A 56,882-nucleotide genomic window follows, 5' to 3' on the forward strand; every position below is an offset into this window, starting at 1 on the left:
TCATCGCAGCGGGTTTTACGAGCCAGGAGATTCGGGAGCTGTTAGACGAAATGGATGAGCATCAATTGCTTGATCGAAGGTGTCAATTCATCCCGTTTAAAATGCTCAGGTGGGTGTCTATTTATTGGCGCCTTGGCCTTTACAAAGGTGACCGTCTAGAAAAATGGCTGACAGACGTGTTAAAACGAAAAGGTGTCACCGTATTTGGGGATCTGAAAAAAGATACGCTCAAAATCGTCGCTTCTGATTTAACAAATGGCAAAATCCTTGTCCTTCCAGATGACCTTCCTTCCTATGGGTTAAATCCAGAACGGTTTTCTGTTGCCAGGGCCATTCGGATGAGCTGCAGTCTGCCGTATTTTTTCGAACCTGTCAAACTGAGGTCTTCAAAAGGAATTTGTACCATAGTGGATGGCGGCGTGCTCAGCAACTTTCCGATTTGGCTTTTTGCTGAAGAGAAAAAAAGACCGTTTGTCGGTGTCACATTAACCCCAAACGAAAAAGAACGCCCTCAACATTCCATCCGCAATGCGTTTGAACTGTTTGGCGCTCTATTTGAAACGATGCGTGGTGCTCATGACGAAAGACATATTGCCACAAAACACGAACGTCATATTATTTTTATTCCTGTAGAACACGTCATTGCCACTGATTTTCATCTCATGACAGAAAAGAAAAGGGCGCTCGTCGATCTAGGCAGACAGAAGGCCGAGCAATTTTTAAAGAGCTGGACATTTTAAAATAAGGCGCGATTTTTCTTTTTGTTTTTCTTGCCTTCAATCACTGTCAAATGTGTTTGGCTTTTCTTTTTGAGAAGGACGGGCTTCGACTTGTGGTCAGTCGGCACGCTTCGCAAATGAGTGACCCGGTTTTTCATCTGGCTTTTCGTTTTTGGTTTAGGCTGCTGGTAGCGACGTTTTGATTGTTTGACTGCTTTACGATAAAGATTTCCTTCTGTTCCAGTTCTTCGATTCATCAGCCATCTAAATAAGAAAAATAGAACCGCTCCAACGATCACAACTGATAGCAGCATTGTAAAGAGTCTGCTTGGATTCGTTGTGAGTAAATACACAAATCCCAAAACACCTAAAGCGAAAATAATGGTAAAAGCAGGATGTACTCGGCGATTCATAACTGTCCACCTCCGAAAGAATTTACCGGATTTATAAACTAGATCACTTGATGAGCAGAATCTGATGCTTGTTTCGCAGATGCTTCCTCTAAACGAAGAAGTTCATTAAAACTTGCAATGGCTACCTCGACTTGATCATCAGAGGGTTCTTTTGTTGTGAGCAATTGCAGCCAAAGGCCAGGATAGCCAAGCACTTTAAGCACTGGCACGTCACGGAGTTTGTTTGTGAGCTGAAGCACTTCAAATGAAATGCCCAGAACAACCGGAATAAGCGCCAAGCGATTCAGAACTCTCACCCATAAAGGATCTGTCGGTACGAGTAAATAGACGAACATGCCGACAATGACAGTGAATAAAATAAAGCTGCTGCCGCATCGATAATGCAGGCGAGATTGGCTTTGGACATTTTCCACTGTGATGTCAAGATTCTGTTCATAGCAGTTTATGACTTTATGTTCTGCCCCATGATATTGAAATACCCTTTTAATTAAAGGGGTCATGGAAATAAAGTAAATATAGCCTAATAACAGGATCAATTTAAAGAATGTTTCCACTGCAATTTGTGCGAAGTTTCCAGAAAACACCGGACGCACAAGTTCAGCTAAAAAGACAGGCACTAAAGTAAAGACAAATTTACTAAAAAGAAGAGAGAGAACTCCGATCACAGCAATGCCAAAGATCATTGATAATTTCGAGCTTTTTTGTTCTTTTTCAAGAGAATGATCTTCAGAAGGATCTAAGTCATAGCGCTCGCTGGAGAAGTTTAAGTGCTTACTGCCGTTTGCGCTTGCTTCAACAAGTGCAGCAACACCCCTGACAAAAGGGATTTTCTTAAGAAAGGCGGTTCGTTTATTGGAGGTCCGGGGAAGCTTTAAAAACTCAATCGACTCATCCTTACGCCGAATCGCTGTCACATAGTTCATTTTACCTCCGAACATGACACCTTCCACAACTGCCTGCCCTCCATATGCTGGAGGTTTTGTTTGATTGGACATATTTCATCAACCTGCCTGTTTCCTGTAATTTACATGCATTTCCTTATACCTTTATTGTACAGGAAAAGAGGGGAAATCACTAGCTCACAGGTCGATTATCTACTAGAATTCTATCTACCTCTTTTTAGCCAGTATACCCTGTTATAAAAATTTTACACTCTCGCACGGAAATCCTTTTTTTTCATGACATTTTGGACATACTACTTGCTGGAGGTGTTTATATGAAACGTGATGAAAAGAAAAACCAAGAAGAAAAAAATCAATCAGTACAAACGTCTTCAATGGTGGCAAGGGCAGCAGCCACAGGTTTTGTCGGCGGAGTTTTTTGGGGCTTTATCGGATTTCTGACCCATATGTTTCATTTTTCAGAGGTGAGTCCAAATATGCTGTTGCAGCCATTTGTGCTTGGTGAATGGAAAAAAGGCGGACTTGGTACATTTATGAGTATTGTACTTTTAGGGATTTTATCTATTGGGGCAGCCTTTATTTATTATGGACTGCTCAAACGGATAAAAGGTTTTTGGATGGGACTGATTTATGGAGGGATTTTGTGGCTGCTTGTTTTTTATGTATTTAATCCTATATTCCCCGATGTGAAGCAAGTGCAAGATTTGCAGCAAAGCACCATTGTGACGACATTTTGCCTATATATTTTATATGGCATGTTTGTCGGATACAGTATTTCATTTGAATATAATGAATTAACGAGTCAGAAGCTTGCAAGGGCACTCGGGAAAAAGACAGAATAAAGTGTAAATCCACCATTCATATGATAAAATTATTTTTGGAAACGAAAGGTTTCTAAGGAAAAAGAAACAGACATCGATATAGAGTGAATTAGGGTGAAGGAGTGGTCATATGCCTCATTTTCTAGTGCTGAATGGGCCCAACTTAAATAGGCTCGGCAAGAGAGAGCCAGGAGTTTATGGAAGTAAAACATTAACAGATTTAGAAACGGATTTGTTTCAGTTTGCAGAAAGAGCAAATATTCAATTGACGTTCTTTCAATCGAATCACGAGGGAGATTTGGTCGATGCGCTCCATGAAGCAGAAGACCAGTACGATGGCGTCGTGTTTAACCCGGGTGCTTTTACCCACTATAGCTATGCACTGAGAGATGCCATTGCAAGTATTACGTTACCTGTCATCGAAGTACATATCACAAATGTTCATAAGAGAGAGGAATTCCGCCATCATTCGGTTCTTGCTCCAGTATGCCAAGGTCAAATCGTTGGACTTGGTTTAGAAGGATATAAATTGGCGATTCGTTATTTAGTCAGTGAAGGGGGAGCAGTATCATGAAACTTGAAAAACTAAGAAAACTTTTAGCTGAATTAGACATAGATGGTTTAGTGATTACGAGCAGCTTTAATTTACATTATATGACGAGTTTTACTGGATCAGCCGGTCTTGCCATCGTTTCAAAGGATCGTGCCGCCTTTATTACGGATTTTCGTTACACAGAGCAAGCCAAGGATCAAGTAAAGGGCTATGACATCATTGAACATAAAGGAAACATTGTGGAAACTGCTGTCCAAACGGCAAACGAATTTGGGGTGAAACGTCTTGGTTTTGAACAAAACCATATGACATTTGCCACCTACCAGCAGTACTCGGGGAAAGCAAGCGGTATCGAGCTTGTTCCAGTCTCAGAATCAGTTGAAAAGTTGCGCTTGATTAAGTCTAATGAAGAGATTAAGATATTAGAGGAAGCTGCGAAGATTGCAGATCGTGCCTTTGATCATATTCTCACGTACATCAAGCCGGGCCTGACAGAAATTGCGGTCATGAACGAGCTTGAATTTTTCATGAGAAAAGAAGGGGCAGAAGGATCTTCATTCGATATGATTGTTGCCTCTGGCGTTCGTTCAAGCCTGCCACACGGGAGAGCGAGCGAAAAGGTGATTGAATCTGGCGACTTGGTGACACTGGATTTCGGTGCCTATTATAAAGGCTATTGTTCAGACATGACAAGAACCATTGCTGTAGGAACACCAAGCGACAAATTAAAGGAAATTTATCATATCGTATTAGAAGCAGAAAACGCTGGTGTGGATAAAATCAAGCCAGGCTTAACAGGAAAAGAAGCTGATCGCATCACACGAGACATCATTGAAAAGTATGGCTACGGTCAATACTTCGGGCATTCGACTGGACATGGTCTTGGTATGGAAGTACATGAAGCACCTGGCCTTTCCTCACGCTCAGATGTCGTGTTAGAAGAGGGAATGGTTGTGACAGTTGAACCAGGCATTTACTTGCCGGATGTCGGCGGCGTGAGAATTGAGGATGATATTGTCCTGACAGCTGACGGCAATAAACGATTGACCCACTCACCGAAAGAACTTATCATATTATGATGGTGAAATGTAGGAGGATGACAAAATGATTTCAGTAAACGATTTTCGTACAGGCCTGACAATTGAAGTGGACGGCGGTATTTGGCGTGTAGTGGATTTCCAACACGTAAAACCAGGAAAAGGCGCAGCGTTTGTCCGCTCGAAACTGCGTAACCTGCGTACAGGTGCGATTCAAGAGAAAACATTCCGTGCAGGTGAAAAAGTAGCGAAAGCTCAAATTGAAACAAAAACAATGCAATATTTATATGCAAATGGCGATCAGCATGTATTCATGGATACAAGTTCATACGAACAACTTGAACTAAGCGAAGCGCAAATCAAAGATGAGCTGAAATATTTGCTTGAGAATATGTCGGTTCAAATCGTCATGTACGGTGATGAAACACTTGGAGTAGAACTTCCAAACACTGTAGAACTAGAAGTAGTAGAAACAGAGCCTGGTATTAAAGGTGATACGACATCAGGTGGATCAAAACCTGCAAAAACAGAAACTGGTTTAATCGTGAACGTTCCTTTCTTTGTGAACCAAGGTGATAAACTAGTGATCAATACATCTGACGGTTCATACGTTTCAAGAGCGTAATGAACGGAGAGAGACTGTAAACCTCGTGTTTACAGTCTCAGCGTGTAGGCAAACCCTCGCATTCTTTGTCAGTCCTGCGTGCTGGTGCTCACGAATGTCAAATTCGCTCCGCGCCAGTACTCGTTCTTCCTAGACTGCAAAGGTTTTCTATCACGCTGAAAAGAAGACAAAGGGATAAAATCAAGTTCATTTTATCCCTTTGTCAACTATCTGAGACTGTAAACTTCGTGTTTACAGTCTTTTTTTATTTGAAAAATAGGACGCCTCGTTATGACACTCCTTACTCTATTCTCTCATCCATCTCTCTTCCTTTTGAAAAACAAGACTACTTCTAGCTAGTGAAGCATATAGTGTAAAAAAAGCTGGAGGTTCTATATGAAACAATTTCTCCCGGGTATACACCCATCAGTCGCTGCCATGGCAGGGATGAGGTTTCTATCTGCCGCGATTGAACTGACGGCCGCCATCCTCATTTTAGTGACAAATGATGTGCGTAAAGCGGTTGTCATCAATAGTATATTAGCGATCATCGGGCCGCTCATTTTTATTATCACGATGACGATTGGAATCTACCAAATTGCAGGGCAGTTATCCTATGCGAAGCTTGTGTTTATTTTCATTGGTGTCGTATTTATTCTTGTTGGAATTTATAAGTGAAATGGCTTGGCATAATTAACGGCATACATCATACATTTTAGAGAAGAAAAAAAGGAGGGGAATTCGTTGCGGAGTTTGTTGGATATTCTCCCGCACTCAATTGGACAAGAACTCAGCATGTTAAAAGATGCAGAGTGGGCGCAAATAGAAGAAATCCGCATTCGCACCGATCGCCCGATTGAGCTGATGCAAGGTGGAAAACCACGCTTTCTTTCCTATCATACAACAGGTGAAGATGCGGCTCAGCTATTAGGCAGGCTCAGTAATTACAGCATGTACACACTTGAGGAAGAGTTAAAGCAGGGCTATATCACCATATCTGGCGGACATCGGGTTGGGCTTGCTGGAAAGGTCATCGTCGAAAATGGATTCGTCAAAGGCTTAAGAGATATTTCTTCATTTAATATTCGCATCGCAAAAGAGAAGATCGGAATTGCTTTGCCGTTTCTCCCTTATTTATATGAAAAACATTGGTGTAACACACTGATTATAGGTCCGCCGCAAACCGGGAAAACGACATTGCTGCGTGATCTAGCACGTCTTGTCAGTAAAGGAACAACAGCCATTTCTCCTAGAAAAACAGGGATTGTAGATGAACGATCTGAAATCGCAGGTTGTATAAGAGGAGTGCCGCAGCATTCTTTTGGGCACCGGATTGATGTACTTGATGCGTGCCCAAAGGCTGAAGGATTAATGATGATGATCAGATCCATGAGCCCGGAAGTCATCATTGTCGATGAAATCGGAAAAAGTGAAGATGTACAGGCACTGTTAGAAGCAATCCATGCTGGAGTCACCATTATCGTCTCAGCTCATGGGTATTCTCTTGAAGACTTATCTAAACGGCCATCATTTGAACCGTTATGGCAGCTTCGTGTGTTTGATCGATATGTGGAATTAAATAGAGAAAAAGGGCCTGGCACGATCGGACGGATATTTGACCAAGAGGGACAAGAGCTGAAGCGGAGGCGGGGAGTGGACGTATGTTAAAGCTTATTGGTGCTATTTTCATTGTTGCGGCTACGACATGGGGAGGATTCGAGTTTGCGAAGCGGTACAGTGATCGGCCAAAGCAAATCCGCCAGCTCCGGTTTGCACTCCAATCTCTTGAAGCTGAAATTATGTATGGTCAAACACCTTTAGCTAGAGCCGCTGACCAAATTGCGTCCCAAGTAGGACCGCCTGTGAATCGGCTATTTGAACAATTTGCAGAAAAACTCAACGTCGGAACCTTTTCTGCGAGGCATGCATGGAATGAAAGTCTAGAGGATGTATGGAAAAAAACCGTATTAAAAAAAGGCGAATATGAGGCGCTGAAGCACTTTGGAGAAACCCTTGGTCAGCATGATGTGACGGCTCAGCAAAAATATATCAAGCTAGCTTTAGGCCATTTGGAATCAGAGGAAAAAGAAGCTGAAGTTGCCCAAGCAAAAAATGAAAAAATGGTGAGAAGTCTTGGTTTTCTAAGTGGTTTACTACTGATTCTGTTATTGATGTGAGAAGAAGGGAGTCGAGAGCATGGGCGTTGATGTAAACGTCATATTCCAAATTGCAGGAGTGGGTATCGTCGTGGCTTTTCTCCATACGATTTTAGATCAAATGGGGAAAAAAGAGTACGCACAGTGGGTGACACTACTTGGATTTATCTACATTTTATTTATGGTTGCTACCATTGTAGATGATTTGTTTAAGAAGATTAAAGCCGTATTTCTATTTCAAGGATAGGGGAGGGCTTACAAATCGAAATTATTCAAATTGTTGGACTTGGTTTAATCGCTACTTTTCTAGCATTAATCGTCAAAGAACAAAAGCCAACCTTCGCCTTTATGCTTGTTGTGTTTACTGGGTGTGTCATTTTCCTTTATTTAATCGATCAAATCTATGCCATTATCTCCATGATTGAAAAAATTGCAGCTAGTGCCGGCGTCAATATGAAATACGTTGAAACCATTTTGAAAATCATTGGCATTGCCTATATTGCAGAATTTGGTGCCCAGCTCACAAAGGATGCTGGACAAGGCGCCATCGCTTCAAAAATAGAGCTTGGCGGCAAGATTCTTATTTTGGTCATGGCGGTACCAATTTTAACGGTCATCATTGAGACGATCCTAGGTATGATCCCGTCCATGACTTGATGGAAAAGAGGTGATGATGATGAAACGGGTGACAGCTGTGCTAGGGTTTATGATGTTCTTTTGGATGATTGTTCCGTATGCAGGTGCAGAAGAAAGTGTGCCTTTATCAAGTGAAGAACCGGTCGCAGAAGAAGTTGCGGGTGGACAGGCTGATGCCTTAGAGCTTCATTCTATCAGTGACTTTTGGGAAACGATATTGGACGAGTATGGCGGCTTTCTGCCTGAAAGCCAAAAAGGTACAGTGAAGGAAATGATCGATGGCGATAAAGAGCTGTCTCCCCAAACGTGGCTGAAGGCTTTTGTTCATTATCTGTTTCATGAGCTGATTGCCAATGGAAAGCTCTTAGGTACACTTATATTACTCACCATCTTTTGTTCGCTTTTGCAGCTTTTGCAAAATGCGTTTGAACAAAGCACTGTTAGTAAAGTTGCATACGCTCTTGTTTATATGGTGCTTATCATTATTGCATTAAACAGTTTTCATGTTGCGATCTCTTATGCAACAGAAGCCATTCAAACGATGACTAGTTTTATTCTTGCTCTTATTCCTCTTTTATTAGCACTTATTGCCTCATCAGGCGGGCTTGTCTCAGCCGGATTCTTTCATCCTGTGATTTTGTTTTTAATGAACACGAGCGGTGTTTTTATTCAATATGTCGTTCTTCCGCTCATCTTTTTATCAGCGATCTTGAGCATCGTCAGTACATTGACCGAACAATACAAAGTGACCCAGCTTGCCCAGCTGTTAAGAAATGTCGCCATTGGCGGGCTCGCTGTTTTTTTAACCGTATTCCTCGGCGTCATTTCTGTACAGGGGGCATCTGCTGCTATCACTGATGGAATCGCTCTTCGCACAGCCAAGTTTATTACCGGAAATTTCATCCCTGTCCTTGGCAGAATGTTTACTGATGCGACAGATACCGTTATCAGCGCCTCTGTGCTGCTGAAAAATACGGTTGGCCTTGTAGGCGTCGCCATTTTGATTTCAATTGCGGCTTTCCCAGCGATTAAAGTGCTGTCGCTCGCTCTGATTTATAAATTGGCCGCTGCGATTCTTCAGCCTTTAGGGGGCGGGCCGATTATTAGCTGCCTTGATGTCATTTCAAAAAGTGTTCTTTATATATTTGCTGCATTAGCTGTTGTATCGCTTATGTTCTTTTTAAGCATTACCGTTATCATCACAGCTGGCAACCTCACCATGATGATGAAGTAAGGAGGGGACACCATTTGAGTTTTCTCACAGAATGGATCACAAGTATTATCCTATTTATTTTATTTGCGATTGTGATTGATCTTTTGCTTCCCAATTCAAGCATGCAGAAGTATGCAAAAATGGTCGTCAGCTTACTGTTAATTGTGGTGATGCTCAATCCGATCTTTGCGTTATTCCGGGCAGATCCGGACCAAATTTTCTCAGAAATCATGAAAGGGAAGGACCAAGCGCAATCAGAAGAAATAAAAAATCAGGTGAATTTAGAAAAAAAAGAAATACAAGCTTCACAGCGTGCATATATTTTAAAGCAAATGGCTGTCCAACTAGAAAAAAGCGCAAAGGAGCCACTGGAGAAGGAGAGCTATGAAATGAAACACGTAGAAGTGTTGGCAGATGAGGAGCACCTTGATCAGAATATGGAGGCAGATCAATTTCGCATCAAAGCAGTCCTTGTCCCGCTCACAGGTGATGCTGTAGAAACGGTGGCAAAGGTCGACATTGATCTCTCCAGGCAAAAGGAGGAAAGCGCCGGGGCGGCAGCAAAAGAGATGGCGAGGGTGAAAGAGACGCTTGCAGATGTATGGAATACACGGCCTGAACACATTGCGCTCAACATTGAGGGAGGTGACGCAGCAGATCATGAATAACAAAGACTGGAGACAAAAACTGAAATCAATGTTCCAAGCACCTGAAAAAGGTGAAGGGAAACCAAAATTAACGAAGCACCATTACTTACTGCTTGTCTTCATCATCGGCGTGTCATTCATGTTAGTCAGTCAAATTTTGTCACCGCCATCAAGCAAACAAGAGGCTGCTGTTCCTGCGTCTAAAAAAACATCCTCAGAAGAGCAGGCGGTGTTCAAACCATCCTCTTCAGGTAAGTCAAACAACTCGATAGAGGATGTTGAACAAGAATACGAAAATCAGCTGAAAGAGATTTTAGAAACGATCATTGGTGTTGAGGATGTTTCCATCGTGGTAAATGTAGACGCAACTTCTTTAAAAGTGTTTGAAAAAAACAAATCCAATAAAAGCACTACAACCGAGGAAACAGACAAAGAAGGCGGCGTGCGAAGTGTCACGGATCAAACAAAAGAAGAAGAGATTGTCATTATTAAAAATGGCAATGAAGAAACACCTGTTGTTGTCCAAACGAAAAAGCCAGATATTCGAGGTGTCCTCGTTGTTGCTCAAGGAGTAGACAACGTTCAAATAAAGAAAACCATCATTGAAGCGGTTACACGAGTGCTTGATGTACCGAGCCATAGAGTGGCTGTTGCCCCTAAAAAAATCAAGGAGGATTCGGAATGATGTTAAAAAAACAAACGGTTTGGCTATTAACGATGCTAAGTTTAGTTGTCGTATTAAGTGTGTACTATATCATGTCTCCACAAGGTGAGAATGCTGTGACAGTAGAAGATACAAAATCAAAAGGAATGGAAGAGAAAAAGGCTGAGCCAGAAAAAGGGACTGACAAAGGAACCGAAAAGAACGCAGAAGAGAAATCAACTGACAAAGAAACCAATGCGAAACAAGAAGATGTTGAAACAAGTGGAGAAGAAGGAAAGGCTGTTTCAGAGCAGACCGACGATGAACTTTTCACAACCTACAGACTTGAACTGGAAGATAAGCGCAGCAAGCAGCGTGAAGAGTATAACGAAATCGTGTCTAGCGATGATGCAACAGCGCAAGAGAAAAGTGAAGCTTATGATCAAATGACAGCACTTAGTGAGGCTGAAGGAACAGAGCGTCAGCTGGAGACATTAATCAAAACAAAAGGATATAAAGATGCGCTCGTCAGTGCAGAAGGAGATAAAGTAAACATCACGGTTCGTTCTGATAAAAAATCAAAGTCCCAAGCAGCAGATATTATTGATTTGGTCACAAAAGAAATGAGAGGGCTTGATAACGTAGCCGTCACTTTTGAGCCATCGAATCAATAAAAAATGCACAAGCGCCCTTTTCTGAAAAGGGCGTTTTTTCATGCGGGTTGACGCCCTTTTTCAGATGCTTGCGCAAGGTGTCTCATCACATTAATAGTTGAATTCAACGAAATCCTCCTGTAAGATGGTTATAGTATGTACTTTTAGTACTAGCCTATAAAAAAAGATAAATCCATACATAGGGGTGCAAATCCATGTTAAAAATTGAAGAGATTCATGAACTAATTAAATTAATTGACGAATCAACAATTGATGAATTTACGTACGAAAATGAAGGTGCAAAAATCAAGTTAAAGAAAAATAAAGAAGTCGTTCAGCAAGTTGCGGCACAAGCACCAGTGGCTCCTGTCCAAGCAGCTCCAGCTCAACAAGCTCCTAAAGCACAAGCTCCAGCTCAGACCGAAGCCCCTGCACAAGAGAAAGCCGCGTCTGAAAACCTGCATAAAATCACATCCCCAATGGTTGGCACATTTTACGCTTCTTCTTCACCAGAAGCAGATCCATATGTGACAACAGGTTCTAAAGTGAAGGAAAACTCAGTTGTATGTATCGTTGAAGCGATGAAACTGTTTAATGAAATCGAAGCAGAAGTAAAAGGCGAAATCGTCGAAGTATTAGCTGAAAACGGTCAGCTTGTAGAATTCGGACAACCCCTCTTTCTAGTGAAAGCAGAGTAAGGAGTACGATCATGATTAAAAAGCTATTAATTGCAAACAGAGGAGAAATCGCAGTTAGAATCATCCGTGCTTGTAAAGAGCTTGGAATTGAAACAGTTGCGGTATTTTCTGAAGCGGATCGTGATGCGCTGCATGTTCAAATGGCTGATGAAGCATATTGCATCGGACCGACTGCTTCAAAAGATAGTTATTTAAATGTAACAAATATTGTCAGTGTGGCAAAACTAACAGGTACAGATGCCATCCATCCAGGATATGGTTTCCTTGCTGAAAATGCAGACTTTGCAGAGCTTTGCGAGGAATGTAATGTCATCTTTGTTGGACCAACTGCGTCAGCAATTTCCAAAATGGGAACGAAAGATGTGGCAAGAGAAACAATGAAGCAAGCTGGAGTTCCAATTGTCCCTGGTTCTCAAGGAATCGTAAAAGATCTTGATGATGCTGTTTCAACAGCAGCTGGTATTGGGTATCCTGTCATTATTAAAGCAACTGCAGGCGGCGGTGGTAAAGGTATCCGTGTGGCTCGCACAGAAGAAGAGCTCATTAACGGTGTCACCATCACGCAGCAGGAAGCAGCACAAAACTTCGGGAACCCAGGTGTCTATTTGGAGAAATTCATTGAAGACTTTAGACACGTTGAAATTCAAGTCCTTGCTGATCAGCATGGAAATACCATTCACTTAGGTGAACGTGATTGTTCTATCCAAAGAAGAATGCAAAAGCTTCTGGAAGAAACACCATCACCTGCACTAAATGCAGATATTCGTGAGCAAATGGGTGAAGCTGCCGTAAAAGCAGCCGAAGCTGTTGAATACACAGGTGCCGGAACGGTTGAATTCATTTACGATTATAATGAAGAGAAGTTTTACTTCATGGAAATGAATACACGTATCCAAGTAGAGCATCCTGTAACGGAAATGGTCACTGGTGTTGATTTGATCAAAGAACAGATTAAAGTAGCTTCAGGTGAAAAGCTTTCCCTTACGCAAGAGGATGTCGTATACGAAGGCTGGGCGATTGAATGTCGTATTAATGCAGAGAACCCTGAGAAAAACTTCATGCCTTCTGCTGGTGAAATTAAAATGTACCTTCCGCCAGGCGGTTTAGGAGTACGTATTGATTCTGCCGCTTATCCTGGTTATGTGATTCCACCATATTACGATAGTATGATTGCGAAAGTGATCACATATGGTAAAACGAGAGAAGAAGCAATAGCAAGAATGAAACGTGCGCTTCAAGAATTCGTCATTGAAGGAGTCTACACAACGATTCCATTCCACCTCAGATTACTAGAGCACGAAACATTTGTGAGCGGTAATTTTAATACGAAGTTTTTAGAAACGTATCAAATTATGAAATAATAACAGCTTTCGGAGGTGAATGATCGTGTCAGAAAACAATTTGCTTGAAATGAACCTTGATGAAGATCAATTGGGAAAAGTGCAAATTGCGCCAGAAGTGATTGAAGTCATTGCTGGGATCGCTGCATCAGAGGTCGAAGGAATTGCGGAAATGCGCGGCAACTTCGCTGCTGATGTGGCAGAACGCTTTGGGAAGAAAAATCACCGTAAAGGTGTGAAAGTAGATGTCTCTGATGAAGGCATCACAATTGATGTGTATTGTGTGGTTGAATTTGGCCTATCCATTCCAAAGGTATCCACTGCTGTTCAAGAGAATATCCGTCAAACCCTTTTAAACATGACGGCCTTAACGATTAATGAAATCAACATTCATGTCGTCGGCATTCAATTTGATACAAAAACAGCTGAAGCTGAAGTTGATCAAGAAATGTAAAAAGGGTTGAAGTGAAACCAAGGAGGCATTGCCTCTTTGGTTTTTTAAAGCCCATTTTTGGGAAAATTCCACATGATGATTACGTCACGCATGGAGTGATTCGTTTTTCGTCACAGCTCGCATGGATCTTGGTGCGACTGCGGTCAAAATATGTTATGATCTCTGTATGGCTTAACGACAAGCGGATAAAGTGGTTAAAGGAGTAAATAATGAAAAGAAGAACTGCAAGAGAAAAGGCGCTACAAACATTATTTCAAATTGATGTCAGCAATATTGATCCGAAAGAGGCCATTACACATGCGCTGGATGAACAAGAATCAGATCCTTTTTTCGAGGAACTGGTTTTCGGTGTGCTCGAACAAAAGGACAAGCTCGATGACATGATTTCACAGCATCTTGTGAATTGGAAACTTGATCGTATTGCGAACGTAGACAGAGCCATTTTAAGGCTGTCTGTGTACGAAATGGTATATCAAGAAGACATCCCGGTGAGTGTTTCAATGAATGAAGCCATTGAACTTGCTAAATTGTTCGGTGACGATAAGGCGCCGAAATTTGTAAATGGTGTACTTTCAAACATTAAAAACGATCTAAAGCAGTAATAGGAGGATTCGACATGACAGCAACAATCATCGATGGGAAAGAAACAGCAAAAGAAAAGCGTGAACAATTAGCAAAAGAAGTAGAAGAGCTAAAACAAAAAGGAGTCACACCTGGTCTTGCCGTTATTCTAATCGGTGATGATCCGGCTTCACTTTCTTACGTACGCGGGAAGAAAAAAGCAGCAGAAGCCATGGGCATGCATTTCCAGCTTGATCATTTAGATGCTTCTTTAACAGAAGAGGAATTGCTAAAGATGATTGATCAGTACAATGCAAATGATCAATTCCACGGAATTCTTGTTCAGCTTCCACTGCCAAAACATATTTCTGAAAAAGCCGTCATTGAACGAATTTCACCAGAGAAAGACGTAGATGGTTTTCATCCGCTGAATATCGGGAAAATGCTACTTGGAGAAGACACATTCCTCCCTTGCACACCAGCTGGTATTGTTGAATTATTGAACAAAACAGGTGTGGATCTCTCTGGAAAAGAAGTGGTCGTTGTAGGACGAAGCAATATCGTCGGCAAACCAGTTGGACAATTGCTATTAAACGAAAATGCAACCGTCACCTACTGTCATTCAAGAACGGCGAACATTTCAGAACATACGTTAAAAGCGGACATTTTAGTTGTTGCCGTCGGTCGAGCAAACTTTATTAAAGCTGACCAAATTAAAGAAGGCGCGATTGTCATTGATGTAGGAGTCAATCGTCTAGAAACGGGGAAACTTGTAGGGGACGTTGACTTTGAAGCAGCAAAAGAAAAAGCTTCTTACATCACACCAGTCCCTGGCGGAGTGGGTCCAATGACAATTACGATGCTTGCACACAATACGGTTAAATCAGCAAAACGTACATTATCATAAGCTTGATCCATTCATCCACCTGCGTGATGCCGGTGGATGAATGTGCGTTTTTGAAGAGGAGGAATACGTCATGAGTGAAAAAGCCTTTGTGACGGTCACAGCCCTTACAAAATACATAAAAAGAAAATTTGATGTTGACCCTCATTTAGAAGATATTTGGATCAAAGGTGAGTTATCAAATGTGAAGATTCATTCAAGAGGTCATGTTTATTTCACCTTAAAGGACGAAAATGCACGTATGCAAGCTGTTATGTTCCAGCGCTCCGCGTCCAAGCTGCCTTTTTCACCAAAGAGCGGAATGAAAGTGTTCGTACGTGGCGGAATTCAAGTCTACGAACCGAGCGGAAGCTATCAATTATATGCAAAAGAAATGCAGCCTGATGGTGTTGGTGCTCTTCATCTTGCCTATGAAGAGCTGAAGAAGAAACTAGCAAGTGAAGGCTTATTTGATGAGCGCTATAAAAAAACAATTCCTGAATTTCCAGAGGTTGTTGGTGTCATTACATCCCCAACAGGAGCAGCTGTTCGAGATGTCATTACCACGATCAATCGGCGCTATCAGCAGGCCAAGATCATTGTGCTTCCGGCATTAGTCCAAGGAGAAAATGCTCCGCGTTCGATTGTGGAACGGATTAAAGAAGCCAATGAAAAACAGCTTTGTGATGTCTTGATTGTCGGGAGAGGCGGAGGATCGATTGAAGAACTTTGGGCCTTTAATGAAGAAGCAGTCGCAAGAGCGATCTTCGCATCAGACATTCCAATCATTTCTGCAGTTGGGCACGAAACAGACTTTACCATTAGTGATTTCACTGCAGACATGAGAGCACCCACACCAACAGGAGCAGCAGAACTAGCTGTTCCAAGCACCGCTGATTTAATTGAACGAATCAAATCAATCGACATTCGGTTAACAAGAGCGGTGAAAAATCGAACGTCACAAGCAAAAGACCGTCTTGTGGCACTTCAATCCTCTTATGCTTTCCGTTTTCCAAAGCGATTACAAGAGCAAAAAGAGCAGCAATTTGATATGGTATTTGATCGTTTTCAAAAACAGCTGACAAGACAAATGGAACAAAAACGCAGTCAACTTGACCGCCAAACATATAGACTGAAGCCGCTTCATCCAAAAGAGCAGCTGCTTCAGGCGAAAAAACGTCACGCCAATGAAACAGAACAGCTCGTTCGGAGCATGAATGTGCAAATGAAAACAATTCATTCGCAGTTCCAATCGGTTCTTGGTAAACTAAATGCATTAAATCCGCTTCAAGTCATGGAAAGAGGCTATAGTTTAGCCTATAAAGAAGATGAGCTCATTAAAAGTGTGAATCAAGTAGAAACGAAGGATCAACTGACGATTACAATGAAGGATGGACGTCTGATTTGTGAGGTTATTGAGAAGGAGGGCAATCATCATGACAGAATCAAATAAACAAAAAGAAGAACAAATGACATTTGAAGAGGCCATGAAAGGACTTGAAGAGATTGTGGGAAAGCTCGAAGAAGGCGATGTACCGCTTGAACAAGCCATCCACTATTTCCAAGAGGGTATGACACTCTCAAAACTTTGCCATGAAAAATTACAGCATGTTGAAAAGCAAATGGATTTCATTTTAAAAGAGGATGGTGAACTGGCTCCTTTTTCAGTGAAGGAGGCAGATGCTGGTGACAAGTAACTTAAACGAATTTTTAACAACACGAAAACAAGCAATTGAAGATTATTTATTTACATATGTGCAGGAATTGTCTATTCCAGAAGAGCTGAAATCTTCTATGCTTTATTCTCTGAAAGCTGGCGGAAAAAGACTGCGTCCTGTGCTTGTTCTTGCTCTTTTAAATGCGTATGGAAAAAGGGAAGAAGACGGTATACCAGTAGGCTGTGCAGTGGAAATGATTCATACGTATTCGTTGATACATGATGATCTTCCTTGTATGGACGATGATGATCTGCGCAGAGGAAAGCCGACCAACCATAAAGTATACGGCGAGGCAACAGCTGTTCTTGCAGGTGATGCGCTGCTCACTGAAAGCTTCCGTCTGATTACATCGCAATTATCTGACGATGTACCTGCTGATCAAAAGCTTCGAATCATCGATGAACTTGTTACATCAGCAGGTGCACTCGGAATGGTTGGCGGGCAATTTGATGATATGGAAGCAGAACAGAAACAAATCCCTCTTTCTGAATTAGAATCGATTCATGCCCGCAAAACAGGAAAGCTACTCACCTTTAGTGTGGTTGCTGGTGCGATACTGGCAGGTGCACCTGATGATGAGATCGAAAAGCTGAGAGAATTCAGCTATCATATTGGCATTGCTTTTCAAATCCGTGATGATATTTTAGATCTTGAAGGCAGCGAAGAGAAAATAGGAAAGCGGATCGGCTCCGATACAGCAAATGAAAAGTCGACATATCCTTCTTTATTAACGCTTTCAGGAGCAAAAGAAAAGCTGGATGAACATATCACTCGTGCGAAAGAAATTGTCTCAAATCTTGAGTTGGAGCAAAACTTGCTGCATGATTTATGCGATCTGATTGCCTCACGAGATCACTAAAAACAGCCTAGATTTGAGGGTCCTCGAGCAATTGTGGTAAACTGTAAACAGTTTATCATGATGAGACAACTCTTATCCCTGAATTGGTTTTCATAGGAATAAGGCATTATATATGTAGATAGAAATTTTGTTGAAAGCGAGTTGATCCTGATTGGATCTTTTATCAATAAAAAATCCAACGTTTCTAAAAGGAATGTCAAATGCAGAATTAGAGGAGCTGAGTGCGGACATTCGCACGTTTTTAATTGAGTCGTTAGCGAACTCTGGTGGGCACATTGGTCCAAACCTTGGTGTCGTTGAACTTACTGTTGCACTTCACAAAGTATTTGACAGCCCGAAAGACAAATTTCTTTGGGATGTTGGACATCAGTCTTACGTTCACAAGCTGTTAACTGGAAGAGGCGCCGAGTTTGATACACTTCGTCAGTATAAAGGGCTCTGCGGGTTCCCTAAACGAAATGAAAGTGAACATGATGTTTGGGAAACTGGACACAGTTCAACCTCATTATCTGGTGCAATGGGAATGGCGGCAGCGCGTGACATTAAAGGAACAGATGAATACATTCTCCCGATTATCGGCGATGGTGCACTAACCGGCGGTATGGCGTTAGAAGCACTGAACCATATCGGGGATGAAAAAAAAGACATGATTGTGATCTTAAACGACAATGAAATGAGTATTGCGCCAAACGTTGGGGCGATCCATACAATGCTTGGCAGACTACGTACAGCTGGTAAATACCAATGGGTAAAGGACGAGCTTGAATACTTATTCAAGCGTATCCCAGCAGTAGGAGGGAAGCTTGCTGCAACAGCAGAACGTATCAAGGACAGTCTGAAATATTTGCTTGTCTCTGGTATGTTCTTTGAGGAAATGGGTTTTACTTACTTAGGACCAGTAGATGGACATTCCTATGAAGATTTGTTTGAGAATCTTGAGTACGCAAAGAAAACAAAAGGCCCGGTTCTCCTTCATGTCATCACGAAAAAAGGAAAGGGCTATAAGCCGGCCGAATCTGATAAGATCGGCACATGGCACGGAACAGGACCATACAAAATCGACACAGGTGACTTTGTAAAACCGACAGCAGCCGCACCGTCATGGAGTGGTCTCGTCAGTGAAACCGTCAGAAAGCTGGCACGGGAAGATGAGCGGATTGTCGCGATTACACCTGCAATGCCTGTTGGCTCAAAGCTTGAAGGGTTTGCAAAAGAATTCCCAGAGCGAATGTTTGATGTTGGAATTGCAGAGCAGCACGCTGCAACAATGGCAGCTGGACTTGCTACACAGGACATGAAGCCATTTTTAGCGATTTATTCAACATTCCTCCAAAGAGCCTATGACCAAGTGTTGCATGATATTTGCCGTCAAAATCTCAATGTGTTCATTGGAATTGACCGTGCAGGTCTTGTCGGTGCAGATGGAGAAACACATCAAGGTGTGTTTGACATTGCTTTCATGCGTCATATGCCGAATATGGTTCTCATGATGCCAAAGGATGAAAATGAAGGACAGCATATGGTCAACACAGCCATTCAATATGATGATGGTCCAATCGCCATGCGCTTCCCGCGTGGAAATGGACTAGGCGTCAAAATGGATGAACAGCTGAAAACCATCCCAATTGGTTCTTGGGAAGTTCTTCGTCCCGGGAAAGATGCTGTCATTTTAACATTCGGTACAACCATTAAAATGGCGCTGCAGGCAGCAGAAGAACTGCAAAAAGAAGGTAAATCAATCCGTGTTGTCAATGCACGTTTCATTAAGCCTCTTGATGAAGGTATGTTAAATGAGATACTGTCTGAAGGTTTGCCAATTTTAACAATAGAAGAAGCGGTGCTTCAAGGTGGATTTGGCAGCATCGTATTAGAATATATTCACGACAAAAAAGCGTCTCATATAAAAGTAGAACGTATGGGCATTCCAGATGAATTTATTGAGCATGGAAGTGTCGATGCGCTACTTGAGGAAATTGGACTGACGAAAACACAGGTTGCTGAAACATTACGTGACCTGCTTCCCGCAGCACCAAGAAAAGGAATTGGATCATGACATCAAAGAAAGAACGACTTGACGTTTTATTAGTCGAGCAAGGACTAATGGAAACGAGAGAGAAAGCAAAACGCGCCATTATGGCAGGGATCGTTTACTCAAATGAAAACCGTTTGGATAAGCCAGGAGAAAAAATCGCTCGTGATACCCCGCTGACTGTGAAGGGGAATCCGCTCAAATATGTTAGCCGAGGTGGGCTAAAGCTCGAAAAGGCACTTCAAGAATTTGATTTAACCGTTGAAGGAAAGCTTTTAATTGATATCGGCTCATCAACAGGGGGATTTACAGATTGCGCACTCCAAAATGGGGCAGTCAAATCCTATGCTGTGGATGTTGGCTACAATCAGCTTGCGTGGAAATTACGACAGGATGATCGGGTGATCGTCATGGAACGCACCAACTTCCGCCATTCTGTTCCGGCAGATTTCACCGAAGGATTACCAGAGGTTGCATCTATTGATGTATCATTTATCTCGCTCAAACTCATTCTTCCCGCACTAAAGCATATTCTTATCCCAGGCGGCGATTGTATTGCGCTAGTGAAGCCGCAGTTTGAAGCGGGCAGAGAGCTTGTTGGAAAAAAAGGCATTGTGCGAGAACCTTCTGTACACCTTGGTGTGCTAGAAGAAATGAATCAATTTGCTGCAAAAGAAGGCTATGATGTAAAGGATGTTTCGTTTTCACCGATTACAGGCGGAGATGGAAATATTGAATTTCTCCTCCACTTGGTCCTGCATCCCGATCAAGAAGAGAATACGGCACTTCCAGTATCTGAACTTGAAAAAGTCGTCAAAGAAGCCCATGCCGTATTGAAAGAAAAGAAAAACAGTCCTGAGCAGGCTGACACATGAATTATTGAAACAAAAGGAATAATAGCTCGCTATTATTCCTTTTTACATGGTCAAAAGATCAGAATTGACCGTTTCTCACGTAATGCTTGTTTTTTGAAGTGTGCATCATATAACATAGAACGTAAAGACAAACTGAGATTCTAACGCCTAGGGGGGTCAAAATGAACAAAGGTCAAAGACATATTAAGATTAGAGAAATTATCGCAAGCCAAGAAATCGAAACACAAGACGAATTAGTCGATATTTTGAAAGCGGATGGATATAACATCACACAGGCGACCGTATCAAGAGATATCAAAGAACTGCATTTAGTCAAAGTGCCAACAAATAATGGAACATATAAATACAGCCTTCCTGCAGATCAGCGGTTTAACCCGCTATCAAAACTAAAGCGTTCCTTAATGGACGCATTTATTAAAATGGATGCTGCCAGTCATTTAATCGTTCTAAAAACAATGCCTGGGAACGCTCAAGCCATCGGTGCTTTAATGGATAATTTAGATTGGGAAGAAATTATGGGAACCATTTGTGGGGATGATACCATCTTAATCATTTGCCGCACGCCAGATGATACGGATACCGTTTCGTCTAAAATTTTAGAACTTCTATAAAGAGATCAGGTTTACAAAAAGAGGTGTCAAATGAGTGTTAGCAGAACTAACCATTAAAAACTTTGCAATCATTGAGGAGTTAACGGTTTCGTTTGAAAAAGGACTCACAGTTCTAACAGGGGAAACAGGTGCCGGAAAATCAATCATGATTGACGCTGTCTCACTTCTCGTAGGGGGAAGAGGATCATCCGAATTTGTCCGTTATGGTGAAAAAAAAGCAGAGCTGGAAGGTCTTTTTCTTGTACCAGCAGATCATCCTGTATTTGCTCTTTGCGAGGAGCAAGGAATTGATGCATCTGATGAAATGATGATTCTTCGCCGTGATATCAATCAAAGCGGGAAAAGCATTTGCCGCATTAATGGTAAGCTTGTCACCATCTCGCTTTTAAGAGAAGTTGGCCGGCTTTTGCTTGATATACATGGACAGCACGATAATCAGCTGTTAATGGAAGATGAAAATCATTTAAATTTGCTTGATCAATTTGGAGCAGAAGAAATTGCACCTGCTCTCTCGCAGTATCAAGAAGCGTATGATCAATATATGAAGACGGCGCAAAAACTCAAACAGCTGTCTGAAAATGAACAGGAAATGGTTCACCGGTTAGACTTATTGCAATTTCAGCTGGAAGAGATTGAAGCGGCACAATTAGAGCCTGGGGAAGATGAGAAGCTTCAAGAGGAACGTCATCAAATCAGCAATTTTGAAAAAATCTTTTCCTCACTTCAAAACGCATATAATGCTCTGCGTAATGAGCAGGGAGGACTTGATTGGGTTGGGATGGCTTCAAGCGAGCTTGAGCAAGTTTCTGAGATCAACGACGATCTGAAAAAGCTCTCTGAGCAAGTGTCAAACTCCTATTATTTATTAGAAGATTCTACTTTTCAAATGCGCAGCATGCTTGACCAATTAGAATTTGACCCAGCCCGTCTTGATTTTATTGAGTCTAGGCTAAATGAGATGAAGCAGCTGAAGCGAAAGTACGGCACAACCGTTGAGGAAATTTTAGAATATGCGGCTAAGATTGAAGAGGAGATAGACCAAATCCAAAATCGGGACAGCCATTTGCAGACACTTAAAAACAAACTTGATGCGATAAGCCGGGATGCATTGCTTGAAGCGCTTAACGTGTCAGAGCTCCGTAAAAAATGGGCGAAAAAACTGGCGAAGCACATTCAAACTGAATTGAAGGATTTATATATGGAGAAGTCTTCTTTTGATACCGCTTTTACGATTCGATATGCACCTTTTGGCAGTACGGACTGCCCGCTTTTAGATGGAAAACCCGTACAGCTCGGGAAAAATGGCATAGATCAAGCGCAATTTGTCATTTCTACAAATCCGGGTGAACCGATGAAATCTTTGTCAAAAGTAGCATCTGGAGGAGAAATTTCACGTGTCATGCTGGCAGTGAAAAGTATTTTCTCAGCGAAACAAGAAGTGACGTCCATTATATTTGATGAAGTGGATACGGGCGTTAGCGGCAGAGTCGCACAAGCCATTGCTGAAAAAATTTATAAAGTAGCAGCAGGCTCACAAGTACTCTGTATTACCCATCTGCCGCAAGTTGCAGCAATGGCTGATACACATCTTTTTATTTCTAAACGCGCTAAAGCTGGTAGAACAATGACGAACGTCAAACCACTCAGTGATGATGAAAAAGTGAGTGAAATTGGCCGAATGATTGCTGGTGTAGAAGTCACTGAGCTCACAAAACAGCATGCAAAAGAATTACTGCACCAAGCAAATGATGTCAAAACGACAGGGTAGCTGAAACAACAGCTGCCTTTTTTATATTGTCTCATAATCACCGTATATACGCATGAAATCGTCTTTTTCTTTTATCAATTTATCCAATCATTTTCTAAAGGTGTCGGTTATAAATCCTCGCTAAGAAGGCAAAAGTAAAGATGTAGCCAAAACATTAATGTTCTGGTGTGGGTAAGGAGCGAGGAGAGTGAAAAATGAATGCCCGAAAAGATGAGAAAAGCCATTGGTGTGATTCTCCTTGTTTCTTTAATAAGTACAGGGTTTATGAGCATAGTGAAGGAATATATCAGCATTCCAACAACTGTCGCAGTATTTGAACACGAGAAGCATTCGATTGATACATCCATTGAAGCGTCAGCCAATGCTTCTTCACCAGCCTTTAGTCTTTCAGAGAAAAAGAATCAACTTGAAGTAACGGGACAAAAGGCGGGAAAAGCCGAAATTGTTTATGATTTTAAAGGATTTCCTATTAAGAAAACAAAAGTCGATGTTCTTCCCGAATTAAAAGTCATTCCTGGAGGACAATCCATTGGCGTCAAACTCCATTCTGTCGGAGTTCTCGTTGTCGGTTTTCATCAAATCACAACAGCAGACGGCAAAAAATCACCAGGTGAAGCTGCAGGCATTCAATCAGGGGATATGATCATTGAGATCAATGGTCAGAAAATGGAGAAGATGAATGACCTCACCCCATTTATTCAGAAAGCCGGAAAAACGGGGGAAACCCTTCATTTACTCATAAAAAGAGACCATAAAACCTTTCAAACGACACTAACACCCGCGAAAGATGCAAGTGAAGGTACTTATCGAATCGGTCTTTATATTCGTGATTCCGCAGCAGGAATCGGGACGATGACCTTCTTTGAACCATCTTCTAAAAAATATGGCGCCCTTGGGCATGTGATTTCTGACATGGATACAAAAAAACCAATCGTAGTCGACAATGGTGAAATTGTCAGATCAACCGTCACATCCATTGAAAAAGGGACAGGAGGCAACCCTGGAGAAAAATTGGCTAGGTTTTCTTCCGAAAGAAAAACGATAGGTGATATTTCATGTAACAGTCCATTCGGTATATTTGGTACGTTAACCGAAAAACTTGAAAATCATGTAGCAGACAAACCACTTCCAGTCGCATTATCAAATGAAGTAAAAGAAGGTCCAGCCGAAATATTAACGGTTGTGGACCATGATAAAGTAGAGAAATTTGATATTAAAATCGTCAGCACAACACCACAAAAATTCCCGGCAACAAAAGGAATGGTGCTTAAAGTAACAGATGAACGCTTATTAAGCAAAACGGGCGGGATCGTTCAAGGAATGAGCGGAAGTCCGATCATCCAAAATGGCAAAGTCATTGGAGCGGTCACTCACGTGTTCGTCAATGACCCGACAAGCGGATACGGCGTACACATTGAATGGATGCTGTCAGAAGCAGGAATTGATCTTTATCAAAAAAACAAAAAAGCAAGCTGATGAAAAACTGCCGCGAATTTTCCGGCAGTTTTTTTCTACCCTTTCTTTCTCTTCCATCATGTTATAAAATAAGGAAAAAGAGATTTTTCGACAAAATGGAAAACAGTGTGTTGTCAAATTGCAATAATCGTCGATTCATTAAGAAAAACGTAGAAAAAGCTAGATAATGCTCTATTATTCGGAAAATTAAACTTTTTTAAAGGGGATAGCATGGTTTTGTCGAATTGAACACTCAGAAGAGAAATGCAAAAGACTAAGGAATCGACATTGGGGAGGAAAGAACGTGGAGAAAATTAAAGTGTGTGTAGCTGATGACAATCGAGAACTTGTTGGCCTTTTGACAGAGTATATTGAGGGACAGGAAGATATGGAAGTACTTGGCGTGGCGTATAATGGTCAGGAATGTCTGACATTATTTAAAGATAAAGAGCCCGACGTTCTCCTCTTAGATATTATCATGCCTCATTTAGACGGTCTTGCTGTACTGGAACGCCTCCGTGAAAACAATGAAATGACCAAACAGCCAAGTGTCATTATGCTGACGGCTTTCGGACAAGAAGACGTAACGAAAAAAGCAGTCGATTTGGGCGCATCCTATTTCATTTTGAAACCATTCGATATGGAAAACCTCGTAGGTCATATTCGTCAAGTCAGTGGAAACGGCACACAAGTCAGCCATCGATCTTCATCTATCCAAAACAGTGTCCTTCGCAGCAAACCTGAACCGAAACGTAAGAACTTAGATGCGAGCATTACGACGATTATTCATGAGATTGGCGTGCCAGCTCATATTAAAGGTTATTTATACTTAAGAGAAGCCATTTCGATGGTGTACAATGATATTGAACTACTCGGCAGTATTACAAAAGTATTGTACCCAGACATTGCAAAGAAATTTAACACGACAGCCAGCAGGGTAGAACGAGCGATTCGTCATGCCATTGAAGTGGCTTGGAGCAGAGGGAATATTGACTCCATTTCGTCACTCTTTGGCTACACAGTCAGCATGTCAAAAGCCAAACCGACCAATTCCGAATTTATTGCCATGGTGGCTGATCGACTGCGTTTAGAGCATAGAGCAAGCTAAGTCACCTTCCATAAAAAAACGTTTCTTCAATGAGGCGTTTTTTTATTTTCGTAAAATATTGCTAAAAAATGGTTATGTTGATAAAATCATCTTTAATGTTTAAATTGGACAAACGGGCTGCTTTATTTTCAGAATAAAATGAAAAATAAAGCATGAAAGAAATGAATAGGACATAAAATAGTGGTAATCAGCTACGCTAATCAATTGGCTTATAGAAGAAGAAAACGCTCATTCATAAGAAAAAGGATGAGAGGAAAAGGTCTTATGTAATTAGTAAATAAAGTAAATGAGATCGAAAGTTCTATTTCTATTGACCCGATTGGTTGGCGTTTTAAAGTCACTGGCTTCTTAGAGATTGTGCCATTTGAACTGAATATTCCCATTGTCGAATTTAATAATTTTCACATTCTTTTACTATGCTATAATAATGAAAAGAAGAGGGTGAGGTTATGGGAAAGCTGAAAATCCACTCTGCTGAGGTTGCGAACGAAATTAGCAAGTGGACGAGGGTCATTTCTCAGAATGACCTAGAAAAATCTGCTGTCTATAAAGAGAAAATTCAGAATTTGCTAAAAAATACAGATGAGGATCGAGAAGTTCTTCTTTATTATCAGCTAGTCGACGGCAGACATGAAATGTTACTTGGAAATATTGAAAAAGCCAATCAGATTATGAAAAGTGTCGGAACGCTGGATGAAAAAGCAGATGACATTATTAATTTTTATTTTTACTTTTATAAAGGCCAATATGCTGCCTATGTCAAAAAATATGATGAGGCGATTAGTTTTTATAAGATTGCTGAGCAGCGGCTAAAACGTGTGAATGAAGATCTTGAAGTAGGAACTTTTCATCATAAAGTCGCTTCCATTTATTACGAACTGAAGCAAAATTTCATTTCCATTAATCATATTAAAAAAGCCATTGATACGTTTAAAGCGCATGAAGAATATACCGCACAGGCGATTGACAGCTTAATTTTACATGCAAGCAACTGTATTGATTTACTACAGTTTGATGAAGCTGAGGAAAAGTACCAAGAGGCACTTGAGAAAAGTAAGCGCATTAACAATGAAGTGCTGATTGGGAAGTGCTATCACAATTTAGCGGTTCTTTATTACGCAAAACCTGATTATGAAAAAAGTGCGCAATACGCCAAAAAAGGGATGAGCATTCAAATTCATCGCGACAATAGCCATTATTTCATCCAATCTTTATATGTTCTCGCAAATGCCTTAGTTCATTTAGGAGATCATGAGGCGAAAGAATATATTAAAGAGGGGATTCAATATAGCTGTGATATCCAAAATAATGAATATATAGTAAAATTTGAAATTTTGGATTTGATGTGCGAAAATAGTGGAGCAGCAGACGTATTCTCTGAAAAATTAGACTACATAGAAAAAAATAGATTATATGTGGAGCTTGAGGATTTGTCTGAACAAATATCGAAATACTTCAAGGAACGAAATGATTATCAAAATGCCATTCGTTTTCTTGAAAAGAAATTCGATGCACAAATACTTCAAAAGAAAGTGGAGGTTATCTTATGAAAAAGTTGTTGTTAGGTGTAACAATCGTTACAGCAGTCGCAGTTGTTTCTTCCCTTTTTGCTCTTGACGCAGAGACGACAGAGCAAGCCATCAGAGCGATTACGTGATCGAATTTACCTGTCAACCTCTTCTCTCTTATTAGAAGAGGTTTTTTTATGTGCTCAAACTGGCAAAACGAAAAAAGACACGTCATAATATAGGTAATCATTATATTTAGAGGTGGCATATGACGAAAATTTTTGCACATAGAGGCTTTAAAGGAAACTATCCAGAGAACACCATGATTGCCTTTGAGCACGCACTCCATTCTGGAGCGGATGGGATTGAGCTTGATGTTCAGCTCACCAAAGATGGCAGACTAGCTGTCATTCACGATGAAAAGCTGAACCGAACGACCAATATGAAAGGGTTAGTGAAAGACTATACATATGAAGAGTTAAAAAGAGGAGATGCGAGTCATTCTTTCTATGAAGAAACGGGTGCGGTCTCCATTCCTCTATTAGAAGAAGTATTAGAGCTAGTGACGCAGAGACCATCCTTTATGATCAACATTGAATTAAAAAACTCTATTTATCGATATCCAGGGATTGAAGAGAAAGTAAAAGAGCAAATTGAGCACTTTCAAATAGAGGATCGAGTGCTTGTCTCATCATTTCATCACGGCAGCTTAGCTCTTTTTCACAAGCTAATGCCGCACATTGAACTGGCGGTCCTCACAATGGATGTGATTCATCAGCCGGACATGTATTTAAAAACAATCCCGGCAAAGGGCTACCATCCGAATATAAAGGGCGCTGGGGTGACAAAAGAAGTAGTAGCCGCTCTCCATGCGGACCAACAAGTGATTAGACCGTTTACTGTAAACAGTGAGAAGCAAATAAAAAATATGTTGACCTTGGGTGTTGATGGAATCTTTACAGATTTTCCTGATCGAGCCGTCAAAATAAGAGAAGAAATGAAATAAAGACCCGCTATCAACAGCGGGTCTTTTTCATGATTACCTTTGCTTAAAACGAGTTGTTACTTTATTTCGTTTACGGTCTCTATATAAAATAAATCCTGCAACAACATAAAGACCTCCCCCTAAAAATAACAACCCTGCAATTCCTTGCAGCCATAAATATGGAAATGGTGCAATGATGATGCCGAAAACAGTGTCACGCAGCAGCTTAATGCCAAGTGCTGCAAAGGCTCCAGGTATTAAAATAATCACTAATGCCAGTATTCTCCCCATCAAATGTCCCCTTAAACGTCATTTACTTCCATTGTCTAATTCAAAAAATATTTTGTCAAGAAAGGAAAACGTGGTAATATAGGTGTTGTGCAATTTTTTGCAACGGAAAAATATGGTGTGCAAAATTTTTCATATAAAGGGGTAACGGGATGCAGAGAGTCTTGATTGTCGGTGCAGGACAAGGTGGATCAGCACTGCTTGAAACATTGCTGAAAACAAATACGGTTCAAATCATTGCGATCGCCGACCTTGATCTCGAGGCACCGGGGATGGATGAAGCGAAAAAGAATGGAATTGAGACGACGACGGATTGGAAAGAATACATAAAAGATGACATTGATATCATCATTGAAACCACAGGCAGTTCTGCTGTACTGAAAGAATTAATTGAACAAAAACCAGAGCATGCTGTGATTGTGCCAAGCTCGATGGCATACGTCATGTCAGAATTAATGGCAGAGAAACAACAGCTTATTCAAATATTGAAGGAACAAACCTATAAACATGACCGCATTTTTAATGCAACGAATGATGGCATGATTTTTATTAATATGGATGAAGAAGTGGTCCTGTTTAATCGATCGGCTGCCAAAATGGTGGGGTGTTCGCAAAAGGATGCGATTGGCCGTCACATTCGAGAAGTGATTCCGAACACGAAACTTCCCGATATATTAAGGTCAAGGGAGCCGGAATTTAACCAAAAGCAATTTTTGAATCAGCAAATTCAAATTGTGACCACCCGTCTGCCGATTATTGATGACGCGGGGAGAATGTTAGGTGCTTTATCGATCTTTAAAGACATAACAGATGCGGTGGAGCTTGCGGAAGAAGTGACAAACCTCAAAGAAGTAAGAACGATGCTTGAGGCGATTATTCAATCATCAGATGAAGCCATATCGGTTGTCGATGAGCAGGGAAAAGGTATTTTGATCAACCGTGCTTATACGAAAATGACCGGTTTAACGGATAAAGAGGTCGTGGGTAAACCAGCAGGAGCTGATATTTCCGAAGGGGAAAGCATGCACTTAAAGGTGCTTGAAACAAGAAGACCTGTTCGTGGCGTCAGAATGAAGGTTGGTCCAAATAAAAAAGATGTCATCGTCAATGTAGCACCTGTTATTGTGGACGGCATTCTAAAAGGCAGTGTCGGCGTCATTCACGATGTATCCGAAATTCAATCATTGACGAATGAATTAAATAAAGCAAGACAGCTCATCCGAACACTTGAAGCAAAGTACACATTTGAAGACATTATTGGAGAAAGTGAACAAATGCTTGTCGCACTTGAGCAGGCAAAGCTGGGTGCAAAAACGCCGGCAACCATTTTACTCCGCGGAGAATCAGGTACTGGGAAAGAGCTGTTTGCACATGCCATTCACAATGAAAGTGATCGCAAGTACAACCGCTTTGTCCGTGTCAACTGTGCTGCCTTATCAGAAACTCTTTTAGAGTCAGAACTGTTTGGCTACGAGGAAGGAGCGTTTTCTGGTGCAAGGCGAGGCGGGAAAAAAGGGCTGTTTGAAGAAGCCAATCAAGGCAGCATCTTTTTAGATGAAATCGGTGAAATGACGCCAAGTACACAAGCGAAATTGCTGCGTGTCATGCAAGAAAAAGAAATTGTTCGGGTAGGCGGAACGAAAGCGATACCGGTCGATGTGCGTGTGATCACAGCGACAAATGTCAATATTGAAAAGGCGATGGCAGAAGGGAAGTTCAGAGAGGATTTATATTATCGAATGAACAGATACCCGATATCGATCCCACCGCTCAGGCAGCGTCTCGAAGATATTGAATCATTAAGTAAACGCCTCATCCAAAAGATCAATTTAGATTATGGGCGAAACGTCAGCGGCTTAACAGATCGTGCGCTTCATAGACTTCGATCATATAGCTGGCCAGGCAACGTGAGAGAGCTTGAAAATGTCCTTGGACGAGCGATGATCTTTTTGAATCCGCAAGAAGAATGGATCGATGAAGCGCATATCGCCTTCATGGAGTCAGACGAGCATGAGGAAAAAGAGCAGCAGGAACTGGCTGTTAGTCAATTTGAGGGGGAGACGCTTTCGGATGCTGTAGAAGCATTTGAAGCGCAGTTGATCAAACAAACCCTTGAAAAACATCAATTCAATCGCACAAAAACAGCGAAAACGTTAGGGATCAGCATTCGAAATCTTTACTATAAAATGGATAAGTATCAGCTTGCAAAAGATAGCATGCAGTAACATGCACGTAACCTGCAAGAAATTGCATGATTTCTTTGCGGAAAGGCTTATTTTTCACACATTTCAAGCTGGCACGGAACTTGCATATAAAAAGAGGAACCGAGCACAAGGAAAGGTGGGCAAGTATGAAGCTTGACGATCTGATTATCAAAGCCTCGCAGCTGCAGAATAAAACAGCGGCTGTGGCTCATGCAGAAGACGAAGAAGTGCTTCATGCCATCAAAATGGCAATCGAACGAAAAGTCGCTCGCTTCCTGCTGGTTGGAAACAAACGCAACCTAAAGGAGCTAGTCAAACAGCATGAGATTAATGAAGACTGGATAGATATTATTCATTCAGATTCACCCGAAGAATCTGCCAAAATTGCCGTTCAGGCAGTAAGTGAAAATCATGCAGATATTCTCATGAAGGGGCATGTCCCGACAGCCGTACTGTTAAAAGCTGTCCTAAATAAAGAATATGGGCTTCGGACAGCGAGTGTCCTTTCACATGTTGCAGCCTTCGAAGTACCGGGCTTTGACCGTTTTATCTATGTGACGGACTCTGCGATGAACATTGCGCCTGATTTAAATATGCTGAAAGAAATTACGGTGAATTCCGTTCAAGTCGCACAAGCTGTCGGAAATGATATGCCCAAAGTGGCGGTATTATCAGCGGTAGAAGTCGTAAACCCAGCGATGGATTCGACGCTCACAGCTGCAAGTCTTGCGCAAATGAATCGAAGAGGTCAAATTTCTGGCTGCCTGATTGATGGGCCGCTTGCTTTAGATAATGCCATTTCTCAAACGGCAGCTTCTCATAAAAATATTACGAGTGATGTGGCTGGTCATGCAGATATTTTGCTTGTGCCGACCATTGAAGCAGGCAACATTCTTTATAAATCTCTCATCTACTTTGCTCATGCAAAAGTGGGAGCTGTGGTGGCAGGAGCGAAAGCACCGATTGCTTTAACAAGCCGGTCTGATTCAGCTGAAAGCAAGCTCTATTCAATTGCACTTGCCATCTGTACATCTAATTAAGCGAAAGTATTAGGAGGAATAGAAAATGGAACTTTTTAAATATATGGAACGATACGATTATGAACAGCTTGTATTTTGTCAGGATGAACAGTCTGGTTTAAAAGCCATCATTGCCATTCATGATACAACACTTGGGCCAGCACTCGGCGGAACAAGAATGTGGACATATGAAAATGAAGAAGCAGCGATCGAAGATGCCTTGCGTCTTGCAAGAGGTATGACTTATAAAAATGCGGCGGCAGGGCTTAACCTTGGCGGCGGTAAAACGGTCATCATTGGTGATCCGAGAAAAGACAAGAATGAAGAAATGTTCCGTGCTTTTGGCCGTTACATTCAAGGATTAAATGGCCGTTATATCACTGCTGAAGATGTCGGTACAACGGTAGAAGATATGGATCTTATCCATGAAGAAACAGACTTTGTCACAGGCATCTCTCCTGCATTTGGTTCTTCAGGAAACCCATCTCCAGTGACTGCTTACGGTGTATATAAAGGCATGAAAGCAGCTGCAAAAGCAGCATTCGGTACAGACTCATTAGAAGGAAAAACAATTGCCGTTCAAGGTGTTGGAAACGTGGCTTACAACCTATGTAAACACCTGCATGAAGAAGGCGCACAGCTTATCGTCACTGATATCAACAAAGACTCAGTTCAGCGAGCTGTAGAAGACTTCGGTGCAAAAGCGGTAGACCCTGATGATATTTATGATCAAGAATGTGATATATACGCACCATGTGCACTCGGTGCAACCATTAACGATGTGACGATTCCTAAATTAAAGGCAAAAGTCATCGCAGGTGCAGCGAATAACCAGCTGAGAGAAACTCATCATGGAGATCTTATTCATGAAATGGGCATTGTGTACGCACCGGATTATGTGATCAATGCAGGCGGTGTGATTAACGTTGCAGATGAGCTTTATGGCTATAATGCAGATCGTGCAATGAAAAAAGTAGAAGGCATTTACCAAAACATTGAGCGAGTGATTGAAATCTCTAACCGTGATGCCATTCCAACTTATAAAGCGGCAGACCGATTGGCTGAAGAGCGGATTGAAAGAATGCGCAAATCAAGAAGCCAATTCCTGCAAAATGGTCAACATATTTTAAGTCGTCGCTAAATGGATGAATGAGTTGAAACGGAGGTTTTGTTTTTGCTGACAAAAGAATGGCGTATACTCACGATTAATCCTGGCTCTACCTCAACAAAAATCGGTGTGTTTCATAATGAACGATCTATTTTTGAAACGACATTAAGACATACAGATGAGGAAATCAAGCAGTTTCCTCATATCATTGATCAATTTTCATTCCGTAAAGAAACCATTTTAAAAACACTGCATGAACAGGGGATGAACATCTCAAAGTTTGATGCAGTTTGCGCTCGCGGTGGTCTTCTTCGTCCGATTGAAGGTGGCACATATGAAGTAAATGAGCAAATGGTTGAAGATCTAAAAGAAGGGTATGCTGGCCAGCACGCCTCTAATCTAGGCGGAATTATTGCCCGAGAAATTGCACTTGGCCTTAACATCCCAGCTTTTATTGTTGATCCCGTAGTCGTAGATGAACTACAGCCGATTGCTCGTATTTCAGGACTGCCAACAATTGAGCGGAAAAGCATTTTTCATGCGTTAAATCAAAAAGCAGTCGCAAGAAAAACGGCTGCTTCGTTTGGAAAGCGTTACGAAGATTTGAACATGATCATTACCCATATGGGCGGCGGAATTACGATTGGTGTACATCAAAAAGGAAAAGTCATTGATGTGAATAACGGTCTTCATGGCGAGGGTCCTTTCAGCCCAGAGCGGGCAGGTACTCTTCCAACAGGTGACCTTGTTAATTTATGCTTTTCTGGTGAATATTCGCAAGAGGAAATGCTCAAACGCATTATTGGCGAAGGCGGTCTTGCGGGCTATCTTGGTACGACAGATGCAGTAAAAGTAGAGCGAATGATTGAAGCAGGCGATGAGCGTGCGGCGCTTATTTATGAAGCGATGTGCTATCAAATTGCCAAAGAAATTGGTGCGGCTAGTGCGGTCTTAAAAGGAGCTGTAGACGTCATTGTGTTAACAGGCGGCCTTGCCTACAGCAAACAAATTACGTCAAGCATTAGAGGATACATTGACTGGATTTCAGATGTTGTTGTGTACCCAGGTGAAAATGAATTGCAATCCTTAGCAGAAGGGGCGCTTCGCATTTTAAAAGAAGAAGAATCACCAAAAGAATACCCAAATGATCAAAAGGCGGAGAAAGGAGTGACAAGTCATGGCAACTGAATATGACCTCGTCATTCTTGGTGGAGGCACAGGCGGCTATGTAGCGGCCATTCGTGCCTCTCAACTTGGATTGAAAACAGCAGTCGTAGAAAAATCAAAGCTCGGTGGAACATGTCTTCATAAAGGCTGTATTCCATCTAAAGCGCTGCTTAGAAGTGCAGAAGTCTATCAAACGGTCAAACGTGCCGCTGATTTTGGCGTTGAAGCAAGCGGAATTGCCTTACAATTTGCAAGCGTACAAAAAAGAAAAACAGAGATTGTCGACAAATTAGCAGGCGGCGTCAAACATTTAATGAAACAAGGGAAAATTGATGTATACGAAGGAATAGGCCGTATCCTAGGCCCTTCGATTTTTTCGCCAATGCCGGGCACCATCTCGGTAGAAATGGCGAATGGCGATGAAAATGAAATGCTGATTCCTAAGCAGGTCATCATTGCGACTGGATCAAGACCGCGCGTCCTGCCCGGACTTGAAGCGGATGGAACACACATCCTTACATCAGACGAAGCACTTGAACTGCAAGAACTCCCTCAGTCCATGCTGATTGTCGGCGGAGGCGTGATTGGGATCGAATGGGCTTCCATGCTTAACGATTTTGGCGTAAAAGTCACAGTGATCGAATTTGCAGATCGCATTTTGCCAACAGAGGATCAAGATATTTCTAAAGAAATGGAAAAGCTTTTAACGAAAAAGGGCATCACCTTAGTGACAAATGCGAAGGTTCTGCCAGATACTGCCGAAAAGCATGAGAATCTGGTCAAGATCCAAGTGGAACAAGGTGGAGACACTCAGTCGTTTGAAGCAGAGAAACTGCTTCTTTCAGTTGGCCGAGTGCCAAACGTGGAAGGCATAGGTCTTGAAAACACGGACATCCAGACAGAAAATCATGGCATTGTCGTGAATGAGCATTACCAAACGAAAGAGTCGCATATTTACGCAATAGGTGATGTCATTGGCGGTCTTCAGCTGGCGCATGTCGCATCACATGAAGGCATGATTGCAGTAGAACATATGGCTGGTCAAGATCCAAAGCCGCTTGATGAAACGCTCGTGTCTAAATGTGTGTACTCTCACCCAGAAACCGCTAGCGTTGGACTGACTGAACAGGCGGCAAAAGAGCAAGGCTACGAAGTCAAGATTGGGAAGTTTCCCTTTATGGCCATCGGAAAAGCGCTTGTATTTGGAGAGTCTGATGGATTTGTCAAAATCATTGCTGACCAAAAGACAGATGATATCTTAGGGATTCATATGATTGGTCCTCATGTAACAGATATGATATCTGAAGCTGGATTAGCCAAAGTATTAGATGCAACTCCGTGGGAAGTGGGGCAGACGATCCACCCGCACCCAACCTTGTCAGAAGCAATTGGCGAGGCAGCACTGGCTGTTGACGGAAAGGCGATCCATTTTTAATCAAGGAGGGAAACATGATGAGTAACATGCGTCATCAGGAATTAGGATTATCAGATGAACAAGCGATTGACATATATAGAACCATGCTTTTAGCAAGAAAAATTGATGAACGGATGTGGCTTTTAAACCGTTCTGGAAAAATTCCATTCGTCATCTCTTGTCAAGGACAGGAAGCGCAGCAAGTCGGTGCCGCTTTTGCCCTCAATAGGGAAGAGGATTACGTTTTACCTTATTACCGTGATATGGGGGTTGTCCTTGCATTCGGGATGACGGCGAAAGATTTAATGATGTCTGGTTTTGCGAAAAAAGACGATCCAAACTCAGGCGGGAGACAGATGCCAGGTCATTTTGGGCAAAGATCAAACCGAATTGTGACTGGATCATCGCCTGTGACAACACAGGTTCCTCATGCGGTTGGCATCGCACTTGCCGGGCGTCTAGAGCAAAAGAATTTTGTTAGCTTTGTCACGTTCGGTGAAGGCTCTTCAAACCAAGGAGACTTTCACGAAGGCGCCAACTTTGCTGCGGTGCATAAGCTACCTGTTATTTTCATGTGTGAAAACAATAAGTATGCGATTTCTGTCCCGTATGACAAACAAGTGGCATGTGAGCGTATTTCAGATCGTGCAATAGGGTATGGAATGCCGGGTGTGACGGTTGATGGAAATGATCCGCTTGAAGTGTATGCAGCGGTCAAAGAAGCGAGAGACCGTGCGGCAAGAGGCGAAGGCCCAACATTGATCGAAACCATTTCTTACCGGTTAACTGCGCATTCAAGTGATGACGATGATTCTAGCTATCGAGAAAAAGAAGAAGTGCTCGAAGCAAGAAAGAAAGATCCGCTCATTCAATATGAAACGTACTTAATCGAAGGAAATGTCATGACTTCTGAAATGAAAGAAGAGATGACAAAAGAAATCATGCAAATCGTAAACGAAGCCACTGATGAAGCGGAAAACGCAGCTTATGCCGATGCAGAAAGCGCACTTCGTTACGTGTATGCGGAGTAAGGGGGAAGAAAAATGCCTGTTATGTCATATATAGACGCTATTACACTAGCGATGAAAGAAGAAATGGAGCGAGATCCGAAAGTGTTTGTGCTCGGAGAGGATGTCGGGAAAAAAGGCGGCGTATTTAAAGCAACAGCGGGTCTTTACGAGCAATTTGGAGAAGCGCGCGTCATGGATACACCTCTTGCCGAATCAGCGATTGCAGGTGTAGGTATTGGGGCTGCTATGTATGGAATGCGTCCGATCGCGGAGATGCAATTTGCGGATTTTATTATGCCAGCCATCAACCAAATCATTTCAGAGGCTGCAAAAATTAGATATCGTTCCAATAATGATTGGAGCTGCCCAATGGTCATTCGTGCTCCTTACGGGGGCGGCGTACACGGGGCGCTTTATCATTCACAATCTGTCGAAGCCATTTTTGCCAATCAGCCAGGCTTAAAGATTGTGATGCCTTCTACACCTTATGATGTCAAAGGGTTGTTAAAAGCCGCAGTGCGTGATCCAGATCCTGTATTGTTCTTTGAACACAAACGTGCATACCGTCTCATTAAAGGAGAAGTGCCTGAAGAGGATTATACGCTCCCTATTGGAAAAGCGGATGTGAAACGAGAAGGCGATGACATTACGGTCATTACATATGGCCTTTGTGTTCATTTTGCCCTCCAAGCAGCAGAGCGCCTTGCGAAGGACGGAATTTCTGCTCATATTCTCGATTTACGTACAGTGTACCCGCTTGATCAAGAAGCGATTATTGAAGCGGCATCAAAAACAGGGAAAGTACTCTTGTTAACAGAAGATACAAAAGAAGGAAGCATCATGAGTGAAGTAGCTGCCATCATTTCAGAGCACTGCTTGTTTGATTTAGATGCGCCAATTAAACGTCTAGCAGGACCTGATATCCCTGCAATGCCTTATGCACCGACAATGGAGAAATTCTTCATGGTTAATCCGGATAAGGTAGAAGCTGAAATGAGAGAACTAGCGGCGTTTTAAGAAAGAGGAGGGTTTCAAAGTGGCAACTGAACAAATGAAAATGCCTCAGCTTGGTGAAAGTGTAACAGAAGGAACCATTAGCAAATGGCTCGTTTCACCTGGCGATCATGTGAATAAATACGATCCGATTGCGGAAGTCATGACAGATAAAGTAAATGCAGAGGTTCCGTCATCCTTTACAGGAACAATCACTAAACTAGCGGCTGCAGAGGGTGATACACTTCAAGTAGGAGAAGTGTTTTGTGAAATTGAAGTAGAAGGCAGTGCGCAGCAGAGTGCGAAAATAGAAGAGGCGCCTGCGCAAGATGAAGCACCAGAACCTGACCAAACAAATGTGGATCAGAGTCAAAAGAAACGATACTCTCCGGCAGTCCTGCGTTTAGCAGATGAGCACGGAATTGATTTAGCGACTGTTCAAGGAACGGGAGCTGGCGGCAGAATCACAAGAAAAGATTTGCTGAAGCTTGTCGAAAGTGGAGGCGCAAAAGAAACAGCAGCACCTGCTAGTGAAAGAACAAGTCAAAAAGAGCCTGCTCAGTCGACACAAGGAAAAGCAGCTCCTTCCATCCCTTCAATGCCTGGAGATGTTGAACTGCCGGTCACTCCGATTAGACAGGCGATTGCCGCAAACATGCTAAGAAGCAAGCATGAAATTCCACATGCCTGGACGATGATGGAAGTGGATGTGACAAACCTTGTGACAAGAAGAAATCAGCTAAAAGATCAATTCAAAGCAAAAGAAGGCTTTAATTTGACGTTCTTTGCGTTCTTTGTCAAAGCAGTGGCTCAGGCCTTAAAGGAATTCCCTGAAATGAACAGCATGTGGGCTGGTGATAAAATTGTTCAAAAGAAAGCGATCAATGTCTCCATTGCTGTTGCGACAGATGACGCTCTTTTTGTCCCAGTGATTAAAGATGCGGATGAGAAAACGATTAAGGGAATCGCCAAAGAAATTCATGAACTTGCTTTCAAGGTCAGACAAGGCAAACTGAAGCAAAGTGACATGGAAGGCGGCACTTTCACTGTGAACAACACAGGATCATTTGGTTCGGTTCAATCAATGGGGATCATTAACTATCCGCAAGCAGCCATTTTACAAGTAGAATCTATTGTAAAGCGCCCGATGATTGTAAATGGTATGATTGCCGCGAGAGATATGGTGAATCTTTGTCTTTCATTAGATCATAGAGTACTCGATGGTCTTGTATGCGGTAGATTCCTGCAAAGAATTAAACAAATTCTTGAAGGCATTGACGAAGAGACGTCCGTCTATTAAGCTCATTTATATGTCCCCTTCTCACAATGAGAGGGGGATTTCCATATCAATCAGAAAGGAGCCATGAGATGTCTGGACTAGATTTTTTTGCTTTTCTTACGATCGGTCTGATGTTTATCACAGCCATTGCGTTCGCTTTTCTTCGGTATATTTCCAAATCACGCAATCATCCTGAACGCTTACTGCTCATCATATCGATCGTTTCAATCATTCAAATCGCCTATTGCTTGTTGATGATAGGTGGATTTAAAGGAGTCGCCAATAGTTTATTAGGCATTTCCCTTCTGATAGGTACACTGCTAGGGTATGCACTTGAATATTTATACAGACGTTATATCAAAAAAACGCCCGCATCGAAATGATGCAGGCGTTTTCTTTATTCTGCTGGAACGATAAAGGTCAAATGCTGTTTTAATACTTCAAGGGAAGAAGGAGCGGTCATGTATACTTCTCCATCTGTATCTGCATCCATTTCCTCTTTAGTATGAATATGAATGCTGGATGCTTGTATAAGAGACAGGTCACCTTTAAAATCCTCTAGCTCTTCACGGTTCATTGAAAAAATCTCTTTTAAAGCAGAGAAACTCGTATTTCTGCAAATTAAAATTTCGACTTTTCCATCATCAATTGAAGCATTTGGCAGATCTATTTTATTTGTACCGATAAAGTGCCCATTCATGACAAGGACAATCACAGCTTCTTCTTCCCAGTTTTCCTCTTCCGTTTCAATGCGTACATAGAAAGGTTCTGTCTGCTGAAGGGTTCGAAGAGCGCTCGTGAAGTAGCTGATTTTTCCGAGGACAGCTTTTTCTTTATCATTAATATTGTTTGAGGTATCTGCGATGAGACCAATCCCCCAAAAATTTAAAAGGTATCGATCCTCTGCTTTGATTAAATCGACCTTTTTTTCAGTGCCATCTATCACCATTTGAGCGGCCTTTGGCATCTGCTGAGGGATGCCCAGCGTTCTAGAAAAGTCATTGCACGTCCCGCCAGGTAAGATCGCTACAGTCGGCCTTTTTTCTAAACCGCCAATTCCATTCATACATTCATGGACGGTTCCGTCTCCACCTAGTATAATCAGCAATTCAACCGACTCATCCATCTCACGGCAGAAATGATAGGCATCATTCGGCTGTTTTGTAGGCTTAAGGATGAGTTCATCAATATGTAAAGAAAGAAGAGGCACTGTTTGACCTAGTGTTTTTTCCATGTTTTTTTGTCCAGCATTTCCGTTATAAATGAGTATCGCTTTTTTGAATTGTGCCATCACGCAGTTCTCCCTTTCATCACTTTACTATCACTTTTCCCCAATTCCACAGGTCATAAACGACGTTTGAAAAAAGTGAAGGGTGCGAAACAAGACATTTGCCCGCCGGCGTTTTCCTTGATATGATGTAGTTAAAATGGTTTGGTACGTAGAAGGAGTGGACGGTTATGAATATTGATTTTAATTTATTTATGAATGATATTGTGAAACAAGCACGAGAAGAGATTAAACAGGCAGGTTATACGGAACTGACAACAGCTGAAGAAGTCGATGAAGCGCTGACGAAAAAAGGAACGACACTTGTCATGGTGAATTCAGTGTGCGGCTGTGCAGGCGGTATTGCTAGACCAGCGGCTGGTTATTCTGTTCATTACGATAAGCGTCCAGATCAATTGCTCACAGTGTTTGCTGGACAGGACAAAGAAGCAACCGCAAGAGCACGTGAATACTTTGAAGGCTTCCCGCCATCTTCACCATCATTTGCTCTATTAAAAGACGGGAAAATCATTAAAATGGTCGAACGTCACGAAATCGAAGGACATGAACCGATGGAAGTGGTGTCAAAACTTCAAGCCGCTTTCGATGAGTATTGCGAAGAAGTGTAACATGTTACTTTTGAATGAATCATTTAGAGGCAGTCCGGTCTTTTGATCGGTCTGTTTTTTTGTTTTATATGACATACGAATCAAAATAATTTTAGCAAAATACTATTGCATATCAAAAAGAAAGTGTTTAAAATACATTATAGTGAATAAATATTCAAATCTACTCATGATTTTAAATACTAGGAGGCATTATCATATGAAAAAGTGGTTATTATTACTTATGACAGCTGGTCTTGCAGCTGCATTAGCAGCATGCGGAACTTCTTCTAATAATTCAAACGCATCAGGAGACGACAAAACACTCATTATGGCGACTTCAGCAGATTATCCACCATTTGAATCAAAAGACGGTGATAAAATTATCGGTTTTGATGTCGACCTTGCTACAGCTCTAGCGAAAAAGAACGGCTACAAGCTAGAAATTCAAGATATGGACTTTGCAAGCCTCGTGTCAGCTCTTAAAACAAATAAAGCTGATATTGTCCTTGCAGGCATGACACCAGATGAAAAGCGAAAAAAACAAGTAGACTTCTCTGACATTTATTACAATGCTAAAAACATGGTTGTGACGAAGAAAAATAGTGGTATTAGTACGGAGAAAGATTTAAAAGATAAAACTGTGGGAGTTCAACTAGGTTCTATTCAACAAGATGAAGCAAATGGAATGCAAAAGAAATATAATTTGAAGGTAGAAGATCGTAATAAAATCGCCGATATCATTCAAGAGATCAAGGCAGGCCGTTTTGATGCAGCTATTATTGAAGATAAAGTAGCAGCAGGATATTTAAAGAAAGAGAAAGACTTTCAAGCTTTTGACCTTAGTGGGTCAACAAATAATGGTTCAGCCATTGCATTCAAAAAAAATAGCGACTTAACAGCGAAATTCAATAAATCATTAAAAGAAATGAAGGATAATGGCGAACTTGATAAACTCATTAAAAAATGGTTTGCTGATGAAAAGTAAGTCAGGAAAAGGATCAGCGTCATTCATGAAAATCAAGTAGAAAGCGCTGAAAAGTTCAACATGTGTTGAACTTTTTTCCTGTTTATTCTTTGATTTTATCTGAAGGAAAAAAAGGAGAATATCATGATGGATTTTAAAGATGTCATACCTCAGATGCCCTTTATTTTAGAAGGTCTTAAAGTAACGCTTTCTATTGTTGTGGTATCACTGTTTCTTGGTTTTATTTTAGGAATCTTATTAACGCTCTGTAAAATTAGTGTATTTAAGCCGCTTATCTGGCTAGCCGATTTTTATACGTCAATCTTCCGAGGCACACCGCTTGTGCTTCAGCTTTTGATTATTTATTTTGGTCTTCCCCAGCTGCTCGGCTTTCAAATTGATCAATACTGGGCTGCTGTAGCCGCCTTTTCACTAAACTCGGCGGCGTACGTTTCTGAGATCATTCGTGCAGGAATCAATGCCATTGATAAAGGGCAAAAAGAAGCGGCCGTTGCTTTAGGTATCCCGTATGCTAAAATGATGAAGGACTTATTGCTTCCGCAAGCATTCAAAAATATTTCACCAGCACTTGTGAACGAAACTATTACACTGACAAAAGAATCAGCGATTGTCACAGTCATTGGACTTGGCGATGTCATGAGACGAGCCTATCAAGCAGGTGCCGTCACCTATAACTATCTTGAACCGCTAATTTTTGCGGGTCTCATCTATTATGTCATCGTGCTTATTCTTACCTTCGTCGGCAAATCGGTGGAAAGGAAGTTAAAATCAAATGATTAAAATAGAGAAACTCACAAAATCTTTCGGTAAAAATGAAGTGTTGAAAGGGATTGATACCACAATTAAAGAAGGCGAAGTGGTAGCTGTCATCGGGCCGTCTGGTTCAGGAAAATCAACATTTCTTCGCTGTATTAACTTACTTGAAAAACCGACTTCTGGAGTGATTACGATTCAGGGGACGGAAATTACCAATCCAAAAACAAATGCACTAAAAGTGCGCGAGAATATTGGTATGGTGTTTCAACATTTTCACTTATTCCCGCACAAAACAGTGCTAGAAAATATTACGTATGCGCCAATGAATGTAAAGAACCAATCGAAGGAAGACAGCATCAAGCAGGCAGAGGAGCTTTTAAAAAAGGTTGGACTTTTAGAGAAAAAAGATGATTATCCGAACCGGCTGTCAGGTGGTCAAAAGCAGCGTGTCGCCATTGCACGTGCCCTTGCGATGACACCAGACATCATGCTTTTTGACGAGCCGACGTCTGCTCTTGATCCAGAAATGGTAAAGGAAGTATTAGAGGTCATGAAAGAGCTCGCTCAATCTGGGATGACGCTGATGATCGTCACACATGAAATGGGCTTTGCAAAAGAAGTGGCAGACCGTGTGATCTTTATGGATGATGGGAAAATTGTAGAGGATGCCAATCCTGTAGAATTCTTTGAATCTCCGTCTTCACAGCGTGCTCAAGATTTCTTACAAAAAATATTATAATGAAAAAAACGAGGAGGAGACTTAACATCTCCTTCTTTTTTTGATTATAATGGGGAAAGTAAAAAAAGTTCATCATTTCACAAAAGTAGACAGAAAAGAGTGAATCACATCATGTTTAAAATCGGCTACCGAACGCTGAAAACAGCATTAGGAACAGCTCTAGCCATTTACATTGCACAAATGCTCGGTCTGCAAAACTATTCAGCTGCCGGCATTATTACGATTCTTTGTATTCAGGTGACGAAAAAAAGGTCACTCCTCGCATCTGGGGCCCGCTTTGCCGCATGCAGTCTTGCCATCTTATTTTCTTATTTATTTTTTGATCTGATTGGGTATCATCCTTTTGTCATTGGACTGATGCTGCTCGTCTTTATTCCAACAACGGTCTTGCTTCGGATTAAAGAAGGGATTGTCACAAGTTCAGTGATTATCCTTCATTTGTATATGTCTGGAGGCATTACGCTTCATCTCATCTGGAATGAGCTTTTACTCATCACCATTGGTGTAGGGGTCGCACTCATTATGAACCTGTATATGCCTAGCGTTGATAAAAAGCTGAAACAATACAGTGAACAAATTGAAGCGAATTTTGCGAAAATCTTTGAAGAAATCGAGCAATATTTAATGACCGGAAAACAAGACTGGACAGGAAAAGAAATTCCAGAGACGCATCAATTGATTAAAGAAGCGAAGGCTCTTGCATACCGTGATGTTGAAAACCATGTCTTAAGACATGAAAATCTGTATTATCATTATTTCAACATGAGACAAAAGCAATTTGAAATCATTGAGCGTGTGCTTCCGAAAATTACGTCCATTTCTGTTACAACGGAGCATGGGCAAATCATTGCAGAATATATTAGAGATTTACGAGAACATATTCACCCAGGGAACACGGCGCATAAGTTCTTAAGACGCCTGATTGATATGAAAGAAGAGTTTGATGCACTGCCACTTCCACAAACACGTGAAGAATTTGAAGCTAGAGCCGCACTCTTTCATTTTCTCGGAGAAATGGAACAATATTTGGTGCTGAAAAGTTATTTTAAAGGGATGAAAGAATAAAGACGCATGAGTTCCTCCTTCATTGGTCAATCTAATGAAAAAGGAGGAGCCTATGCGTCTTTTATTTTATACTGTGCTGACCATGTCCCTTTCACCCATCTGGCCGCTCGGGCAAAACCCGCTTCCAGGAGACCCGTATGTCATTATTAATAAACAAACGAACGAGCTTGCGTATATTGATCATGGGAAAATTCAAAAAGTCTACCCGGCTTCTACTGGCAAAACAGCTGATTTAACGCCAGAAGGTGAATTTACAATTATGATCAAAGCGAAAGATCCTTATTACAGAAGAAAAAATATTGAAGGCGGCGCAAAGAATAACCCACTCGGCCGAAGGTGGATTGGATTTGATGCGCTAGGAACCGACGGGAGAACCTATGGCATTCATGGAACAAGTGATGAGACATCGATAGGGAAATTTATTACGGCAGGCTGTGTACGTCTTCATAATCAAGATGTAGAACGGCTATTTGATCAGCTTCCAGTTGGTACAAAGGTATGGATCACGACATCAAGCGATGCATTTGAAAAACTGGCCAAAGACAAACAGGCCATTCGTTAAAAAACGAATCACCTGCTTGTCTGCTTTTTTATCAACACTTTATAAAAAGGCTGCCGCTCCTGCTAAAAGTGAAGAAATTAACAGTAAGCTAATCATGAGCAATACCATAAATTTCATGAATTTCTGAGACATATCGCACCCCTATAATCAAATGTTTTTGCGACGAGCGCACCTTTCTTTATTCTAGCTCGTTTTTACGCAGGCGACAAGTGATGTACAAAGGAAGTGAACGGATGAATCAAATCGATCATATAGCCATTGCCGTTTTCTCAATTCAAAAAACAGCACGTACGTTCTCTAGGCTGTTTAACTGGGAATTTTCAGACATAGAAGTACTTCCGAATCAAGGGGTCAAAGTATCTTTTGCTTCCCTAGGTGATCTGCACATTGAGTTGATTGAACCGATGGAGGATCACAGCACATTACATACCTTTTTAATAAAAAGAGGAGAGGGGCTTCATCATATTGCATTAAAGTCAGGTGACATTCAGGCTGATCTCAGTCAACTTGAGGAGCTCGGCATGCAGCTCATTCAAAAGGGCGCACAAAATGGTGCGAACGGAAATCGCATTGCGTTTATTTCACCAAAAGAAACGTCAGGTGTGCTAATTGAATTGTGTGAACCTTTGAAAGGAGAGAAACAGGAAGATGCATGAATCGTTCAATGACTTGACTGAATGGCGCGAGAAAGCTTTAAGGGGCGGTGGTGAAAAACGAGCAGCGGTTCACCGAAACAAAGGAAAGCTGACTGTTCGGCAGCGGCTTCATGAACTTCTTGATGAAGGCAGCTTTATGGAAATTCAGTCATTCGCTAAAGGCTGCCGCTCAGAACATTTAGGGGATGGCGTTGTCACTGGGACGGGACTGATTCATGGGAGACAAGTAGGCGTATATGCACAAGATGCGACCGTGTACGGGGGTTCGCTAGGGGACATGCATGCGAAAAAAATAGCGGCTTTAATGGATTTGGCTGCTAAAAATCAAATGCCTGTTATCGGTCTAAAAGACTCAGGTGGTGCGAGAATTCAGGAGGGTGTGGTATCATTAGAGGGATACGGTCAGATTTTTAAACGGAATGTGCTGTACTCTGGTCAAATTCCACAAATATCCGTTATTTTAGGCTCCTGTGCGGGAGGTGCAGTTTATTCACCTGCACTGACGGATTTTGTATTCATGACGGAGCAAACAGCTCATATGTTTTTAACTGGACCGAAAGTGATAGAAAAAGCAACAGGAGAGACGGTCTGTCCTGACCGGCTTGGAGGTGCAGCAGTTCAGCATCAAACAAGCGGGAATGTGCACTATACAGGGAAAGATGAGAAAGACGTGTTAAAAGCAGTTCGAACGCTTTTAACGTACATACCAACGAAACGACGGCCTGTCATTCATCGTAAGGTGCAAAAGCATGATGCGAGCGATCTTGGGAACATCTTGCCAAAGGAGCCATCACGTACTTATGATGTTAAACAAGTGGTGACAGCGATCACCGACCACGGCTCATTTTTTGAAACGCAGCGTTGTTTCTCCAAAAATATCGTCACAGGTTTTGCCAGATTACAAGGGTCTTCCATTGGTCTTGTAGCCAATCAGCCTAAGGTGCTGGCAGGAAGCCTTGACCTCGATGCTGCTGATAAAGCGGCTCGGTTTATTCGATTTTGCGATGCATTTCATATTCCCATTTTAACCCTTGTGGACGTTCCTGGTTTTTTGCCAGGTGAGAAAGCTGAGCATGCAGGCATTATCCGCCACGGCGCAAAGCTTCTGTATGCGTACGCTGAGGCGACCGTTCCAAAGATCACTCTGATTTTGCGAAAGGCATTTGGCGGTGCATACGTTGCGATGAATAGTAAGGGCTTAGGTGCTGACTTTGTGTATGCATGGCCAGAGGCAGAAATTGATGTCATGGGAAAAGCATTTGCAGACGAAATTGTTCATCCTGCTTTGCGTGAGGTGGACAATGAACCTAGTGTCATGAAGGCAGCACAATTAGGATTAATCGACGATATTTTAATGCCAGATGAAACGAGAGAGCGGCTCATTCGCTCATTTGACCTGCTTCGCAGTAAGGAAGAAGATAGACCGTTAAAAAAGCATGGAAACATGCCGCTATAAGAGGAGGAGCATCATCATGATCAATGAGAAACGCTTATTAGACGAATTTTTAGAACTTGTTCAAATCGATTCAGAAACGAAACATGAAGAAAAAATTGTTGAAGTCCTAAAAGAGAAATTTACTGGTTTAGGGCTTAATGTAGTTGAAGATGATTCAAAAGAGACAACCGGCCACGGAGCAGGCAATCTTATTTGCACACTTGAAGGGAATCAAGAGGCAGATACGATTTATTTTACTTCTCATATGGATACAGTTGTACCAGGTAATGGTGTTAAGCCAGTCATTGAAGACGGCTATGTCAAGACAGATGGCACAACCATTCTTGGTGCTGACGATAAAACAGGGCTTGCTGCAATGTTTGAAGCGATCCGTGTCCTAAAAGAGAAAAATGTACCGCATGGCAAGATTGAATTTGTCATTACAGCTGGTGAAGAATCAGGACTTGTAGGAGCAAAAGCGTTAGATCCGAAACTGATGACAGCAAAATATGGTTATGCCCTTGATTCAGATGGCAAGGTCGGTACCATTATCGTGGCTGCGCCAACACAGGCGAAAGTACGTGCAACCATTTACGGGAAAACAGCTCACGCAGGTGTGGCACCTGAAAAAGGCGTCTCTGCGATTACGATTGCATCAAAAGCGATCGCCAGCATGCCGCTTGGCCGTATTGATGAAGAAACAACGGCGAATATCGGCCGCTTTGAAGGCGGAACACAAACGAATATTGTCTGTGATCAAGTGGATATTTTGGCAGAGGCACGTTCTTTAGAACCGGCAAAAATGGAAGCGCAAGTAGCGAAAATGAAAGAAGCCTTTTTAAAAACCGCTAAAGAAATGGGCGGAAGTGCCGATGTACAAATTGACATCATGTATCCAGGCTTTAAATTCTCACACGGCGATCAAGTCGTTGAAGTGGCGAAAAAAGCGGCTGCGAAAATTGGCCGTCCTTCAGAACTACAGACAAGCGGGGGAGGCAGTGATGCAAACGTCATTGCTGGAAATGGCATCCCGACCGTCAACCTAGCTGTTGGATATGAAGATATTCATACGAAAAATGAGAAAATGCCGATTGAAGAATTAGTCAAGACAGCTGAAATGGTTCTCGCCATTATCGAAGAAACGACAAATCCATCGTAAAGGCAGGAGACTCTGTGAGCACGCAAAAGATCATTATTTTCCAAGTGGGACAAGAGGATTTTGGTATCAGCGTAGAACATATACGCTCAATTGAGAAGGTCCCTTATTTACAAGAAGTATCGAACCTTCCAAAAGAGATTAAAGGACTCATGTCGTTAAGAGGAGAGGTCATTCCAGTCAGTGACACAGGTGTCATGCTGCACGGAAAACCTCTGGATGTAACCGAACAGTCTAAGGTTCTACTATTTGAATTAAACGATCAAATGATTGGCTGCCTTGTTTCTGATGCAAAAGATATCATTGATATCGAGCTAAGTGAGATCAAGCCATTTCATATGAACACAAAAGCATCTGAATATTTCTTCGGCGTCGTTGAGAGAGAGAACAAGATGATTTTACAAGTGGACCCTAATAAGTTTCTAGGGAAAATTGAGGATCTTGATCAATTGCCTGAGCGATTGAAAGAGGAATTGGCATAAACAAAGACCCCTTATTCATGGATAAGGGGTCATTTTGTGTGCCGTAGCTCACGAATCTTTCTACGTTCATGCTGAATAGCAGACAAATAAAGCCCCCTTATCATGTTCAGGTAAGGGGGCTATAATTTATTCAGCTGCTGGGTTAATTGAATCGTTTGCCGCAGCTTTTGTTTTTGATTTTTGGTACATCACATTTAAAATAATCGTTTGAATGGTGAGTAAAAGTCCACTTGTCATCCAATATAAAGGAAGTGCAGCGGGAGCATTAATTGATAGAAACAGCATCATGACTGGGAAAATCATGCCCATGATTTTTGCTTGTTTCAGTGCAGCTTCTGTTTGGGTGCCTGATTGCTTTGCGAATTTTTGTGTGACATAAAATTGCAAGAAATACATGGCCCCTGCAAAGATTGCCACCAAAAGATCAGTTTGTCCTAAGTTAAACCATAAGAACGAATGCGTTGCGATCTCAGGTGTTGAGCGAATTGCCGAGTAAAAGCCAAGAACAATTGGAATTTGAATCAGCATCGGCAGACAGCCCATTGCCAGCGGGTTCACATTGTTGTCTTTATATACTTTCATCATTTCCATTTGCAGTTCTTTTTGTTTTTCAGGTTCTTTCGTTTTTTTCAATTTGCTTTGAATTTGGTCAATCTGAGGTTTAACGAGTGCCATTTTCTCTTGCATCACTCTCTGCTTTTTAAATTGGTTTGCAAAAAGCGGGAAAATAAGCAGCCGGACAATCAATGTCACGAACATAATGGATAAACCGTAGTCATCATGGAAAAAGTTCGCAAGCCAGATAATCAACTCAGAAAAAGGCTGAACAAAATAATGATGGAAAAACCCATCAGAGCTTGTATTTGTTTGCGCACTCGCAGCAAATGCCGGTGACGCTACCATCATCAAAAATAAAGTCGTACAAATAGTCAATAAACGTTTCAATTCATTTCCTCCTCAATAATAAAATCTAATAAGAGAGAGGAAGCGAATGGTCTTCATCATCATTTGATGATCTTTTCATTCGAATGACTTTACTAATCCAAGTTGTAATGCGATCATATATGATAAACAGAAAGTCTGTTCGATTCAAACAAGATGCATCCAACTCTTCTAAACGATGTCCTCCGAGGTGCTCGTTCATTCGGCAGTCTTTTAATAAGAAAGCAATAACGATGGCGGTCAGCGCTGGAAGAATAATCGTAAAGAATTCAACAAGGAAAAAGACTTCATTGAATGTATCAATAATCATGATTATCACATCCATTTCATTACTCACAGTGTACTATACACCATATGAAATGTCTAATGGAACAAACAGGTGAAATCACGGTGAAATGAAGGAAAGTAGATCACCTAAGGAGGCAAGCAAATGGCTGATTCTCAAAAGAAGGGGCGAATCATTTTTCATATTGATATGAATAGTTTTTATGCATCGGTAGAAATGGCGTATGATCCTTCTTTGAGAGGGAAACCTTTAGCCATTAGCGGAAATGCAAAAGAGCGCAAAGGGATAGTTGTGACCTGCAGCTACGAGGCAAGAGCACTCGGGGTGAAGCCGCCGATGCCACTCTGGGAAGCGAAGCGGCTATGTCCGGGACTGATTGTGCGTACACCCAACTTCGACCGGTACCGCAGCTCCTCACAAGAAATGTTTACCATACTAAGAGAATATAGTGACTTAGTTGAACCCGTTTCAATTGATGAAGGCTATATTGATTTAACCGATACACCTTATGCTGAGCATGCCGTGAAAACCGCTCATGATATTCAAACGAGGCTCGTAGAAGAGCTCATGCTTCCTTCGAGTATTGGCATTGCACCGAATAAATTTCTAGCGAAGATGGCGTCTAATTGGAAAAAGCCAATGGGCATTACCATTTTGCGTAAACGAGATGTCCCGACAATGCTCTGGCCGCTCCCTGCAGGTGACATGCATGGGGTTGGACAGAAAACGGCAGATAAGCTGAAAACCATCGGAATTCATACAATTGAAGATTTAGCGAAAGCGAATGAATATGCGCTGAAAGAGTTATTAGGCATCAATGGACCGAGGTTAAAGCAAAAGGCAAACGGAGAGCATGACGGCATTGTCGATCCAGAAAGAATATACGAATTTAAATCTGTCGGCAATTCTTCCACTCTTCCTCACGATTCTGATGATACAGATGAACTCGTCTCATTAATAGAAAAACTCTCGCAATCGGTGAGTGCCAGATTACGAAGAAAAGAAGTGATGGCAAACCGGCTGCTCATTATGATACGGTATGCAAGCTGGAAAAATATCACACGGAGCGTCACACTCACGAATCCTACTGATCGAAAGGAAGATCTATTTGAGGCGGCAAAGCAGCTATTCCTAAAGCATTGGAATGACCAGCCAGTAAGACTTTTAGGCGTGACGGGGACCGATCTTGTGGAACGAAAATCAGCCGTCAAGCAACTTGATTTATTCTCTTATACAGAAGATGCAAAAGACGAACCGCTCCAATCTCTTTTAGACGGACTGAAAGAAAAGTACGGTAAACCACTCATCCAAAGAGGAGTGACCATTAAGGAAAAAGAGAGCAAAACAAGTGGTACAAGTTTTAATAAAGACTTTTTTCAGGACGAAAGAGGAAATGACTAGCCTGAAAACTTGATAAAAGAGGTGATGTTGTGGTAATTTCAAAGGGTACATCATTTCAGCAGTAATCAATATAGTGTGTTAGAAGGGACGTCAGAATTATGTCAAAACAACAAATCGGTGTCGTTGGACTAGCCGTTATGGGGAAAAACCTTGCCCTAAATATTGAAAGCCGCGGTTTCTCCGTGTCCGTTTATAACAGATCTAGCAGCAAAACAGAAGAATTTCTTCAAGAATCACAAGGGAAAAACGTTGTAGGCACATACAGCATTGAAGAATTTGTTCAATCGCTTGAAACGCCGCGTAAAATTCTTTTAATGGTAAAAGCGGGTGCAGCAACAGATGCAACCATTCAATCATTACTGCCTCACCTAGAGAAAGGTGACATTTTAATTGATGGTGGAAATACATATTACAAGGATACACAAAGACGTAACCAAGAGCTTGCGGAAAGTGGTATTCACTTCATTGGTACAGGTGTTTCTGGCGGTGAAGAAGGCGCACTTAAAGGTCCTTCTATCATGCCTGGCGGTCAAAAAGAAGCGCACGAGCTAGTGAAACCAATTTTAGAAGCCATCTCTGCGAAAGTAGATGGTGAGCCTTGTACAACGTATATCGGTCCAGATGGAGCAGGACATTATGTCAAAATGGTTCATAACGGTATCGAGTACGGAGACATGCAATTGATCTCTGAATCATACTTTATCTTGAAGCATGTGGCAGGATTGTCAGCAGAGGAGCTTCATGAAGTATTCTCAGAGTGGAATAAAGGCGAACTTGACAGCTACTTAATTGAAATTACAGCTGACATTTTCACAAAAGTGGATGAGGAAACGAACCAGCCGCTAGTAGATGTCATCTTAGATAAAGCTGGCCAAAAAGGAACTGGAAAATGGACAAGCCAAAGCTCACTTGATTTAGGTGTCCCGCTTCCAATCATTACGGAGTCTGTTTTCGCTCGTTTTATTTCTGCGATGAAAGATGAGCGTGTGGAAGCAAGTCAATTAATTCAAGGGCCTGAGCCAACTCAATCAGCTGAAGATAAACAAGCATTAATTGAAGCTGTTAGAAAAGCTCTCTTCATGAGTAAAATCTGCTCATATGCACAAGGTTTTGCGCAAATGAAAGCAGCGTCTGATGAGTATAACTGGGATTTGAAATACGGTGAAATTGCGATGATCTTCCGCGGTGGATGTATCATTCGTGCAGCCTTCCTGCAGCAAATCAAAGAAGCATATGACCGTAACCCTGAATTGAAAAACCTATTGCTTGATCCTTACTTCAAGGATATCGTAGAAAGCTATCAATCATCACTTCGTAAAGTGATTTCACTTGCAGTAGAACAAGGTGTTCCTGTTCCTTCATTCTCAAGTGCACTTGCTTACTTTGATAGCTATCGTACAGCTGTCCTTCCAGCTAACTTAATTCAAGCACAGCGTGACTACTTCGGCGCACATACGTATGAGCGTACAGATAAAGAAGGCGTCTTCCATACTGAATGGATGAAATAAGTATAAAACCTCAAAAGACCTTACCTTGGTAAGGTCTTAGATTGTTGACAAAGGGCTAAAATGAACTTGATTTTAGCCCTTTGTCTTCTTTTTAGCGTGATAGAAAACCTTTGCAGGACTGACAACGAATGCGAGGGTTTGTCTACACGCTGTGACCTTACCTTTGGTAAGGTCTTTTTTGTGTTTATATCTATTCGGCTAAAAATCCGAAAAAGAGGGATGCTAAGTAAAAAAGAACAGAAAGTAGGGATAGAAGTGGGCATTTTATATGCACTTCTCCCAGCGATATTTTGGGGAAGTATTGTTCTCATCAGTGTCAAACTTGGCGGGAATGCCTATCAGCAAACACTCGGCATTACTCTCGGCGCTTTTTTGTTTTCAATCGGCGCCTATTTGATCAAAATGCCGGAACTGACACCGCTTATTTTTGCGGTTTCCGTTATCTCTGGGATCTTTTGGAGTATTGGGCAAATGAATCAGCTTTCAAGTGTCGCCTTTCTAGGGGTGTCAAAGGCTGTTCCTTTATCAACGGGTATGCAGCTTGTGAGCACGACATTATTTGGTGTCATCGTCTTCAAAGAATGGCAAACTATGACGGTCATACTTATTGGTTCTTGTGCCATTTTATTTATTATTGCTGGCGTTGTCATGACATCACTTGGTCAAAAAAAGAGTGGCGGTAACGAAGGCGGCAATTTTAAAAAGGGAATCATCATTTTGCTCATCTCAACCGTAGGCTACGTCGGATACGTCGTCATTTTAAGATGGTTTCATATAGATGGCTGGTCTGCGCTCGTTCCACAATCTGTCGGCATGCTGCTTTCATCGTTAGCGATTAGTCTAAAGCAAGACCCGTTTAGCAAATATACGTTCAGAAATATCATTGCTGGTCTTGTGTGGTCGACAGGAAATCTAGGGCTTCTTTTGGCGATTCCACTCATTGGTGTAGCAGTAAGTTTTTCCATGTCTCAAACAGGAATTGTCATCTCGACTTTAGGCGGTATTTATTTATTAAAAGAGAAAGCATCTAAAACAAGCTTTGTCATTGCAGGCTGCTTGATGATTATCGCAGGTGGTGTGCTGCTAGGTTTTACAAAATAGGAGGTTAAACGAATGTATCCAGATTTGGAAGGAAAAACAGTTCTCATCACAGGAGCAGGTACAGGGATAGGTCAGGCGATGGCGCGCCGGTTTGGACAAGAAAAAGCCAATGTAGTGATCAATTATTTCTCAGATAAAGAAAACCCGGACGACACGATTGCTGAGATTCAAAAAAGTGGCGGACAGGCTGTGAAAATTCAAGGGGATGTATCAAAAGAAGAGGATATGAAGGCGATGATTGATCAAGCTGTCGATACATATGGCAGTCTTGATGTCATGATCAATAATGCAGGAATTGAAAATGAAGTTCCTTCAACAGAAATGACGCTAGATAACTGGAACAAAGTGATGTCCACCAATTTAACAGGCATGTTTCTAGGGTGCCGTGATGCATTAAAGTATATGACAGAACACGGGATCGAGGGGTCGATTATTAATATGTCGTCGGTCCATCAGCAAATTCCGTGGCCTCATTTTGTCCATTATGCAGCAAGTAAAGGAGGCGCCAAGCTTTTGACAGAAACGCTGGCACTAGAATATGCCCCTAAAAAAATTCGTGTAAACAGCATTGCACCAGGTGCAATTGATACCCCGATCAATGCCGAAAAATTTGATGATCCAGCATTGAAAAAGGGCGTCATTGAGCTGATACCAATTGGCTATATCGGAAAACCGGAAGAAGTGGCAGCATGTGCTGTCTGGCTTGCATCAAAAGAGGCGAGCTATGTGACAGGGTTGACGTTATATGTAGACGGCGGTATGACCAAGTACCCTGGATTCCAAGCAGGAAAAGGATAATCGTGATGAACACGGGCTGGGCTCAGAGGATAACACAACATCAAATTATGATCTAGTATGTTGTCATGCTAGTGAAAAGCGTGAGCATAAACATTGCACACGCTTTTATCCATTTATTCGCCTTTTTCAAATATGGCTTCTTTGTTCTTCACGATGATGCCTACTTTCGTTTTGACACGAGGAACGCCATCTTTTTGAAGATAATCATATAAAATGGGTTCTATTTCATTGATATCTGTACGAAGTATTTTAGGTGATAACTCCTCGATAAATGGATCGTTTTTAACTGCTAGACAGTTCGCCATTGTATCGAGTGCAATTAAACTGAAAGGTCTTCCTTTGTTTAGCCAAGATTTCATTCTGAGCCATGTTGGAAAGCATGCTGATGCCAACCTGCCCCAACTATCGTTAAAAGAGGAGCAATGAGACTCCATCCAATCAAGTATGTGATGTGAACGGAAACGATATAGGCTGGAGAGAGCCGTCATTGGTAATTCCTTTTCACTTACACATTTCAATTGATCGAAAATACGTCTCATTCCTTCCTCGGCTGGTAAACTACTGGCTGCTGCCCAAGAAAGCGGATGAAAAAATTTATCGGCATCATTCTCCCAAAGCTCTCTTACCCAATCCGAAGCTGCAGTACCTAAAACATCAGCTGCGATCTCCAGCATTCTTGATTTGACTTCATGATTTTCCGTTCCATAAAATCTAGCTTTTACAGACATCAACATTTTTTGTGTATCGTGTTTTTTCAGGGCAATGATGACATCGTTGTGAAGAAACCATCTTGTGATTGAGAAATCTAATAAAGACTCCAAATCATGTTGAACCGCTTGTAATGTGGGTATTTTCTCTTCTGCTGTGACCAATACATCTTCTTCTGGCTGACAAGCCTCTCCGTCTTCTTCATAAAAATCATCGTGCAATAAAAATTTCTTTGGAGAGTGGATGATCGCTAAGTGATACCATTCAATTGGACGTAAAGAATAGGTTAAGAGCCGCCTGCGACAATCATTGCATAATCGATAAGGCTGAGCTGGTTCATCAGAAATTTTTACAACATCAATCTCGTTTCTTTTACAGGCTTCACACAAATGAGTGACTGCCATGATATCCACTCCTTTTGATTGCAAAGATATGAATAGATTCGAAAAGTAGCAGCAAAAGACGTTTACCTATCCATCAAATTGAGTGGGAATAGAATCTGTTTCCATCTCAGGGCAGTTACTTCTCATGATTTATGGGATGAAAAATTGGGTTTTTGAATGAGCTAAGTCATTCGCACTTATTTTAACAAAGTTCTCAAAGACTGTCTTCAGAAGAAGAAGCTACTTTATGGTTCATTCGGAGAGTATTTTTTAAAAGAAAAGGGGTCTCGTTCATATCTGGATGAGATCTTTTTTGTTCTGAAAGCTTGTTGTGAGTATTGATACGGTCATTTTTAAAATAAAATACATACATATATAATTAAATGTCTAGACATTTAAAAATAAAAATATATAATATTAACTGGAAGCGCTTTTATTACAACAATGGGGTGAGAGAAATGAAACGTATTTTATTAGCATGCAGTTCAGGTATGTCTACGAGTTTACTAGTCACAAAGATGAAGGCACATGCTGAGTCTATAGGGGAAGAAGCAGAGATTTGGGCAGTCGGACAAGACCAAGCGAGAAAAGAAATGGCACATGCCGATGTTGTATTAATTGGACCGCAAATGAGCTTTTTAAAAGGGGATCTTCAAAAAGAAGCTCAAAAATATGGGATTGAAGTAGAGGTCATCGATATGCAGGCGTATGGGCTAGCAGATGGACAAAAAGCGTATGAACAAGCGGTTTCATTGATGGGGGAATCTTAAAGGATGGAAAAGAAAACACTCGAAGGACTCACGGAAGAACAAATCAGTTTTCAATTGATCTTACACAGCGGAAATGCACGAAGCAAATTGCTTCAATCTCTTAAACAATTTAGAGAAGGTCATGAAACAGTAGCATCTGACCTTCTCAAAGAAGCGGAAGATGACTTGCGGAATGCACATGATATCCATTTTCAAATGGTACAGCAAGAGGCAAGCGGAGAAACGATTTCATTCTCCTTGCTGCTCATGCATGCCGAAGATCATTTCATGTCAACGATGACAATAAAAGAGCTTGTGGGAGAGCTCTTACCGATATTGCAATCATTGAAACAATAAAGGGTGTAAACAAGGGGGGAAACCAATGTTTGATAAAATAAGTGCGATTTTGGTTCCGATTGCTGGGAGATTGAACAACAATCGCTATCTAGGGGTATTAAGGGATGCCTTTATGCTTGCGTTCCCATTAACAATTTTTGGTTCCATCATGGTCGTATTAATGAATTTGCCATTTTTAGATAAGATCATGAGTCAAACAGCACTGGAAGGTGTTCAGTCTGCACTGAATATTGCACCGAGTGCGACCATCAGCATTATGAGTGTGTTTGTTGTATTTGGGATTGGCTACTATTTATCGAAAAGCTATGATGTGGAAGCTGTCTTTGGCGGTGTGATCGCTTTAGCCTCTTTTCTGCTCCTTACGCCATTTTTACTAGAGCAAGAGGGCGGTGCATCCATTGCAGGTGTCATCCCAGTCGATCGTTTAGGCGCAAAGGGAATGTTCCTTGGAATGATCACAGGCTTTTTGTCGGCTGAAATTTATCGCTATTTTGTCCAAAAGAAATTTGTCATCAATATGCCGCAAGGGGTTCCGCCAGCTGTTTCTAAGTCTTTTGCTGCACTCATCCCGGCTACTTTGACACTCACAACCTTTTTACTGATCAAT

At 41.7% G+C, this 56,882-nt stretch carries 64 protein-coding genes (2 of these 64 only partly in view); 56 read left to right on the plus strand and 8 right to left on the minus strand.

What is annotated here, in order from left to right; genetic code table 11:
* Positions 1-740 carry the 3' portion of a patatin-like phospholipase family protein gene (locus ACTJKA_RS04380; RefSeq protein WP_017357971.1) on the plus strand. The gene continues 136 nt to the left of window position 1, outside the view, so only the last 740 of its 876 coding nucleotides appear in the window; its start codon lies off the left edge, out of view; it ends in the stop codon at positions 738-740.
* Here the strand turns inward: ACTJKA_RS04380 and ACTJKA_RS04385 are convergent.
* Entirely contained in the window at positions 737-1,132 is a 396-nt protein-coding gene (locus tag ACTJKA_RS04385; protein WP_007501201.1) for an SA1362 family protein, read from the minus strand. The genes ACTJKA_RS04380 and ACTJKA_RS04385 overlap by 4 nt on opposite strands.
* Positions 1,133-1,170: 38 nt before the next feature.
* Positions 1,171-2,127 carry a DUF1385 domain-containing protein gene (locus tag ACTJKA_RS04390; RefSeq protein ID WP_017357970.1) on the minus strand — a complete coding sequence of 319 codons (957 nt, stop codon included), beginning with the start codon at positions 2,125-2,127 and terminating at the stop codon, positions 1,171-1,173.
* Between the two features lie 221 nt (positions 2,128-2,348).
* Here ACTJKA_RS04390 and ACTJKA_RS04395 point away from each other — a divergent pair, with 221 nt between their 5' ends.
* The 29 genes from ACTJKA_RS04395 (at position 2,349) to ACTJKA_RS04535 (ending at position 27,870) form a co-directional block, all read left to right on the plus strand.
* Positions 2,349-2,876 carry a YqhR family membrane protein gene (locus tag ACTJKA_RS04395; RefSeq protein WP_017367582.1) on the plus strand — a complete coding sequence of 176 codons (528 nt, stop codon included), beginning with the start codon at positions 2,349-2,351 and terminating at the stop codon, positions 2,874-2,876.
* 109 nt (positions 2,877-2,985) lie between these two features.
* Complete coding sequence (gene aroQ, locus ACTJKA_RS04400; RefSeq protein ID WP_007501195.1) at positions 2,986-3,429, plus strand: type II 3-dehydroquinate dehydratase; 444 nt, start codon at positions 2,986-2,988, stop codon at positions 3,427-3,429.
* Positions 3,426-4,487: a M24 family metallopeptidase gene (locus tag ACTJKA_RS04405; RefSeq protein ID WP_017367581.1), complete on the plus strand. Its 1,062-nt coding sequence runs from the start codon at positions 3,426-3,428 to the stop codon at positions 4,485-4,487. The genes aroQ and ACTJKA_RS04405 overlap by 4 nt, the downstream gene beginning before the upstream one ends.
* A 25-nt stretch (positions 4,488-4,512) precedes the next feature.
* Entirely contained in the window at positions 4,513-5,070 is a 558-nt protein-coding gene (gene efp, locus ACTJKA_RS04410) for an elongation factor P (RefSeq protein WP_007501192.1), read from the plus strand.
* Positions 5,071-5,445: 375 nt separating this feature from the next.
* Complete coding sequence (locus ACTJKA_RS04415) at positions 5,446-5,727, plus strand: YqhV family protein (protein ID WP_017367580.1); 282 nt, start codon at positions 5,446-5,448, stop codon at positions 5,725-5,727.
* Positions 5,728-5,793: 66 nt separating this feature from the next.
* Positions 5,794-6,717, plus strand: coding sequence for a stage III sporulation protein AA (spoIIIAA, locus tag ACTJKA_RS04420; RefSeq protein ID WP_440607638.1), 924 nt, complete (start codon positions 5,794-5,796; stop codon positions 6,715-6,717).
* On the plus strand, positions 6,711-7,226 hold the full coding sequence (gene spoIIIAB, locus ACTJKA_RS04425) for a stage III sporulation protein SpoIIIAB (RefSeq protein ID WP_007501189.1): 516 nt from the start codon (positions 6,711-6,713) through the stop codon (positions 7,224-7,226). Before spoIIIAA ends, spoIIIAB begins: the two co-directional genes overlap by 7 nt.
* 19 nt (positions 7,227-7,245) lie before the next feature.
* Positions 7,246-7,452: a stage III sporulation protein AC gene (gene spoIIIAC, locus ACTJKA_RS04430; protein ID WP_003153142.1), complete on the plus strand. Its 207-nt coding sequence runs from the start codon at positions 7,246-7,248 to the stop codon at positions 7,450-7,452.
* A complete protein-coding gene (gene spoIIIAD, locus ACTJKA_RS04435; RefSeq protein ID WP_087978339.1) occupies positions 7,449-7,862 on the plus strand; it encodes a stage III sporulation protein AD in 414 nt (137 codons plus the stop codon). The genes spoIIIAC and spoIIIAD overlap by 4 nt, the downstream gene beginning before the upstream one ends.
* 19 nt (positions 7,863-7,881) lie before the next feature.
* Positions 7,882-9,075, plus strand: coding sequence for a stage III sporulation protein AE (gene spoIIIAE, locus ACTJKA_RS04440; RefSeq protein WP_017357967.1), 1,194 nt, complete (start codon positions 7,882-7,884; stop codon positions 9,073-9,075).
* 14 nt (positions 9,076-9,089) lie between these two features.
* Complete coding sequence (gene spoIIIAF / locus ACTJKA_RS04445) at positions 9,090-9,722, plus strand: stage III sporulation protein AF (RefSeq protein ID WP_336749935.1); 633 nt, start codon at positions 9,090-9,092, stop codon at positions 9,720-9,722.
* Between the two features lie 28 nt (positions 9,723-9,750).
* Entirely contained in the window at positions 9,751-10,386 is a 636-nt protein-coding gene (gene spoIIIAG / locus ACTJKA_RS04450; protein ID WP_370539206.1) for a stage III sporulation protein AG, read from the plus strand.
* On the plus strand, positions 10,386-11,018 hold the full coding sequence (locus ACTJKA_RS04455) for a SpoIIIAH-like family protein (RefSeq protein ID WP_024718861.1): 633 nt from the start codon (positions 10,386-10,388) through the stop codon (positions 11,016-11,018). The genes spoIIIAG and ACTJKA_RS04455 overlap by 1 nt, the downstream gene beginning before the upstream one ends.
* A gap of 194 nt (positions 11,019-11,212) precedes the next feature.
* Positions 11,213-11,695 carry an acetyl-CoA carboxylase biotin carboxyl carrier protein gene (accB, locus tag ACTJKA_RS04460; RefSeq protein ID WP_008342216.1) on the plus strand — a complete coding sequence of 161 codons (483 nt, stop codon included), beginning with the start codon at positions 11,213-11,215 and terminating at the stop codon, positions 11,693-11,695.
* A gap of 11 nt (positions 11,696-11,706) precedes the next feature.
* Complete coding sequence (accC, locus tag ACTJKA_RS04465; protein ID WP_008342217.1) at positions 11,707-13,056, plus strand: acetyl-CoA carboxylase biotin carboxylase subunit; 1,350 nt, start codon at positions 11,707-11,709, stop codon at positions 13,054-13,056.
* A 25-nt stretch (positions 13,057-13,081) separates the two neighbouring features.
* On the plus strand, positions 13,082-13,489 hold the full coding sequence (locus tag ACTJKA_RS04470; RefSeq protein ID WP_017357965.1) for an Asp23/Gls24 family envelope stress response protein: 408 nt from the start codon (positions 13,082-13,084) through the stop codon (positions 13,487-13,489).
* 209 nt (positions 13,490-13,698) lie between these two features.
* Entirely contained in the window at positions 13,699-14,091 is a 393-nt protein-coding gene (gene nusB, locus ACTJKA_RS04475; protein WP_008342218.1) for a transcription antitermination factor NusB, read from the plus strand.
* Between the two features lie 14 nt (positions 14,092-14,105).
* A complete protein-coding gene (folD, locus tag ACTJKA_RS04480) occupies positions 14,106-14,957 on the plus strand; it encodes a bifunctional methylenetetrahydrofolate dehydrogenase/methenyltetrahydrofolate cyclohydrolase FolD (protein WP_007501171.1) in 852 nt (283 codons plus the stop codon).
* A 70-nt stretch (positions 14,958-15,027) separates the two neighbouring features.
* The gene (gene xseA / locus ACTJKA_RS04485; RefSeq protein ID WP_017357964.1) at positions 15,028-16,386 is read left to right on the plus strand and encodes an exodeoxyribonuclease VII large subunit; all 1,359 of its coding nucleotides are present in this window, start codon (positions 15,028-15,030) and stop codon (positions 16,384-16,386) included.
* Entirely contained in the window at positions 16,370-16,630 is a 261-nt protein-coding gene (locus tag ACTJKA_RS04490) for an exodeoxyribonuclease VII small subunit (RefSeq protein ID WP_003215880.1), read from the plus strand. Before xseA ends, ACTJKA_RS04490 begins: the two co-directional genes overlap by 17 nt.
* The gene (locus ACTJKA_RS04495; protein WP_206761467.1) at positions 16,614-17,510 is read left to right on the plus strand and encodes a polyprenyl synthetase family protein; all 897 of its coding nucleotides are present in this window, start codon (positions 16,614-16,616) and stop codon (positions 17,508-17,510) included. Before ACTJKA_RS04490 ends, ACTJKA_RS04495 begins: the two co-directional genes overlap by 17 nt.
* A gap of 151 nt (positions 17,511-17,661) precedes the next feature.
* Positions 17,662-19,563 carry a 1-deoxy-D-xylulose-5-phosphate synthase gene (gene dxs / locus ACTJKA_RS04500; RefSeq protein ID WP_171465571.1) on the plus strand — a complete coding sequence of 634 codons (1,902 nt, stop codon included), beginning with the start codon at positions 17,662-17,664 and terminating at the stop codon, positions 19,561-19,563.
* Entirely contained in the window at positions 19,560-20,414 is an 855-nt protein-coding gene (locus tag ACTJKA_RS04505) for a TlyA family RNA methyltransferase (protein WP_079920613.1), read from the plus strand. The genes dxs and ACTJKA_RS04505 overlap by 4 nt, the downstream gene beginning before the upstream one ends.
* A gap of 161 nt (positions 20,415-20,575) precedes the next feature.
* Positions 20,576-21,025, plus strand: coding sequence for a transcriptional regulator AhrC/ArgR (gene ahrC / locus ACTJKA_RS04510; protein ID WP_007501163.1), 450 nt, complete (start codon positions 20,576-20,578; stop codon positions 21,023-21,025).
* Between the two features lie 34 nt (positions 21,026-21,059).
* Positions 21,060-22,793: a DNA repair protein RecN gene (gene recN / locus ACTJKA_RS04515; protein WP_171465570.1), complete on the plus strand. Its 1,734-nt coding sequence runs from the start codon at positions 21,060-21,062 to the stop codon at positions 22,791-22,793.
* Between the two features lie 198 nt (positions 22,794-22,991).
* Positions 22,992-24,269 (plus strand): SpoIVB peptidase, encoded by a 1,278-nt coding sequence (gene spoIVB / locus ACTJKA_RS04520; protein WP_440607639.1) that lies wholly within the window; start codon positions 22,992-22,994, stop codon positions 24,267-24,269.
* Positions 24,270-24,552: 283 nt separating this feature from the next.
* The gene (gene spo0A, locus ACTJKA_RS04525) at positions 24,553-25,356 is read left to right on the plus strand and encodes a sporulation transcription factor Spo0A (protein WP_008342226.1); all 804 of its coding nucleotides are present in this window, start codon (positions 24,553-24,555) and stop codon (positions 25,354-25,356) included.
* Between the two features lie 449 nt (positions 25,357-25,805).
* The gene (locus ACTJKA_RS04530; protein WP_019743381.1) at positions 25,806-26,906 is read left to right on the plus strand and encodes a Rap family tetratricopeptide repeat protein; all 1,101 of its coding nucleotides are present in this window, start codon (positions 25,806-25,808) and stop codon (positions 26,904-26,906) included.
* A gap of 226 nt (positions 26,907-27,132) precedes the next feature.
* A complete protein-coding gene (locus tag ACTJKA_RS04535; RefSeq protein WP_125590456.1) occupies positions 27,133-27,870 on the plus strand; it encodes a glycerophosphodiester phosphodiesterase in 738 nt (245 codons plus the stop codon).
* 33 nt (positions 27,871-27,903) lie between these two features.
* On the opposite strand, the gene ACTJKA_RS04540 is transcribed toward ACTJKA_RS04535, so the two are convergent.
* On the minus strand, positions 27,904-28,140 hold the full coding sequence (locus ACTJKA_RS04540; RefSeq protein WP_017357960.1) for a DUF2627 domain-containing protein: 237 nt from the start codon (positions 28,138-28,140) through the stop codon (positions 27,904-27,906).
* Between the two features lie 149 nt (positions 28,141-28,289).
* Between ACTJKA_RS04540 and ACTJKA_RS04545 the strand changes: the two genes are divergently transcribed.
* The 9 genes from ACTJKA_RS04545 to ACTJKA_RS04585 all read left to right on the plus strand — a co-directional run bounded on the left by ACTJKA_RS04545 (position 28,290) and on the right by ACTJKA_RS04585 (position 38,714).
* Positions 28,290-30,362 (plus strand): sigma-54 interaction domain-containing protein, encoded by a 2,073-nt coding sequence (locus ACTJKA_RS04545; RefSeq protein ID WP_017367572.1) that lies wholly within the window; start codon positions 28,290-28,292, stop codon positions 30,360-30,362.
* 125 nt (positions 30,363-30,487) lie between these two features.
* Positions 30,488-31,381, plus strand: coding sequence for a phosphate butyryltransferase (gene yqiS / locus ACTJKA_RS04550; protein WP_008342231.1), 894 nt, complete (start codon positions 30,488-30,490; stop codon positions 31,379-31,381).
* Positions 31,382-31,406: 25 nt separating this feature from the next.
* The gene (gene bcd, locus ACTJKA_RS04555; protein ID WP_007501155.1) at positions 31,407-32,501 is read left to right on the plus strand and encodes a branched-chain amino acid dehydrogenase; all 1,095 of its coding nucleotides are present in this window, start codon (positions 31,407-31,409) and stop codon (positions 32,499-32,501) included.
* A 33-nt stretch (positions 32,502-32,534) separates the two neighbouring features.
* Positions 32,535-33,656, plus strand: coding sequence for a butyrate kinase (buk, locus tag ACTJKA_RS04560; RefSeq protein ID WP_017357958.1), 1,122 nt, complete (start codon positions 32,535-32,537; stop codon positions 33,654-33,656).
* Entirely contained in the window at positions 33,646-35,070 is a 1,425-nt protein-coding gene (gene lpdA / locus ACTJKA_RS04565) for a dihydrolipoyl dehydrogenase (protein ID WP_017367571.1), read from the plus strand. The genes buk and lpdA overlap by 11 nt, the downstream gene beginning before the upstream one ends.
* Before the next feature lie 17 nt (positions 35,071-35,087).
* A complete protein-coding gene (locus tag ACTJKA_RS04570) occupies positions 35,088-36,080 on the plus strand; it encodes a thiamine pyrophosphate-dependent dehydrogenase E1 component subunit alpha (protein ID WP_017367570.1) in 993 nt (330 codons plus the stop codon).
* A gap of 12 nt (positions 36,081-36,092) precedes the next feature.
* Positions 36,093-37,076 (plus strand): alpha-ketoacid dehydrogenase subunit beta, encoded by a 984-nt coding sequence (locus ACTJKA_RS04575; protein ID WP_007501148.1) that lies wholly within the window; start codon positions 36,093-36,095, stop codon positions 37,074-37,076.
* Between the two features lie 19 nt (positions 37,077-37,095).
* On the plus strand, positions 37,096-38,352 hold the full coding sequence (locus tag ACTJKA_RS04580) for a dihydrolipoamide acetyltransferase family protein (protein WP_336749939.1): 1,257 nt from the start codon (positions 37,096-37,098) through the stop codon (positions 38,350-38,352).
* Positions 38,353-38,420: 68 nt separating this feature from the next.
* A complete protein-coding gene (locus ACTJKA_RS04585) occupies positions 38,421-38,714 on the plus strand; it encodes a YesK family protein (RefSeq protein ID WP_008342236.1) in 294 nt (97 codons plus the stop codon).
* 14 nt (positions 38,715-38,728) lie between these two features.
* Here the strand turns inward: ACTJKA_RS04585 and ACTJKA_RS04590 are convergent, their stop codons facing one another.
* Positions 38,729-39,622 carry a YegS/Rv2252/BmrU family lipid kinase gene (locus ACTJKA_RS04590; RefSeq protein ID WP_125590462.1) on the minus strand — a complete coding sequence of 298 codons (894 nt, stop codon included), beginning with the start codon at positions 39,620-39,622 and terminating at the stop codon, positions 38,729-38,731.
* Between the two features lie 167 nt (positions 39,623-39,789).
* Between ACTJKA_RS04590 and ACTJKA_RS04595 the strand changes: the two genes are divergently transcribed.
* The 6 genes from ACTJKA_RS04595 (at position 39,790) to ACTJKA_RS04620 (ending at position 44,313) form a co-directional block, all read left to right on the plus strand.
* Complete coding sequence (locus tag ACTJKA_RS04595) at positions 39,790-40,227, plus strand: BrxA/BrxB family bacilliredoxin (RefSeq protein ID WP_007501138.1); 438 nt, start codon at positions 39,790-39,792, stop codon at positions 40,225-40,227.
* 196 nt (positions 40,228-40,423) lie between these two features.
* Positions 40,424-41,191, plus strand: a complete 768-nt coding sequence (locus ACTJKA_RS04600) for a transporter substrate-binding domain-containing protein (protein ID WP_171465565.1) — start codon at positions 40,424-40,426, stop codon at positions 41,189-41,191.
* 126 nt (positions 41,192-41,317) lie between these two features.
* On the plus strand, positions 41,318-41,971 hold the full coding sequence (locus tag ACTJKA_RS04605) for an amino acid ABC transporter permease (protein ID WP_008342239.1): 654 nt from the start codon (positions 41,318-41,320) through the stop codon (positions 41,969-41,971).
* Entirely contained in the window at positions 41,964-42,686 is a 723-nt protein-coding gene (locus ACTJKA_RS04610; RefSeq protein WP_017357952.1) for an amino acid ABC transporter ATP-binding protein, read from the plus strand. The genes ACTJKA_RS04605 and ACTJKA_RS04610 overlap by 8 nt, the downstream gene beginning before the upstream one ends.
* Positions 42,687-42,797: 111 nt before the next feature.
* Positions 42,798-43,751, plus strand: a complete 954-nt coding sequence (locus tag ACTJKA_RS04615) for an aromatic acid exporter family protein (protein ID WP_007501130.1) — start codon at positions 42,798-42,800, stop codon at positions 43,749-43,751.
* 52 nt (positions 43,752-43,803) lie between these two features.
* Complete coding sequence (locus ACTJKA_RS04620; protein ID WP_050827386.1) at positions 43,804-44,313, plus strand: L,D-transpeptidase; 510 nt, start codon at positions 43,804-43,806, stop codon at positions 44,311-44,313.
* 39 nt (positions 44,314-44,352) lie between these two features.
* On the opposite strand, the gene prli42 is transcribed toward ACTJKA_RS04620, so the two are convergent.
* Positions 44,353-44,445: a stressosome-associated protein Prli42 gene (gene prli42 / locus ACTJKA_RS04625; RefSeq protein ID WP_017357951.1), complete on the minus strand. Its 93-nt coding sequence runs from the start codon at positions 44,443-44,445 to the stop codon at positions 44,353-44,355.
* Between the two features lie 101 nt (positions 44,446-44,546).
* On the opposite strand from prli42, the gene mce reads away from it, so the two are divergent.
* From mce to ACTJKA_RS04645, 4 genes are read left to right on the plus strand one after another with little or no spacing between them, the layout of a single operon-like run.
* Entirely contained in the window at positions 44,547-44,969 is a 423-nt protein-coding gene (gene mce, locus ACTJKA_RS04630; RefSeq protein ID WP_035702812.1) for a methylmalonyl-CoA epimerase, read from the plus strand.
* Positions 44,962-46,425 (plus strand): acyl-CoA carboxylase subunit beta, encoded by a 1,464-nt coding sequence (locus tag ACTJKA_RS04635; protein ID WP_171465564.1) that lies wholly within the window; start codon positions 44,962-44,964, stop codon positions 46,423-46,425. Before mce ends, ACTJKA_RS04635 begins: the two co-directional genes overlap by 8 nt.
* Positions 46,426-46,441: 16 nt before the next feature.
* Positions 46,442-47,563 carry a tripeptidase T gene (locus ACTJKA_RS04640; RefSeq protein ID WP_171465563.1) on the plus strand — a complete coding sequence of 374 codons (1,122 nt, stop codon included), beginning with the start codon at positions 46,442-46,444 and terminating at the stop codon, positions 47,561-47,563.
* 14 nt (positions 47,564-47,577) lie between these two features.
* On the plus strand, positions 47,578-48,042 hold the full coding sequence (locus ACTJKA_RS04645) for a chemotaxis protein CheW (RefSeq protein WP_008342245.1): 465 nt from the start codon (positions 47,578-47,580) through the stop codon (positions 48,040-48,042).
* 126 nt (positions 48,043-48,168) lie between these two features.
* On the opposite strand, the gene ACTJKA_RS04650 is transcribed toward ACTJKA_RS04645, so the two are convergent.
* Positions 48,169-48,987, minus strand: a complete 819-nt coding sequence (locus ACTJKA_RS04650) for a membrane protein insertase YidC (protein WP_007501121.1) — start codon at positions 48,985-48,987, stop codon at positions 48,169-48,171.
* Between the two features lie 25 nt (positions 48,988-49,012).
* Entirely contained in the window at positions 49,013-49,294 is a 282-nt protein-coding gene (locus tag ACTJKA_RS04655; protein WP_268358656.1) for a hypothetical protein, read from the minus strand.
* Positions 49,295-49,414: 120 nt separating this feature from the next.
* Here ACTJKA_RS04655 and ACTJKA_RS04660 point away from each other — a divergent pair, with 120 nt between their 5' ends.
* The 4 genes from ACTJKA_RS04660 (at position 49,415) to ACTJKA_RS04675 (ending at position 54,078) form a co-directional block, all read left to right on the plus strand.
* Complete coding sequence (locus ACTJKA_RS04660) at positions 49,415-50,671, plus strand: DNA polymerase IV (RefSeq protein ID WP_007501120.1); 1,257 nt, start codon at positions 49,415-49,417, stop codon at positions 50,669-50,671.
* 98 nt (positions 50,672-50,769) lie between these two features.
* Positions 50,770-52,179, plus strand: coding sequence for an NADP-dependent phosphogluconate dehydrogenase (gene gndA, locus ACTJKA_RS04665; protein ID WP_079919568.1), 1,410 nt, complete (start codon positions 50,770-50,772; stop codon positions 52,177-52,179).
* 255 nt (positions 52,180-52,434) lie between these two features.
* Entirely contained in the window at positions 52,435-53,280 is an 846-nt protein-coding gene (locus tag ACTJKA_RS04670; RefSeq protein ID WP_024718904.1) for a GRP family sugar transporter, read from the plus strand.
* Positions 53,281-53,292: 12 nt separating this feature from the next.
* Complete coding sequence (locus tag ACTJKA_RS04675) at positions 53,293-54,078, plus strand: SDR family oxidoreductase (protein WP_008342255.1); 786 nt, start codon at positions 53,293-53,295, stop codon at positions 54,076-54,078.
* A 113-nt stretch (positions 54,079-54,191) separates the two neighbouring features.
* On the opposite strand, the gene ACTJKA_RS04680 is transcribed toward ACTJKA_RS04675, so the two are convergent.
* Positions 54,192-55,190 (minus strand): hypothetical protein, encoded by a 999-nt coding sequence (locus tag ACTJKA_RS04680; RefSeq protein ID WP_171465562.1) that lies wholly within the window; start codon positions 55,188-55,190, stop codon positions 54,192-54,194.
* Positions 55,191-55,627: 437 nt separating this feature from the next.
* Between ACTJKA_RS04680 and ACTJKA_RS04685 the strand changes: the two genes are divergently transcribed.
* The 3 genes in view from ACTJKA_RS04685 to celB are tightly spaced (at most 25 nt apart) and all read left to right on the plus strand, a layout consistent with a single transcriptional unit that may run on beyond the window.
* On the plus strand, positions 55,628-55,939 hold the full coding sequence (locus tag ACTJKA_RS04685) for a PTS sugar transporter subunit IIB (protein ID WP_008342261.1): 312 nt from the start codon (positions 55,628-55,630) through the stop codon (positions 55,937-55,939).
* A gap of 3 nt (positions 55,940-55,942) precedes the next feature.
* The gene (locus tag ACTJKA_RS04690) at positions 55,943-56,275 is read left to right on the plus strand and encodes a PTS lactose/cellobiose transporter subunit IIA (protein WP_017357943.1); all 333 of its coding nucleotides are present in this window, start codon (positions 55,943-55,945) and stop codon (positions 56,273-56,275) included.
* Positions 56,276-56,300: 25 nt separating this feature from the next.
* Positions 56,301-56,882 carry the start of a PTS cellobiose transporter subunit IIC gene (gene celB / locus ACTJKA_RS04695; RefSeq protein WP_007501108.1) on the plus strand. Its footprint extends 765 nt past the window's final position, so 582 of the gene's 1,347 nt are visible here — the first part of the coding sequence; its start codon is at positions 56,301-56,303; its stop codon lies off the right edge, out of view.

The sequence above is a fragment of the Bacillus sp. 22190 genome, assembly GCF_052045575.1.
Lineage (GTDB): Bacteria > Bacillota > Bacilli > Bacillales > Bacillaceae > Bacillus > Bacillus altitudinis.

Bases quoted from the DNA above. Each gene is read 5' to 3' on its own strand.
- ACTJKA_RS04385 (WP_007501201.1), bottom strand. From the start codon at position 1,132: ATGAATCGCCGAGTACATCCTGCTTTTACCATTATTTTCGCTTTAGGT.
- ACTJKA_RS04390 (WP_017357970.1), bottom strand. From the start codon at position 2,127: ATGTCCAATCAAACAAAACCTCCAGCATATGGAGGGCAGGCAGTTGTG.
- ACTJKA_RS04395 (WP_017367582.1), top strand. From the start codon at position 2,349: ATGAAACGTGATGAAAAGAAAAACCAAGAAGAAAAAAATCAATCAGTA.
- aroQ (WP_007501195.1), top strand. From the start codon at position 2,986: ATGCCTCATTTTCTAGTGCTGAATGGGCCCAACTTAAATAGGCTCGGC.
- ACTJKA_RS04405 (WP_017367581.1), top strand. From the start codon at position 3,426: ATGAAACTTGAAAAACTAAGAAAACTTTTAGCTGAATTAGACATAGAT.
- efp (WP_007501192.1), top strand. From the start codon at position 4,513: ATGATTTCAGTAAACGATTTTCGTACAGGCCTGACAATTGAAGTGGAC.
- ACTJKA_RS04415 (WP_017367580.1), top strand. From the start codon at position 5,446: ATGAAACAATTTCTCCCGGGTATACACCCATCAGTCGCTGCCATGGCA.
- spoIIIAB (WP_007501189.1), top strand. From the start codon at position 6,711: ATGTTAAAGCTTATTGGTGCTATTTTCATTGTTGCGGCTACGACATGG.
- spoIIIAC (WP_003153142.1), top strand. From the start codon at position 7,246: ATGGGCGTTGATGTAAACGTCATATTCCAAATTGCAGGAGTGGGTATC.
- spoIIIAE (WP_017357967.1), top strand. From the start codon at position 7,882: ATGAAACGGGTGACAGCTGTGCTAGGGTTTATGATGTTCTTTTGGATG.
- spoIIIAG (WP_370539206.1), top strand. From the start codon at position 9,751: ATGTTCCAAGCACCTGAAAAAGGTGAAGGGAAACCAAAATTAACGAAG.
- ACTJKA_RS04455 (WP_024718861.1), top strand. From the start codon at position 10,386: ATGTTAAAAAAACAAACGGTTTGGCTATTAACGATGCTAAGTTTAGTT.
- accB (WP_008342216.1), top strand. From the start codon at position 11,213: ATGTTAAAAATTGAAGAGATTCATGAACTAATTAAATTAATTGACGAA.
- accC (WP_008342217.1), top strand. From the start codon at position 11,707: ATGATTAAAAAGCTATTAATTGCAAACAGAGGAGAAATCGCAGTTAGA.
- nusB (WP_008342218.1), top strand. From the start codon at position 13,699: ATGAAAAGAAGAACTGCAAGAGAAAAGGCGCTACAAACATTATTTCAA.
- folD (WP_007501171.1), top strand. From the start codon at position 14,106: ATGACAGCAACAATCATCGATGGGAAAGAAACAGCAAAAGAAAAGCGT.
- xseA (WP_017357964.1), top strand. From the start codon at position 15,028: ATGAGTGAAAAAGCCTTTGTGACGGTCACAGCCCTTACAAAATACATA.
- ACTJKA_RS04490 (WP_003215880.1), top strand. From the start codon at position 16,370: ATGACAGAATCAAATAAACAAAAAGAAGAACAAATGACATTTGAAGAG.
- ACTJKA_RS04495 (WP_206761467.1), top strand. From the start codon at position 16,614: ATGCTGGTGACAAGTAACTTAAACGAATTTTTAACAACACGAAAACAA.
- ACTJKA_RS04505 (WP_079920613.1), top strand. From the start codon at position 19,560: ATGACATCAAAGAAAGAACGACTTGACGTTTTATTAGTCGAGCAAGGA.
- ahrC (WP_007501163.1), top strand. From the start codon at position 20,576: ATGAACAAAGGTCAAAGACATATTAAGATTAGAGAAATTATCGCAAGC.
- spoIVB (WP_440607639.1), top strand. From the start codon at position 22,992: ATGCCCGAAAAGATGAGAAAAGCCATTGGTGTGATTCTCCTTGTTTCT.
- ACTJKA_RS04530 (WP_019743381.1), top strand. From the start codon at position 25,806: ATGGGAAAGCTGAAAATCCACTCTGCTGAGGTTGCGAACGAAATTAGC.
- ACTJKA_RS04535 (WP_125590456.1), top strand. From the start codon at position 27,133: ATGACGAAAATTTTTGCACATAGAGGCTTTAAAGGAAACTATCCAGAG.
- ACTJKA_RS04540 (WP_017357960.1), bottom strand. From the start codon at position 28,140: ATGGGGAGAATACTGGCATTAGTGATTATTTTAATACCTGGAGCCTTT.
- ACTJKA_RS04545 (WP_017367572.1), top strand. From the start codon at position 28,290: ATGCAGAGAGTCTTGATTGTCGGTGCAGGACAAGGTGGATCAGCACTG.
- yqiS (WP_008342231.1), top strand. From the start codon at position 30,488: ATGAAGCTTGACGATCTGATTATCAAAGCCTCGCAGCTGCAGAATAAA.
- bcd (WP_007501155.1), top strand. From the start codon at position 31,407: ATGGAACTTTTTAAATATATGGAACGATACGATTATGAACAGCTTGTA.
- lpdA (WP_017367571.1), top strand. From the start codon at position 33,646: ATGGCAACTGAATATGACCTCGTCATTCTTGGTGGAGGCACAGGCGGC.
- ACTJKA_RS04570 (WP_017367570.1), top strand. From the start codon at position 35,088: ATGAGTAACATGCGTCATCAGGAATTAGGATTATCAGATGAACAAGCG.
- ACTJKA_RS04575 (WP_007501148.1), top strand. From the start codon at position 36,093: ATGCCTGTTATGTCATATATAGACGCTATTACACTAGCGATGAAAGAA.
- ACTJKA_RS04585 (WP_008342236.1), top strand. From the start codon at position 38,421: ATGTCTGGACTAGATTTTTTTGCTTTTCTTACGATCGGTCTGATGTTT.
- ACTJKA_RS04590 (WP_125590462.1), bottom strand. From the start codon at position 39,622: ATGGCACAATTCAAAAAAGCGATACTCATTTATAACGGAAATGCTGGA.
- ACTJKA_RS04595 (WP_007501138.1), top strand. From the start codon at position 39,790: ATGAATATTGATTTTAATTTATTTATGAATGATATTGTGAAACAAGCA.
- ACTJKA_RS04600 (WP_171465565.1), top strand. From the start codon at position 40,424: ATGAAAAAGTGGTTATTATTACTTATGACAGCTGGTCTTGCAGCTGCA.
- ACTJKA_RS04605 (WP_008342239.1), top strand. From the start codon at position 41,318: ATGGATTTTAAAGATGTCATACCTCAGATGCCCTTTATTTTAGAAGGT.
- ACTJKA_RS04610 (WP_017357952.1), top strand. From the start codon at position 41,964: ATGATTAAAATAGAGAAACTCACAAAATCTTTCGGTAAAAATGAAGTG.
- ACTJKA_RS04615 (WP_007501130.1), top strand. From the start codon at position 42,798: ATGTTTAAAATCGGCTACCGAACGCTGAAAACAGCATTAGGAACAGCT.
- ACTJKA_RS04620 (WP_050827386.1), top strand. From the start codon at position 43,804: ATGCGTCTTTTATTTTATACTGTGCTGACCATGTCCCTTTCACCCATC.
- prli42 (WP_017357951.1), bottom strand. From the start codon at position 44,445: ATGTCTCAGAAATTCATGAAATTTATGGTATTGCTCATGATTAGCTTA.
- mce (WP_035702812.1), top strand. From the start codon at position 44,547: ATGAATCAAATCGATCATATAGCCATTGCCGTTTTCTCAATTCAAAAA.
- ACTJKA_RS04635 (WP_171465564.1), top strand. From the start codon at position 44,962: ATGCATGAATCGTTCAATGACTTGACTGAATGGCGCGAGAAAGCTTTA.
- ACTJKA_RS04640 (WP_171465563.1), top strand. From the start codon at position 46,442: ATGATCAATGAGAAACGCTTATTAGACGAATTTTTAGAACTTGTTCAA.
- ACTJKA_RS04655 (WP_268358656.1), bottom strand. From the start codon at position 49,294: ATGATTATTGATACATTCAATGAAGTCTTTTTCCTTGTTGAATTCTTT.
- ACTJKA_RS04660 (WP_007501120.1), top strand. From the start codon at position 49,415: ATGGCTGATTCTCAAAAGAAGGGGCGAATCATTTTTCATATTGATATG.
- gndA (WP_079919568.1), top strand. From the start codon at position 50,770: ATGTCAAAACAACAAATCGGTGTCGTTGGACTAGCCGTTATGGGGAAA.
- ACTJKA_RS04675 (WP_008342255.1), top strand. From the start codon at position 53,293: ATGTATCCAGATTTGGAAGGAAAAACAGTTCTCATCACAGGAGCAGGT.
- ACTJKA_RS04680 (WP_171465562.1), bottom strand. From the start codon at position 55,190: ATGGCAGTCACTCATTTGTGTGAAGCCTGTAAAAGAAACGAGATTGAT.
- ACTJKA_RS04685 (WP_008342261.1), top strand. From the start codon at position 55,628: ATGAAACGTATTTTATTAGCATGCAGTTCAGGTATGTCTACGAGTTTA.
- ACTJKA_RS04690 (WP_017357943.1), top strand. From the start codon at position 55,943: ATGGAAAAGAAAACACTCGAAGGACTCACGGAAGAACAAATCAGTTTT.